The organism is Nocardioides dubius (genome assembly GCF_039528155.1).
Lineage (GTDB): Bacteria > Actinomycetota > Actinomycetes > Propionibacteriales > Nocardioidaceae > Nocardioides > Nocardioides dubius.
The window spans coordinates 47,871-103,818 of record NZ_BAAALG010000002.1; the positions used below are offsets into that span (position 1 = coordinate 47,871).

Consider the following 55,948-nt stretch of genomic DNA (forward strand, 5'->3'; position numbering starts at 1 on the left):
GAGGTCGCTGCCGTGGCCGACCGGGTGGTTGCCGCCCGGATGAACCGACCCGACGGCCCCGCGGCCGCGCTGGTCTGAGAAGCGACTTCGAGGTAGAAGATGAGCACCCCGTTCTACGTTTCGCCCGAGCAGCTGATGAAGGACCGCGCGGACTTCGCCCGCAAGGGCGTCTCCCGCGGTCGGTCCCTGGTCGCCGTCCAGTACGCCGACGGCGTGCTGATGGTCTCGGAGAACCCGTCCCAGGCCCTGCACAAGATCTCCGAGCTCTACGACCGGATCGCCTTCGCCGCGGTCGGTCGCTACAACGAGTTCGAGAACCTGCGGATCGCCGGGGTCCGGCTGGCCGACATGCGCGGCTACGCCTACGACCGGCGCGACGTCACCGGTCAGGGCCTCGCCAACGCCTACGCACAGACGCTGGGCACGATCTTCTCCAACGGTGGCGAGAAGCCCTACGAGGTGGAGATCTTCGTCGCCGAGGTCGGTGAGAAGGCGGCCGACGACAACATCTTCCGGCTCACCTTCGAGGGCATGGTCGCCGACGAGCACGGCTTCGCCGTGATGGGCGGTGCAGCCGACGTGGTCTCCGGCTACCTGCGCGAGCGCTACACCGAGGGGCTGGACCTGGCTGCTGCGCTGCGGCTCGCCGTCGGCGCGCTCGGGCACAGCGAGAGCTCCGACCGGGTGATCGGGATCGACGACCTCGAGGTGGCGGTGCTGGACCGCACCCGCACCCAGCCGCGGAAGTTCCGCCGCGTCGCTGCGGCCAAGCTGCCCGAGCTGCTCGGGCCGCGCGAGGCGACGTCGTCGAGCGAGTCGAGCGAGCCCAGCGATCAGGCTGAGCCGACCGCGCAGGATCAGTAAATTCGCAGATCCACTGGCGTTTGGGGCGCACCTTGTGGTGCGCCTCACCTAGTGTTGGTGCATGGACCGCCGAATCTTCGGAATCGAGAACGAGTACGGCGTCACCTGCACGTTCCACGGACAACGACGGCTGAGCCCGGACGAGGTGGCGCGCTACCTGTTCCGCAAGGTCGTGTCCTGGGGCCGGAGCAGCAACGTCTTCCTGCGCAACGGCGCCCGGCTCTATCTCGACGTCGGCAGCCATCCGGAGTACGCCACCCCGGAGTGCGATGACATCGAGCAGCTGGTCACCCACGACAAGGCGGGGGAGCGGATCCTCGAGGGCCTGCTGATCGACGCCGAGCAGCGGCTTCACGACGAGGGCGTCTCCGGCGACATCTACCTCTTCAAGAACAACACCGACTCGGCCGGCAACTCCTACGGCTGCCATGAGAACTACCTGGTCGGTCGCGCCGGCGAGTTCAGCCGGCTGGCCGACATCCTGATCCCGTTCCTGGTGACCCGGCAGATCCTGGTCGGGGCGGGCAAGATCGTGCAGACCCCGCGTGGCGCCTCCTACTCGGTGAGCCAGCGGGCGGAGCACATCTGGGAGGGCGTCTCCAGCGCGACCACGCGCAGCCGGCCGATCATCAACACCCGCGACGAGCCGCACGCCGACGCCGAGCGCTACCGCCGCCTGCACGTGATCGTCGGTGACTCCAACATGAGTGAGACCACCACCATGCTCAAGGTCGCCAGCTGCGACCTGGTGCTGCGGATGATCGAGGAGGGCGTGGTCATGCGCGACCTCTCCCTGGAGAACCCGATCCGCGCGATCCGCGAGATCTCGCACGACATGACCGGCCGCCGCAAGGTCCGGCTGGCGAACGGTCGGGAGGCGAGCGCGCTGGAGATCCAGGGCGAGTACTTCTCCCGGGCCCGCGACTTCGTGGACCGCCGTCAGCTCCACGATCCCGTGCTCGACCGGGCCCTCGACCTGTGGGAGCGCGGTCTCAAGGCGATCGAGGCCGAGGACCTCTCCCTGGTCGACCGCGAGCTGGACTGGGTGATCAAGTGGAAGCTGATCGAGCGCTACCGGGCCAAGCACGGCCTGAGCCTCGGCAGTGCCCGGGTCGCCCAGCTCGACCTCGCCTACCACGACATCCGGCGGGACCGCGGCCTCTACTACCTGCTGGAGCGCCGCGGTGCTGTGGCCCGGGTGAGCAGCGACCTGCCGATCTTCCGGGCCAAGTCGGTGCCGCCGCAGACCACGCGGGCCAAGCTGCGCGGTGACTTCATCCGCCGGGCGCAGGAGCGCCGGCGTGACTTCACCGTGGACTGGGTGCACCTGAAGCTGAACGACCAGGCCCAGCGCACGGTGCTCTGCAAGGACCCGTTCCGCGCGGTGGACGACCGGGTGCAGCGTCTGATCGAAGGTATGTAGGCGCCTGATTGGGCTGATGGCCTAGGCTCTGATCCGCCCGTGCTGTCAGAAAGAACGGAACCACCACCGTGCGTCGCATCGCCGCCTCTCTTGCTGTTGCCACCCTGCTCCTCGGGAGCGTCGCCGCCTGCGGTGACGACAGCGACGACGGCAGCAGCCAGGGATCGTTAAAGGTCTCCGGCGCGTTCGGCACGGTGCCCCAGGTCGACATCGACGCGCCCTACGCCGTCGACGAGACCGAGGTGAAGGTGATCACCGAGGGTGACGGCGACGAGATCGCCAAGGACAGCTCGGCCTTCCTCAACATCTTCATCGCGAACGGCTACAACGGGAAGGTCGTCGACTCGGCCTGGCCGATCCCCGAGGACGAGAGTGCCACCGAGTCGCCCAGCGCGACCCCGAGCGAGTCGCCCAGCGCCGCACCGAGCGCGACCCCGAGCCAGACCCCCAGCGGCGACACCGACGCGGCTGACGGCGAGTCCGAGGCGCCCGCAGCCGACGAGCAGGTCGAGGGCAACCCGACCCTGGTCACGCTGACCTCGGAGACCATCAAGGCGATCAACAAGGCCGTGGTCGGGCACACCGTCGGCTCCCGGGTCGTGGTCAGCGCGAACGCCGACGACGCCTTCGGACTCGGCGGCGCCGAGCTCGGCATCGGCAACGAGGACACCACCGTCTTCGTGATCGACATCGTGGGCAGCGTCCTGGACAAGGTCGACACCAGCACCGCCGTCGCCCCGCAGGGGATGCCGACGGTCGTCGAGGCGGACGGCAAGGCCACCGGCCTCGACTTCAGCAAGGCCCCCAAGAAGCCGGCGCCCGGCCTGCAGGTCGTCACCCTGGTCGAGGGCGACGGCGCCAAGGCGGAGAAGGGCTCCCAGGTGGCCCTGCGCTACCTCGGTCAGGTCTGGGGCGCGAAGAAGGCGTTCGACGAGAACTACACGGCCTCTTCGCCCACGGTCGCCGGGAACCCGTTGACGCTGGGCGTCGGCTCCGTGATCAAGGGGTGGGACCAGGGCCTGGAGGGCGTCACCGCCGGCAGCCGGGTGCTGCTGGTGATCCCGGCCGCGCTCGGCTACGGCGCTGAGGGCAAGGGCGAGGACATCAAGGGCGGCGACACGCTGACCTTCGTGGTCGACGTCCTCGGCGTCGCCTGAGCCGGTCGGCCCAGGCCCCCGGCGTAGACTGGCCAACGTTGTTGACTATCAAGGTGAGGACGTCATGACCCCGCAACTCATCGGAGGGCTCGGCACCCCCGAACTCCTGATCATCCTGGCCGTGATCGTCCTGCTCTTCGGCGCCTCGAAGCTCCCGGAGCTGGCTCGCGGGAGCGGCCGTGCCCTGCGGATCTTCAAGGCCGAGACGAAGGGCCTGCACGACGACGAGCAGGCTGAGGCCGGTCCGGCCGGCGAGCTCAACCCGCCGAAGGGCACCGACTCGGTGATCGACCCCGATCCGCGGCGCGACACCACCAACTGACCGTGTCACTCGCCGGCGTCGTGGGCTTGTTCCGCGGCAAACCGAAGCATGCCGTCTCCGCGGACGGCAGGATGGCTCTGGCCGACCACTTCCGCGAGCTCCGCGCGCGGCTGATGCGCTCGCTGCTGGTCTTCGTGGTGCTCTTCTTCGTGGCGCTGTTCTTCTACGAGGAGCTGCTGGACCTGATCCTCGAGCCGTATAACCACGCGCGCGAGGTGCTGGAGGCCGACGTCAGCACGGAAGCGTACGTCAAGGGCGCCACCGGGCCGCTGATGCTGCAGTTGAAGCTGTGCGGCATCGCGGCGCTGGTGCTGGCCAGCCCCTACTGGCTCTACCAGATCTGGGGTTTCCTGGTCCCGGGTCTGACCGCGCGGGAGAAGCGCTGGTCCCGGGTCTTCGCCGCGGTGGCCGGGCCGCTCTTCCTCGGCGGCGTGGCACTCGGCTACTACGTGCTGCCCAAGGGCCTCGAGGTGCTGATCGGCTTCACCCCGGACGGCATGCAGAACCTGGTCGAGTTCGGGGAGTACTTCTCGTTCTTCACCCGGATGCTGCTGGTCTTCGGCATCGCGATGGAGATCCCGCTCTTCGTGATCATGCTGAACCTGGCGGGGATCATCACCGGCAAGCAGATCGGTGCGTACCGTCCCTGGATCATCGTGGGCACCTTCATCTTCGCCGCCGTCGCGACGCCGTCCACGGACCCGTTCGCGATGTCCATCCTGGCCGGTGTGATGACGGCGCTGTTCCTGCTCTCCGAGGTGGTGGCACGCTTCCTCGACCGGTGGCGCGGACGACGTGCGACGGGCACCGACCAGTGGGCCGACGACGAGATCTCGACGCTGTGAGGCCCTGCGATCCGTTTGACCTGCCCGACTGGCTCGGCACTGCCGAGGTCACCTGGAGCGCGGTCAGCACCGACCGTGGTGGGCACCGTGTCCGCGGTGAGCTCAGTGCCGGTGCGCAGCTGATGCCGTGCGACCTCTTCGCCGTCGACCAGGCCTGGCCGGCGCCGGTGGCAGACGACGTGCTGCGCCACGAGGTGCACACCGCCTGGCGTTCCGGCGAGGTCGTCCTGGCCACCGAGCAGGAGCGGCTGCTGATCCTGACGCCGGGCGTCTGCTTCGCTCCCGCTGATGCGCTGGAGGCGGTTCGCCGACTGGCGCGCGCGGTCGCCGCGCAGCCCGAGCACTACGTGGTGGCGCTGCGTCTGGACGCCTGGGCCACCCGGGGGACCAGTGCCGATCGCGGGTGAGGTCGGGGTCCTGATCAACCCCACTGCCGGCAAGGGCCGGGCGGCCCGGATCGGCGACGGCGTCCTGGCCCGGCTCGCGGCCGCCGGGGTGAGCGCGCGCCCGATCATCGGGCGCGACGGCGACCATGCCGAGCACCTGGCCCGGCAAGCGGTGCGGGACGGGGCCGGAGCATTGATCGCTGTGGGTGGCGACGGATCGGTCCACCTGGCGGCCCAAGCGCTCGCCGGGACCGACGTCCCGCTCGGCGTGGTGCCGGCCGGCACCGGCAACGACGTGGCGCGCTACCTGGCATTGCCGCGCACCGATCCACTTGCGGCGGTCGAGGTGATCCTCGCCGGGCGGACCAAGCGGATCGACCTGGCCCGCTCCGGCTCCCGCTACTTCGTCACGGTGCTGGCGGCCGGCTTCGACGCGGTGGTCAACGAGCGTGCCAACGCGATGAGCTGGCCGCGCGGCCAGATGCGCTACAACCTGGCCACCCTTGCCGAGCTGCGGACGTTCCAGCCGCTGCGCTACACCCTCGACCTGGACGGCGAGCGGGTGGAGACCGAGGCGATGCTGGTCGCCGTCGGCAACGGCACCTCCTTCGGCGGCGGCCTGCGGATCACCGAGGGCGCCCGGCTCGACGACGGCCTGCTCGACGTGGTGCTGGTCAAGCCGCTCAGCCGCCTCGGCCTGATCCGGGCCTATCCCGGCCTCTTCGACGGCAGCGTCGTCGAGCATCCCCAGTTCCGGCGCTATCGGGTGCGCCGGGCGACCATCGCCGCAGCCGGCATCGTCAGCTACGCCGACGGCGAGCGATTCGGCCCGCTTCCGCTTACCGTGGAAGCGGTGCCCCGAGCATTGAAGGTGATCGCATGAGTGACTCCCCGTCCGAGAGCTACGCCCGCTTCCAGCGGGATCGCAAGTACCCCGTGCTCGCGGACTTCTCGGCGTTGTATCCCTTCGGGCTCGACGAGTTCCAGCTCCGGGCCTGCCGCGAGGTGGAGGAGGGCAAGGGCGTCCTGGTCGCGGCTCCCACCGGGAGCGGCAAGACGGTGGTCGGCGAGTTCGCCATCCACCTGGCGCTGGCGAGTGGCCGCAAGGCGTTCTACACCACGCCGATCAAGGCGCTCAGCAACCAGAAGTACGCCGACCTGGTGAAGCGGTACGGAGCCGATCAGGTCGGGCTGCTGACCGGTGACAACACCATCAACGGCGAGGCTCCGGTGGTGGTGATGACCACCGAGGTGCTGCGCAACATGCTCTACGCGGGCTCGCGCACCCTCGACGGCCTCGGCTTCGTGGTGATGGACGAGGTGCACTACCTCGCCGACCGGATGCGAGGCGCGGTCTGGGAGGAGGTGATCATCCACCTCCCGGAGAGCGTCTCGGTGATCTCGCTGTCGGCGACCGTCTCCAATGCCGAGGAGTTCGGCGAGTGGCTGAACACGGTGCGCGGCGAGGTGGTCACCATCGTCGAGGAGCGCCGTCCGGTCCCGCTGTTCCAGCACGTGATGGTCGGGCGCCGGATGTACGACCTGTTCGGCGATGCGGACGAGCAGACCAAGGCCGGCTTCGTGCAGGAGGGCGCGGTGGTCAACCCGCAGCTGCTCCGGGTCGCCCGCGACGACTTCGCCACCAAGCGGTTCAACGACCGCCGCGACAAGAAGGGCAACCGTGGGCGCGGCGCCCAGCCCCAGGGGCGCCGGCTGCCGATCTCCTCGCGCTATGACGTCGTCAGCCGGCTCCAGGCCGACGGCCTGCTGCCGGCGATCTACTTCATCTTCAGTCGCGTCGGCTGCGACGCCGCCGTCACCCAGTGCCTGAACTCCAACCTGCGCCTCACCACCGAGGACGAGGCGCGCGAGATCCGGCGCTTCGTCGACGAGCGGTGCCGGCACCTGCCGGACGAGGACCTGCAGGTGCTCGGCTACCACGAGTTCGTCGACGGCCTGCAGCGCGGCATCGCCGCGCACCATGCCGGCATGCTGCCCACCTTCAAGGAGTGCGTCGAGGAGCTCTTCCTGCGCGGGCTGTGCCGGGTGGTCTTCGCCACCGAGACGCTCGCACTCGGGATCAACATGCCGGCGCGCACGGTGGTGCTGGAGAAGCTGACCAAGTGGAACGGCGAAGGTCACGTCGACATCACCCCGGGGGAGTACACCCAGCTCACCGGTCGTGCCGGACGCCGCGGACTCGACGTCGAGGGGCACGGCGTCGTGCTCTGGCAGCAGGGGATGAACCCCAAGGAGCTCGCCGGACTCGCCTCCACCCGCACCTATCCGCTGCGCTCCTCCTTCCGTCCCTCGTACAACATGGCGATCAACCTGGTCACCCAGTACGGCCGCAGCCGCTCGCGCGAGCTGCTGGAGACGTCGTTCGCCCAGTTCCAGGCCGACCGCGCCGTCGTCGGCATGGCACGCCAGCTGCGCAAGGCCGAGGACGCCCTCGACGGCTACGCGGAGGCGGCCGAGTGCCACCTGGGCGACTTCATGGAGTACGCCGCCCTGCGGCGGCGGATCTCCGACATCGAGAAGGAGGGCGCCCGCGCCCGGCGCCAGGACCAGCGTGCCGAGGCGGCGGAGTCGCTGGCCAAGCTCCGTCCCGGCGACGTGATCCGGGTCCCGGCCGGCAAGTACGCCGGCCTGGCCGTGGTCCTCGATCCCGGGTTGGCCGGCACCGAGCCCCGGCCCTATGTGCTCACCGTCGAGCGACACGCCAAGCGGCTCGGCTCCCTCGACTTCCCGACGCCGGTCACCGCACTGGAGCGGCTCCGGGTGCCGAAGGGCTTCAACGGACGCAACCCGCAGATGCGTCGCGATCTCGCTGCCGCACTGCGCGAGAAGGGCCGCCACCTGCCGCTCCCCGGACGTACCGGCCGGAACGCGGCGCGCAGCGGGCTCAGTCCGATGGACGACGAGATCGCCGCCCTGCGCGCCCAGTTGCGGGCCCATCCCTGCCACGGCTGCGCTGACCGCGAGGACCACGACCGGTGGGCTCAGCGCTGGTTCAAGCTGAACCGCGACACCGAGGTGCTCAAGCGTCGCGTCGAGAACCGGACCAACACGATCGCCCGCCAGTTCGATCGGGTCTGCGAGGTGTTGGAGGCGCTGGAGTACCTGGACGGCGACGAGGTCACCGAGCGGGGCGCGCCGCTGCGCCGGCTCTACTCGGACTTCGACCTGGTGGCCGCGGAGGCGATCCGCGGCGGCTACTGGGACCACCTCGATCCGGCCGAGCTGGCCGCCGTGCTGTCGGCCCTGGTCTTCGAGGCCCGGCGTCCCGACGACGCCCGCTCGCCGCGGTTGCCCGGCACCCGGGTCCGTGAGTCCCTGCAGGACCTGGTCAAGCTCTGGGCCGAGCTCGAGGCGTTGGAGAAGGAGCACCGGCTGTCGTTCCTGCGCGAGCCGGACATCGGCTTCGCCTGGGCGGCGTTCCGGTGGGCCGAGGGCGACGACCTCGACGACGTGCTCAACGTGGTCGACCTGGCCGCCGGTGACTTCGTCCGCTGGATGAAGCAGCTGATCGACCTGTGCGGCCAGGTGGCCGACGCCGCCGGTGACTCACCGTTGCGGCGGACCGCCCGCAAGGCCACCGAGCGGCTCCGTCGCGGCGTGGTGGCCTACTCCTCCGTCTCGTCCTAGTGCCGCACTAGTCGCGCGGGCCGGCCATCGCCTCCAGCAGCCGGTTCGCCGACGTGCTGAGACCGAGGCGCGCCTCGAGGTCGACGAACGCCTCGGGGTCGCGCGGCGTGGTCGGCAGGGTCAGGTCGCGGGCGCCCAGGTCGAGGTCGCGGCGCACCGCCACCACCCGCGGTGCGACGGCGAGGTAGTCGGCGGCGGCGAGCAGGTTGCGACGCGGGGCCGGGCCCATCTCGGCGGCGGCGTCCGCAGCCGCGGCCACGATGCCGTCGAGATCGCCGAAGCGGGCGAGCAGGGTGGCAGCGGTCTTCTCGCCGATGCCCTTGACGCCCGGCAGCCCGTCGGAGGCGTCGCCGCGCAGCGTGGCGAAGTCGGCGTACTGGCTGGCGTGCACGCCGTACTTGGCCACCACCCAGGCGTCGTCAACGCGCTCGTGCCTGCCGACGCCACGGGCGGTGTAGAGCACGCGCACCTCGGAGTCGTCGTCGACGAGCTGGAACAGGTCCCGGTCACCGGTGACCACGTCGACCGGCATGCCGGCGTCGGTGACCAGGGTGCCGATCACGTCGTCCGCCTCCATCTCCGCGGCGCCGACGACGGCGATCCCGGCTGCGTCCAGGACGGCGCGGATGAAGGGCACCTGCTGCTGCAGCGGGTCCGGCACCTCCTCGACGTCGGGGGCGTCGCCCGGACGCTCCTCGACCACGCGGTGCGCCTTGTAGGAGGGGAGCAGGTCGACGCGCCACTGCGGGCGCCAGTCGTCGTCCCAACAGCACGCGACGTGGGTGGGCTGGTACTCGGTGACCAGCCGGGAGATGAAGTCCATCAGTCCGCGCACCGCGTTGACGGGCATCCCGTCGGGCGCGCGCATGGAGTCGGGCACGCCGAAGAAGGCGCGGAAGTAGAGGCTGGCCGTGTCGAGGAGTAGCAACCGCTGAGTGCTCACAATGCGCAAGTTTGACAGGTCCGCACCTGTGGACCGACTAACCTGGCCTTGTGGAGCATACGGATCGGCAGATTCTCACCCTGCTTGCCAGCGACGGTCGCATGTCGTACACCGACCTCGGCAAGGCCACCGGCCTGTCCACCTCCGCGGTGCATCAGCGGGTCAAGCGGTTGGAGGCGCGCGGGCTGATCAAGGGCTACGGGGCCACCATCGACCACGAGCAGATCGGGCTGCCGCTCACCGCCTTCGTCTCGATCACCCCGATCGACCCGGGCCAGCCCGACGACTATCCCAAGCGGCTGGAGGAGATCGAGGAGATCGAGTCCTGCTGGTCGGTGGCCGGCGAGGAGTCCTACATCCTCAAGGTGCGGGTCGCGATGCCCAGCGACCTGGAGGCACTGCTGGCCCGGATCCGCAACGTCGCGAACGTGGCGACCCGGACCACCATCGTACTCTCCACCTCCTTCGAGAACCGTCCGGTCACCACGCCGGCCGTGCGGGAGTAGCCGGTCGGCTCACGGCGCCTGGAGTCGTGCGATCTCCCGCGAGGCCAACGCGGTGGCGGCATGGTCGGCCTGCTCCGGTGCGTTCTCCCGCCACCACTGCTGCCCGGAGGCGGGCAGGGTGTGGATCGGGTCGTAGTAGGAGTAGGTGCGTCGCAGCGCGGTCGCGTCGTCGGTCTCGATCGAGGTCCGGTAGTTCTTCGTCCAGCCGCTGATCCCGCGCTCGGTGTCGTACTCGGCAAGCTGGTGCACCCAGCGCTTGCCGACGAACGGCACGTCGCAGACGATGCGCGGAGTGGCGAAGCCGGGCAGGTAGCCCATGATCGCCTCCTGCAGCTGCTGGGCGTGCCGCACCGAGACCCGCCAGTGCTCGGCGAACGGCACCATGTCGCACATGTAGAAGTAGTACGGCGTGATCGAGGCGCCGTCGAGCAGCGCGAAGCAGAGGTCGAGCAGGTCGTGCGGATCGGCGTTGACGCCGTCGAGCAGCACACCCTGGTTGCGGACGTCGCGCACCCCCGCCTCGAGCATCGCGCGTGATGCCTCGGCGACCAGGGGGGTCACCGACTGCGCGTGGTTGGTGTGGGTGTGGATGGCGAGTGAGGCTCCGCGCGAGCGGGCCAGGGTGGCCACCCGGGTGATGCCCTCGCGGACCTCGGGCTGGAGCCAGTGCTGGGGGAGCCCGATCAGCGCCTTGGTGGCGAGGCGGATGTCCCGGATGTTCTCGATGGCCAGGAGCTCGGTGACGAAGGCCTCCAACCGGGGCCAGGGCATGTTGGCGACGTCGCCGCCGGAGACCACGACGTCGCGCACGGTCGGCGTGGCACGCAGATAGTCGAGCATCGCCTCCAGCCGGTCGGTGGGCTTGCCGGTCAGGCGCAGCTTGGTGACCGTGGGCGTGGAGTTGCCGACCAGGTCCATCCGGGTGCAGTGACCGCAGTACTGGGGGCAGGTCGGCAGCAGCTCGGCGAGCACCTTGGTCGGGTAGCGGTGGGTGAGGCCCTCGGCGACCCACATGTCGTGCTCGTGCAGGGAGTCGCGCGACGCGTGCGGGTGCGAGGGCCAGTCGGTGCGCCGGTCACTGAAGACGGGCAGCATGTAGCGGCGGATCGGGTCGCGGTAGAACGCCTCGGTCAGGCTGCCCGGGCCTCCCGGCGTCTGTCCGGGGGCCATCGTGTTCAGCATCTGCGGCGGGACCAGCATGGACATCGTGGCGCGCTCGCGCTGGTCGCGCTCCAGGTCGGCGTAGAACGCCTCGCCGACGAGATCGCCGAGCAGCTCGCGGAGCTGGGCCACGTTCTTCACGCAGTGGGCGCGCTGCCACTGCGCGGAGCGCCAGTCGGCATCGGAGACGTCGCGCCAGCCGGGGAACCGGCGCCAGTCCGGCTCGACGAGGGGCTGTTGCCGGTAGACGTAGGGCTGGGGTGCGGCGGCGGAGGCTGCGGCCAGGCTCATGGTGGTGCTCCTGTGGGGCGGCATCGAAAAACGGCGCGCACGGTTGTGCGCTGCATCACATCACTGCCAGACTAGAGAAGAACCTGCGGCCTGTCGATCAATTGGCCGCAAGATTTTCGGCAAGGAGGCGTAAATGGTTGATGGAGGGCTGCGAGTGCACGAGAAGGCCGCAGATCCGATCGGCACTCACCGGGTACGGGACGGCGAACAGGTGGTGCCCCAGTCGGCCCGCAGGCTGGCGACCGATCCGCAGCTGTGGCCGGACGAGGCCCGGATCAGGGTCAGCCGGCTCAACCTCGACGCGGCCTCCTACCGCCAGCTCAGCGAGCGGCATCGCGGGCCCACCGGGGTGGACGGCGCCGCGCTGCGTGCCGAGGTGGCCGCGATCATCGCCGAGCGAGGCAAGATGCAGAACCCGGTGACCGGGTCGGGTGGGATGCTGCTCGGCACCGTCGAGGAGGTGGGCCCGGAGCACACCAGCGGGATCGCGGTCGGTGACCGGGTGGCGACCCTGGTCTCGCTGACCCTCACCCCGCTGGTGATCGAGGACGGCCTGTCCGCTTGGGACGGGCTCAGCGAGCAGGTGCCCACCGACGGCTACGCGATCCTCTTCGGCCGCACCATCGTGGCCACCGTCCCTGCCGACCTCCCCGAGGAGCTCTCCCTGGCCGTCCTCGACGTCTGCGGAGCGCCGGCACTGACCCGGCGCACCGTCGCCGCCGCCCGGGCCGAGTCCGTGGTGGTGATCGGCGCCGCCGGCAAGAGTGGCTCGCTGAGCCTGGCTGCGGCCCGTGACGCGGGCGCGCGCCTCCTGATCGGGGTCGTGCCGACCCAGGCAGAGCACGACCAGCTCGCCGCTACCGGACTGGCCGACGCGATCGTCGTCGCCGACGCCCGGGACCCGATCGCCCTGCGCGACGCGGTGGCCGGCGCCGGGGGACCGGGCCAGGTCACCGTGGTCTGCGTGGACGTCGCGGGCTGCGAGGCCGGTGCGGTCCTGGCCACCGCCGACGGGGGCACGGTGATCTTCTTCTCGATGGCCACCTCGTTCGCCAGCGCCGCGCTCAGCGCCGAGGGCCTGGTCGCCGACGTGACCATGCTGGTCGGCAACGGCTACCTGCCCGGCCATGCCGGCTACGCCCTGGACCTGGTCCGCCGGCAGCCCGCCGTCCGGGCCCACCTCGAGCGGAGGCTGTGATGCTGGACCTCGACCCCACCCTCGCCGCGGCGGCCCGGGCCCGTGCCGCGCAGGTGTGCGCCCCGGTGATCGAGCTGGCCACCACGCACACCACCGACTCCGTCGAGCGGGCGACGCTGCGGCTGGCCGGACTGAGCGGCGCGGACGGCGACGGCGTCCCCTGGGTCAACCACCTCGTCGCCGCGGTCCGGGCCGACGCCGGGCTCGCCGACGGCGTCTGCCTGCCGGTCTGGCACGCGTTGCTGCGCTCCGGCGTCGACGGCCTGCGCGAGCTCACCGAGAAGGCGATCGCCGGCTCGGTGCGGTTCGCAGTGCCCGAGGGCGCTGCCCGCGACCAGGCCGCAGCCGCAGCGCGGAGCGCGGTCGGGCGGGGGATCGCCCTGCTCGACGCCCGGCGCGCCGAGCGGGAGCGGCTGATCGCGGAGGTCGGCGACGCGCCCGCCAAGCCGTGGATCTACCTGATCGTGGCCACCGGCGACATCGAGGAGGACATCCCGCAGGCACAGGCGGCGGCCCGGGCCGGTGCCGACGTGATCGCGGTGATCCGCTCCACCGGCCAGTCGCTGCTCGACTACGTCCCGGAGGGCGCCACCCGGGAGGGCTTCGCGGGCACCTACGCCACCCAGGAGAACTTCCGGCTGATGCGCGCAGCGCTCGACGAGACCAGCCGCGAGCTGGGCCGCTACGTGCGGCTCACCAACTACGCCTCCGGCCTGTGCATGCCGGAGATCGCCGCCCTGGCCGGCATGGAGCGGCTCGACATGATGCTCAACGACTCGATGTACGGCATCCTCTTCCGCGACATCAACCCGGTGCGCACGTTCGTCGACCAACGGTTCAGCCGGCAGATCCATGCCCGGGCAGGGATCATCATCAACACCGGCGAGGACAACTACCTCACCACCGCCGACGCCGTCGACGCCGCGCACACGGTGACGGTCAGCCAGCTGATCAACGAGTGCCTGGCCAAGGAGGCGGGACTGGCGGACTGGCAGCTGGGCCTGGGCCACGCGTTCGAGATCGACCCGGCGGTGCCGGACTCGTTCCGCCTCGAGCTCGCCCATGCGCTGCTGGCCCGGACACTGTTCCCCGATGCGCCGTTGAAGTGGATGCCGCCGACTCGGCACATGGACGGCGACGTCTTCCGTGGCTACCTGCTGGACGGCTTCTTCAACCTGGCCGGGGCGCTCACCGGTCAGGGCATCCTGCTGGTCGGCATGATGACGGAGGCCGTGGTGACGCCGTGGCTCTCGGACCGCGACCTCGCGCTGCGCAACGTGCGCTACGTGATGAACGCCGCCGCCGGGCTGCGTGAGGACTTCGCCCCGCCACCGGACGGCTTCATCGCCACCCGCGCCCGGACCGTCCTCGGCGAGGCGTTGCGCCTGCTCGAGGAGATCGAGCGTCGTGACGACGGTCTGCTCGGCGCGATCGCCGACGGCACGTTCGGCCTGATGCGCCGCCCCGCTGACGGCGGACGCGGTCGCGACGGCGTCACGGTGCGCGGCCCCGGCTACTACAACCCCGCCATCGAGATCCTGGAGGAAGCGTGATCGTCCGGCCCTATGGAGACACCACCGGCGACGGGATGGTGCAGCTGAGCTTCACCCTGCCGCTGCCGCACGACAAGGTCGCCGAGGGCGCGGCGTTGCAGCTGGCCCAGAAGATGGGGTTCGACCAGGCCCTGGTCGTGCACGCCCATGCGATGGGGCCCGACTTCACCTTCTTCGTGGTCTACGGGCGGGTGACCCATCTGGTGGACACCGTGCAGGTCCGGGTGGTCGAGCGTGACTATCCGCTGTTGACGCCGGCCGAGGTGAACGCGCAGGTGAAGTCCTCGCTGCGGCGCAGGATGGTGGTGGTGGGGGCCTGCATCGGCACCGACGCGCACACCGTCGGCATCGATGCGATCCTCAACATCAAGGGGTTCGCGGGGGAGAAGGGCCTGGAGTACTACCGCGAGCTGAAGGTGGTGAACCTCGGCGCGCAGGTCTCGGTGCCGCGCCTGGTCGAGGCGGCCCGGGCCGAGCAGGCCGATGCGGTGCTGGTCTCCCAGGTGGTCACCCAGCGCGACGCCCACCTGCACAACACGGCCGAGATGTCCGCGGCGTTCCGCGAGGCCTTCGCGGAGGCGGAGCGGCCGGTCCTGGTGGTCGGCGGTCCCCGCTTCGACGAGCACGCCGCCGGCGAGCTGGGGGTGGACCGGATCTTCGGCCGGGGGACCACCCCTGGTGACGTCGCGAGCTTCCTGGTGCACCGGGTCGCCAAGGTGGCGTCATGACCGCCGAGGTGGGGCTGCGGGTGGTGCAGCGGCGCTACGTCGACTACAGCCACGCCCACTACGCGGGCCATCTGGTCGACGGCGCCTTCGGGCTCGCCCTCTTCGGCGACGTCGCCACGGAGCTCTGCATCCTCTCCGACGGCGACGAGGGCCTCTTCGCCTCCTACAGCGCGGTGGAGTTCCGGGCGCCGGTCCGGGCCGGTGACGTGGTGGAGGCGGCTGCCGAGGTGGTCCGGGTGGGGCGACGCTCGCGGGAGCTCTACTTCACCCTGCACGTCGTCGCGCGGGGCGCGGCCACCGACGCGCGTCCGGGGGCGGCGTCCCCACTCTCGCCTCCGCTGCTCGCCACCGAGGCGCGGGGCACCGTCGTGGTGCCGTAGGGGTGTCTGGACACCTCCCGGCGTGTCGGCACCCGACACGCCGCAAGGATTGAGGATCTTCCTCTTTTTGGGGGATGGCCAACCCGCCTCTGACCTGCGGAAACCATGATTCGCGCAGGTCAGAGGCGGGTTGACAGCACAGCCCGGGTGCAGCAGCGTCTGCCAGGTCTACCCTGGCAGTTCGTCGCGGAACGGACCGACGTCCGGGTGGCGGTCCGGGCCGGTGAGCACCACACCTGCATCGAGATCGTTCACGGAGGTCGGTTCGCCCGCGCGATGGGTGGACCCGGGAGGGTCCCGGGCGCCTTAGACAACTTCCGGCTCGCGGTCGCCAGCCGCGCTCCGGTTGGTCCGAAGCTCTCAGGCACCCTCCCGGCCCTGCCAGGATGCGCCGGTAGCCTTGGCGCGTGCGCACGCGATACGCCCTGGCTCCCGTGCTGGGCTTCGCGCTCAGCCTGGCCTTCGAGCCGGCTGCCCTCTTCTGGATCATGATCCCGGCACTGGCCGGCTTCTTCGCCCTGCTGCGGGGCCGCAGCGTGCGCCAGGGCGCCCTGCTGGGGCTGCTCTTCGGGGGCTGCTTCATCTTCGCCAACATCTACTGGATGCGGGCGGTGGCCGACGCCGCCTGGATCGGCCTGGCCGGCGTCCAGGCGCTCTATCTGACCGGGGCGGGGGCGGCCTTGGCGGTCGTCTCGCGGTGGCGGCTCTGGCCGCTGTGGATGGGGCTGGTCTGGGTCGGCATCGAGGTCGCCCGGGGCAGCTTCCCGTGGAGCGGCTTCACCTGGGGCCGGCTCTCCTTCGCGGTCGTCGACACGCCGTACGCCGCACTGCTGCCCTGGATCGGCTCGAACGGCGTCAGCCTGCTGCTCGCCACCGGCTGTGCCCTGCTGGTGTGGTGCGTCGAGAGCAGGGCCCGGGTGCGTCCGGTCGGGCTCACCCTCGCCGCCCTGGCCGTGGCCACCCTGGTGCCGAGCCTGGTCGGGCCGCAGTGGGGCAACGGGAGCACCGCCCGGGTCGCGGTGGTGCAGGGCGACGTGCCCGGCGACGGGACCGACGTCGCCGCCTACCACCGCACGGTGACCGCCGACCACGTGGCGCTGACCAAGCAGCTCGGTGCCGAGATCGCCGCGGGATCCGTCGCGCGACCGGACTTCGTGGTCTGGCCGGAGAACTCGACCGCGATCGACCCGTTCGTCGACGAGGAGACCCGGACCGGCATCGAGCGAGCGGTCACCGCGCTCGGCACGCCGCTGCTGGTCGGTGCGATGGTCGACCATGCCGACGACGACAAGGTGCTCAACCAGGGCGTGGTCTTCGATCCGGTCACGGGCGACGGGGACCGCTACACCAAGCGGCACCCGGTGCCGTTCGGCGAGTACATCCCGCTGCGCAGCTGGATCCCCGAGGGCACCAACATCGGCCGACTCGCCGAGATCCCGCGCGACATGGTGGCCGGCACCAACAAGGACCCGCTGCGGATCGGGGAGCTCGACGTCGTCGATGCGATCTGCTTCGACGTCTCCTACGACGACGTCTTCGTCGATCAGGTGCGGCGCGGGGGCGAGCTCGTGGTCGTGCAGACCTCGAACGCGATGTTCATCCACACCAGCCAGATCGACCAGCAGTTCGCGATCTCCCGGCTCCGCGCGCTGGAGACCGGCCGGGCCGTCGTGGTCGCCGCGATCAACGGGCGCAGCGGCGTGATCGGCCCCGACGGCGAGGTGATCGCCGACATCGCGCCACGCACCGCAGGGGTGATCCAGGCCGAGGTGCAGCTGGCCTCGGGAACCCCGCTCGGCCTCTACGTCGGCCCGTGGCTCGGGCGGCTCAGCGTGCTGGTGCTCGTCGCCGCCGTCGCCGTTGGCATGCTGTCGTATCGTCGGCAGCGTCAGAACCGTGAGGAAGGGCTCGAACTTGACCGTCGCTGATCTCGGGCAGGTGGTGATGGTGATTCCCACCTACAACGAGGCGGAGAACATCGCCGGCATCGTGGCGCGGACCCGCGCCGCCCAGCCGTACGTGCGGGTGCTGATCGTCGACGACGCCTCGCCGGACGGCACCGGCGACCTGGCCGAGCAGATGGCCGCCCGCGACGCCATGATCAGCGTGCATCACCGCCCCGGCAAGCAGGGGCTGGGCGCCGCGTACCTGGACGGCTTCGCGGTGGCGCTCGCGATGGGTGCCGACGTGATCGGCGAGATGGATGCCGACGGCTCCCACCAGCCGGAGCAGTTGCAGGCGATGCTGACCGCGCTGCGGCATGCGGACCTGGTGATCGGCTCGCGCTGGGTGCCGGGCGGCTCGGTGGTCAACTGGCCCCTCGGACGGCGGCTGCTCTCGCGAGGCGGCAACCTCTATGTGCGGCTGCTGCTCGGCCTCCCGGTGCGCGACGCGACCGCAGGGTTCCGGGTCTACCGGCGTTCGGCGCTCCTGGCCGCGCAGCTCGACGAGGTGGAGTCCTCCGGCTATGTCTTCCAGACCGACCTCGCCTGGCGGGTGCACCGGGCCGGACTGCGGATCCGCGAGGTGCCGATCGAGTTCGTGGAGCGTGAGCGAGGAGAGTCGAAGATGAACGGTCAGGTGGCGCGCGAGTCGTTGCGCAACGTCACCCGGTGGGGACTGCGTGAGCGCGCCCGCCAGGTGCGGGTGCTGGCAGGCCGCTGATGTCGTCCTTCTCCGTCTCCCGCACCCGCCGTCGCCGGATCCCGCTGTGGCTGATGGCGCTGCTCTTCCTGGTCATCCCGCTGCTGGAGCTGTGGGTGCTGATCCAGATCGGCCAAGTGATCGGCGTCGGCTGGACGATACTGCTGCTGATCGCCGACAGCCTGCTCGGCGGCTGGCTGATCAAGCGCGAGGGGGCCCGGGCCTTCAAGGCGCTCGGCGTCGCCCTGCAAGAAGGTCGGCTGCCGTCGCGTGAGATCGCCGACGGGATCCTGGTCCTGGCCGGCGGCATCCTGATGCTCTCGCCGGGCTTCGTGCTCGACGTGGTCGGCCTGGTGCTGGTGCTGCCGATCACCCGTCCGCTGGCCCGTCGCCTGCTGACCCGGGTGGTGGAGGCCCGGCTGCTCGGTGCGGTGGTGGCCACCGGGGTCCCGGGCACAGACGCCAATCACCCCCGACCCCCGGCCGGCGGCCAGGTGATCGAGGGTGAGGTGGTGGACCCGCCGGAGTAGGCGGGTCAGGCGAGGCTCAGGCCTTCGCCTTCTTCTTGGCCTTTCCGGGCCGGTGCAGGTGGGCCGGGCCGATCTCGCCGCCACGCAGCAGCTCGAGACGCTCGGTGAGGATCACCTCGAGCTCGTCGAGCGAGCGGCGCTCGAGCAGCATGTCCCAGTGGGTGCGGGCCGGCTTCTCGGCCTTCTCCTCGGGCAGGATGCCGTCGACGTTGAGGGAGACCGCGCCGCAGCGGGGGCACTCCCAGTTGGCCGGGATCTCGGCCTCGGTCGACATGGTGATCTCGAACTGGTGGCCCTGCGGGCACGAGTAGGCCACCTGCTGACGCGCGGCGAACTCGATGCCCCGCTCGTCCTCGAAGCTCTGGCCTCCGAGTCGCGCTCCGCGCAGTGTGCGCTCCGCCATGAGCTACCTCCGGTTGTACTGAATGGGATTGTTCGGTGTCGTGGTCGTCAACAGGATGACGCCACAAACAGCACACCATGACGCAGAAGCTCCGCCCGGGCGTACGCCCTGTTCAACGAGCGGGACGCCGGAAGGATTCCGGTGCGAGGTGTGGCTGTCGCCACGGTCTTTCGTGGTGGGTACGTGTCGCCTCAGATCACGTCCGGTGCCATGTTACCCGCCTCCCGGATGCCCCGTGCCGTGTCGACCTTGGCGAGCAGCAGCCCGCCGATCACGAAGAAGACGATCAGCGTGAAGATCGCGGGCCGATAGGAGCCGGTGAGCTGGTAGACGACGCCGAAGGTGAGGGTGCCGAACCAGGAGGTGCCGCGGTCCATGGCGTGGTAGAAGCTGAAGAACTCCGCCTCCCGGCCGCGGGGGATGAGCAGCGAGAAGTAGGAGCGGGCCAGCGCCTGGGTGCCGCCGAGCACGATGCCGATGGCCAGGCCCATCAGCAGGAACGGCACGATCTGCTCGGCCGGCAGGAACAGGGCGGTGGTGACGATGCCCATCCAGATCAGGAGCCCGACCAGGATCACCCGCTTGGCGCCGTAGCGCTCGGCAGCGCGCCCGAAGAGCAGTGCCCCGCCGAAGGCCACGAACTGCACCATCAGGATCGTCGCGATCAGCACTGAGGTGCCGAAGCCGAGCTGCTTCTCGCCGTAGACCGACGAGGAGGCGATCACGGTCTGGATGCCGTCGTTGAAGAACAGGTAGGCGACCAGGAAGGTCAGCGCCATCGGATAGTTCCGCAGCTCCTTGAGGGTGCGCCAGAGCTGGCCGAAGCTCTGCGCCAGGATGCCGCCCTCGACCTGGGCGAGCTCGCGTTGCGGCAGCGGCTCGTTCTTGAGCTTGAGGAACGGGATGAAGGTGAATGCCGCCCACCAGATCGCCGCCGAGAGCATGGAGATCCGGACGGCGAGCGCGGTGCCCATCCCGAAGCTGTCGTGGAAGGTGACCAGGATCAGGTTGATCAGCAGCAGGATGCCGCCGCCGAGGTAACCGAACGCCCAACCGCGTGAGGAGACCCGGTCCCGCTCGTCCTCGGTCGAGATCAACGGCAGGATGGCGTCGTTGACCACCGCCGAGGCGCCGAGGCAGAGGTTCGCCCCGATGATCGCCACCGCTCCGATCTCCCAGTTGTCGCCGCGGCAGAACCACAGCAGCGACGCGAAGCCGGCACCGGCCCAGGCGAAGCCGGCCAGCATGCCCTTCTTGTTCGCGGTGCGGTCGGCGACGGCGCCCAGCAACGGCAGCAGCAGCGCGGAGAGCACGGTCGAGAACGTGATCAGGTAGGCCGGCAGCGCGCCGGGGGCGATGCTCAGCCCCAGCACGTCGAGGTGGGCGGTGCAGTCGAGGCCCTTGTCGTCGTCGCTGATGAAGCCGCAGGCGGCCTTCTCGGCGACGGTGATCATGTAGGGCGCGAAGAGGACGGTGGCGACCGTCGTCACGTAGGCGGAGTTGGCCCAGTCGTACCAGTACCAGGCGCGCTGCTGGCTGCGCCGGTGCAGCGGCCGCAGGTCGGCGACGCCGCCCACCTCAGATTCCTTCATGACGCCGTCCCTCCCAGAGACCTCGCGCAACCAGTACGGCCTTGAGTATGTCGGTGCGATCGGTCATCAGGCCGTCGACACCCGCATCGATCAGGGCGTTCATCTCCCGCGGGTCGTCGATGGTCCACACGTGGACGTGCTTCCCGGCCCGGTGTGCCTTGCGGATCAGCCACTTGGAGGCCACCGTCAGCCCGCGCTGACGGTAGGGGATCTGCAGGGCGCTCACCCGTCGCCGGGTGAGCCGGTCCGCGATCGCGCCGGTCGGTGCCAGCAGCCAGACGGCGACCTCGCCGGGGTGTGCGGAGGTGGCCACCCGGCCACCGGTCAGCCGCCGGAAGCGGCGCAGGCTGGCTGCCGAGAAGGAGCCGACCATCACCCGGTCGTAGGCATCGCGCTCGGCCAGGAAGCGCGCCAGCGCGTCGACGCTGGCCGCGGACTTGAGATCGATGTTGAAGCGGGCCTCGGGGAAGGCGTCGAAGAGCTCGGCCAGGGTCGGGATCGCCTCGGTGCCGGCCAGACGCACCGCAGCGACGTCGGTGGCGAGCATCTCCGCGATCGCGCCGCTCTGCGCAGCCACCCGGTCCAGGCGCGCGTCGTGGAAGGCGAGGAGGACGCCGTCGCTGGTGGTGTGCACGTCGGTCTCGAGGTAGCGATAGCCCAGCGCCACCGCATGCCGGAACGCGCGCATGGTGTTCTCCAGGCCGACCAGCTCGGGATGGGTGGCGCCGCCCCGGTGGGCGAAGGCCAACACCCCGCGGGCGTCGTCGAGATACGGGTGGCCGGTGATGGGTCGCTGCACAGCGCCATTCAACCCCAGGCGCGTCCTGTTTCAGCGCCGATCCGGCAGGAGTACCGTCACGCTATGGAGACTCTGGAGTGCCCGCGGTGCGGGGCGACGATGGAAGAGAGGCGTCTGGGACGCAGCACGGTGCGTCGGTGTCCGGACGGCCACGGCGTGTTCTTGGAGCGGGTCGCGCTCGGTGACCTGATCGATGCCGAGAACGACTGGCATCGCGGCGGGGAGGGCTTCCATACCGCGCCCCTGCCGCGGATCACCGCGGAGATGGCGCCACCCCCGCCGGCGGCTCCGCGAGCACCTGCGTGGGTGGCGACCCTCTTCGACTGAGTGGGGGTGGGGCCTTCCGCGGCTCAGATGTCGCGGAAGGTCACGATGTTGGCGCCGAGCTCGTTGAGGCGCTCGGCCAGGTCCTCGTAGCCCCGGTGGATCACGTAGGTCGACCGGAGCACCGACGTGCCCTTGGCGGCGAGCATGGCCAGCAGGATCACGACGGCCGGGCGCAGCGCCGGCGGGCAGACGATCTCGGTCCCGGAGAAGCGGGTCGGGCCCTCGACCAGCACCCGGTGCGGGTCGAGCAGCTTCACCTGGCCGCCGAGCTTGTTGAGCTCGGTCAGGTAGATGGCCCGGTTCTCGTAGACCCAGTCGTGCAACAGGGTCTGGCCCTCGGCGACGGCGGCGATCACCGCGAAGAACGGCAGGTTGTCGATGTTCAGGCCGGGGAAGGGCAGCGGATGGATCTTGTCCAGCGGCGCGTGCAGGTCCGAGGGCAGCGTGGTCAGGTCGACCAGGCGGGTCTGCCCGTTCTCGGCCGGGTACTCCTCGGAGCGGCGGTAGTCGAAGCCCATCTCCTCCAAGGTGGCCAGCTCGATCTCGAGGAACTCGATCGGCACCCGGCGGATGGTGATCTCGGACTTGGTCACGATCGCGGCGGCGAGCAGCGACATCGCCTCGATCGGGTCCTCGCTGGGCGCGTAGTCGACGTCGACGTCGATCTCGCTCAGCCCGGTGACGGTCAGCGTGGTGCTGCCGATGCCCTGGACGCTGACGCCGAGCTTCTGCAGGTAGAAGCAGAGGTCCTGGACCATGTAGTTGGAGGAGGCGTTGCGGATCACCGTGGTGCCCGGGTGCAGGGCGGCGGCCATCAGCGCGTTCTCGGTGACCGTGTCGCCACGCTCGGTGAGCACGATCGGGCGTCCGGGCTCCATCGCCCGGTTGACCCGTGCGTGGTAGCTGCCCTCGGTGGCCTTGACGTCGAGGCCGAACGGGCGCAGCGCGGCCATGTGCGGCTGGACCGTCCGGTCGCCCAGGTTGCAGCCACCGGCGTAGGGCAGGTCGAAGACCTCCTCGCGGTGCAGCAGCGGGCCGAGGAACATGATGATCGACCGGGTCCGGCGCGCGGCCTCCTCGTCGATGTTGCCGAGGTCCAGCACCGCCGGCGGGACGATCTCGAGGTCGTTGGCGTCGTTGAGCCAGCGGGTCTGCACGCCGATGCTGCCCAGCACCTCCAGCAGGCGGTTGACCTCTTCGATCCGGGCCACCTTGCGCAGGGTCGTGCGGCCCTTGTTGAGCAGGCTGGCGCAGAGCAGGGCGACGCCGGCGTTCTTGGAGGACTTCACGTCGATCGTGCCGGACAGCGTCGTCGGTCCGGTCACCCGCAGGTGGGTGGGGCCACCGGCGCCGAGGGCGACGATCTCGGAGTCCAGCGCGCTGCCGATCCGTGCCAGCATCTCCAGGGAGAGGTTCTGGTGACCCTTCTCGATCCGGGTGACGGCCGACTGGCTGGTGCCCAGCAGATTCGCCAGCTGTTGCTGGGTCAGGCCGCGGTGCTTGCGTGCGTCGCGGATGAGGTTGCCGATCCGACCGAGATAGTCCTGCGTCATGCCGTCGAAGGTAACTCACATATGAGATAGGGGCCAACCGGCGCGCCGCATGCGAGGATGCGCAGCATGCGCGCCACCACCATCCACGGCACCCGAGACATCCGCCTCAGCGAGGTGCCGAACCCCAGCCTACGCCGTGACACCGACGCCATCGTGCGGGTCGTCGCCGGATGCATCTGCGGCTCGGACCTGTGGCCCTACCGCGGCGAGAACCCGATCACTGTCGGCAACACGATCGGCCACGAGTGCATCGGCGAGGTGGTTGAGATCGGCGCCAGCGTCCGGGACATCGCCATCGGCGACTTCGTGGTGGTCCCGTTCGACCACTGCGACAACACCTGCCCGCACTGCCGCGTCGGCATGCAGTCGGTCTGCGAGAACCTGGGCTTCACGGTCTCCGGCCAGGGCGAGTTCGTGCTCGTGAACCAGGCCGACGGCACGCTGGTGAAGGTGCCCGGCGTGCCGGACTCCGGCCTGTACCCCTCGCTGCTCGCGCTCTCCGACGTGATGCCGACCGGCTGGCATGCGGCGGCATCCGCCCGGGTGAAGCCCGGCGACACGGTGGTCGTCGTCGGCGACGGCGCGGTCGGCCTGTGCGGCGTGCTGGCCGCGGCCCAGCTGGGTGCCGAGCGGATCATCGCGCTGTCGCGTCACGAGCCCCGGCAGCGGATCGCCACCGCCTTCGGCGCCACCCACGTGGTGGCCGAGCGTGGCAAGCAGGCGGCCGACGCCGTAGCCGAGCTGACCGACGGCGTGGGCGCCGATGCGGTGCTGGAGTGCGTCGGCACCGATGAGTCGATGCGCACCGCCCTCAAGGTCGCCCGGCCGGGTGCCACCGTGGGCTATGTCGGCGTGCCGCACGGGGTGCAGCTGCCGGTGAACGCGATGTTCAGCCGCAATGTCGGCATCGCTGGTGGCATGGCACCGGTGCGTGCCTACCTCCCCGACCTGCTGCAGCGGGTCTTGAGCGGTGCCATCGACCCGGGACGGGTCTTCGACCTCTCGCTGCCACTCGAGCAGGTCGCGGAGGGCTACGCCGCGATGGACGAGCGCCGGGCGATCAAGGTGATGCTCACGCCGTGAGCGTCTGCTCCGGATAGCTCTGCACGCTTCCCGGCGGCACGCTGAGCCAGACCTGGTCGCCCGGTGTCGTCGGGCCCAGGTCGGCCGGCGCAAGGTCGGCCAGGAGCTCCCCGCAACGCACCCGGACGTAGTCCCCGTGGGGTTCGATGGCGTCGACGCGGGCCGCCAACGCGCCGTCGACCGCCCGCCGCTCGAGACGCACGGCGCTGGGCCGGAACGCCTGATGCCGGCCGCCGGTGGTGACCAGGTTCAGGCCGACCGCACGGGCCGCGGCCTGGGTCTGGGGGCGCGCGAGCAGGACGTTGGCCGGACCGGTCTCGGCGACCCGGCCCGCATCGAGCACCGCGATCTGATCGGCCAGCACGACGGCGTCGATCAGGTCGTGCGTGACGACAAGGGTGGTGACGTCGGCCAGCACCTGGTGCAGCAGCGTGCGCAGCGCGGGCGTTGCGTCGACGTCGAGAGCGGCGAACGGCTCGTCGAGCAGAAGCACCTCCGGCTCAGCAGCGAGCGCACGGGCCAGGGCGACGCGCTGCGCCTGGCCGCCGGAGAGCGTGCCGGGACGGCGCGCCGCGAGCTGGGTGGCGCCTACCCGGTCCAGCCAGGTGAGGGCCTGCGCTCGGGCCGCGCGACGAGTCCGGCGCGCGCTGCGCGGGCCGAACGCGACGTTGTCGGCCACGTCGAGATGCGGGAAGAGACAGGGATCCTGGGCCAGCAGTGCGATCCGGCGCCGGTGCGGCGGCACCCAGACGGCGCCACGGCTGCCCGCCGCGCTGAGGGTCGTCGAGCCGAGGCGGAGCGTCCCGTCGCTGGGCCGGAGCGTGCCGGCCACGAGGCCGAGCAGGGTCGACTTGCCGGAGCCGTTGGGGCCGAGCACGGCGAGCGTCTCGCCCGGCGCGACCGCCAGCCGCGCCGCCAGCCCACGGCTGCTGAGGGCGACGTCGATCTCCAGGCTCATCGCAGCACCCGCGTCCGGCGGTGGGTGAGGGTCATCACCGCAGCGGCGACCACGACCAGCACCAGGGAGAGCGCGATCGCCGCATCCGGGTCGACCTCGCGCTGCAGGTAGATCTCCAGGGGGAGGGTGCGGGTCACGCCCTCCAGGCTGCCCGCGAAGGTGATCGTGGCACCGAACTCGCCCAGCGCCCGGGCGAAGGCCAGCACGGTGCCCGACAGCAGGCTCGGCAGCGCCAGCGGCAGGGTGACCCGCCACAGCACCCGGGAGGGTGAGGCGCCCAGCGAGGCGGCGACGCTCTCGTAGCGCTGCCCGGCGATCCGCAACGCGCCCTCGAGGCTGATCACCAGGAAGGGCAGGGCGACGAAGGTCTGGGCGAGGACCACTGCTGCGGTGCTGAAGGCGATGTCCATGCCGAGCACCTCCAGGGAGTCGCCGAGCAGGCCGCGGCGACCGAAGGTGTGCAGCAGCGCGAGCCCGCCGACGACGGGAGGCAGCACCAGAGGCAGCAGGACGACCGCCCGCACCAGGCCGCTGCCCGGAAACGGACGCCGGGCCAGGATCAGTGCCATCGGGATGCCGAGCACCAGGCAGAGCAGGGTGCTGATCGCCGCGGTGCGCAGGCTGAGCAGCAGCGCAGCCTGTGACGAGTCGGAGCTGATCAGGGTCCAGAACTGCGCCCACTCGACCTTCCCGACCAGGGCGGCGAGGGGAAGCGCCACGACGGCTGCCCCGAGCGCCGCAGGGAGCCAGATCCAGCGGGGGAGGGCGGTGCCGGGCTCCGCTGTCACGGCGCGGCGAAGCCCGCCTCGCGCAGGATCGCCTGGCCGTCGGCGCCCGCGACGAAGGCGACGAACTCGCCGGCCAGCTCGGCGTCGGCGGAGTCGTCGAGCCGGGCGATCGGGTAGTGGTTGACGGCGTCGGCGGACTCCGGGAAGTCGAGGCCCTCGACCGCGTCACCGGCTGCCATCACATCGGTGAGATAGACGAGGCCAGCGTCGGCCTGGCCGCTGGTCACCTTGCTCAGCACCTCGGTCACGTTGAGCTCCTCGCTGACCGGCGACAGAGTGATCCCTGCCGCCTGCGCGACCCGCGTCGAGGCCGCACCGCAGGGCACCTGGGGCGCGCAGACGACCAGGTCGAGCCCCGCCAGGTCGGCGAGCCCGGTGACCTGGTCCGGGTTGCCGGCCGGGACGACGATCCGCAGGGTGTTGCTGGCGAAGAGCGTGGCCGGTGCCCCGAGCAGGTCGGCGACCTTGGCCATCGTCGGCTCGTCGGCAGTGGCCAGCACGTCGGCGTCGGCACCCTCGGAGATCTGCAGGGTCAGCTCGGAGGAGCCGGCGAAGTTGAGCCGCACGTCGACGTCATCGTGCTGGTCCTCGAAGGCGTCGGCGATCTCCTCGAAGGAGCCGCGCAGGGAGGCGGCGGCGAAGACCTGCAGGGTGGTGTTGCCGTCGTCGTCCGAGCCGCAGCCGGCGAGCAGGGCCGCGATCAGGACCAGCGGGAGGACTCGCAGGAGGCTCACTGCTCGACCTCCACGATCACGTTGGTGGACTTGATCGTGGCCACCGCGACCGAGCCCGGCTCCAGGCCGAGGTCGTCGACGGACTCCGAGCTCATCAGCGAGACGATCCGGTGTGGGCCGCACTGGATCTCGACCTGGGCCATCACGGTGTCCCGGGTGATCTGGGTGACCAGGCCGACCATCCGGTTGCGTGCCGAGCTCCGGTGTCCCTCGGCCGGGGCGACCGGCGCGTAGTGCGCACGTGCGGCGAGGGCGACCTCGTGGCCGTCCACGCAGAGCCGGCCGGAGTCGTCGTGGTGGGCGGTGAGCGTTCCCCTGTCGATCCAGCGACGGAGGGTGTCGGCGCTGACGCCGAGGTGGGCGGCTGCTTCAGAGATTCGCAATTGCGGCACGAAATGGATTCTAGACGCGCAAATGCAACTTTCCTAGTCAGGCGGATGCCTACCCGATAGTGGGGATCCTTGCTGCCGGGGCACGTCGTCGTGCTTCGCAAAACCTCCGGGGCCGCGCAGAATGACCCTGCGGGGTGTCGGGGGACCCACCGCATGACGGGGGGAGTGGCACGCGATGGATGAGGCGACGCCAGCGACCCCGCGTCCGGTGCCCCGCGGGGCTCTGATCGGAGTAGGCGCCCTGGGCGCGCTGCTGGTGGCGTGCGCATGCGCAGGCGGAGCGGAGCTGGGCTTCTACTGGGACGGCCTGCGGCTCGCCGTCCTCGATCCGGACCGGGCGGCTGCCCTCGGGTACACCGGGGACGGCGGCCGCTGCGGCGGCCGCCCGCATGGGATCACCACCGAGCAGAGCAGCTTGCTGTTCTTCGTCGGCTTCGCCGGGACCGCGGTGCTGCTCGCCATCTACCTGTCCGTGGCGCAACGGTGCCGTGTGGTCGCGCCGGCCTGGTTGGGCACCGCACTGGTCGCCGGACCGGCGGCGCTGGGCTTCGGGTGGCACGCGACCGCCTGGAACCAGCCGGCGGAGCACGACGACTGGAACCTGGCCGAGTGGGGGCTCTACCACGCCGCCGTGTGGCTGAGCGTGTTGTTGCTGGGCACCTTCGTGGTCGCCCTGCTCGGGTGGCTGCGTGCCCGTCGACGTGACCTGCCGCACGATCACCGCGACGGGAGCGCTAGTTTGCGGTCATGACTTCTCCGGTTGTGGTGATCCTTGGTGCGGGCCCCGGGCTCGGTCTCTCCGTTGCGCGTCGTTGGTGCCGCGAGGGCTACCGGGCGGTCCTGCTCGGGGAGACGCTCGAGTGGATGCAGCCGCTCGCCGAGACGCTGCAGGCCGAGGGGTTCACCGCCGAGGGCGCTGCGGTCGACCTGCTCGACCCGGAGTCGGTGCGTACCGTCGTCGCCGGCATCGGCGAGCGGCTGGGCCGGATCGACCTGCTGCACTTCAACCCCAGTGCCTGGCGCGCCCATGACGTGCTCACCCTCACCGTGCCGGAGCTGTTGGAGGACGTCGCCTTCGGCGTCGGTGCCCTGCTGCCGGCCGTGCAGGCGGCCGTCCCCTTCTTCGCCGACGGCGCCCGCGTGCTGGTGACCGGCAGCGCGGCGGCCGACACTCCTGCCACCATGGCTCCCTCGCTCGGCGTGCAGAAGGCCGCCGTGCGCAACCTGGTGACCAGCATCGACGGCACGCTGGCCGAGCGCGGCGTGCGCGCGGTCGCGGTCCAGATCAACGGCGTGCTCGCCAAGGAGGGCCCGTTCTCGCCGCCGCCGATCGCCGACTTCATGTGGCACGCGGTGCACCCCACGGGTGAGTGGCAGGCTCAGGTCGGCTATCACGGCGAGCCCGCCAACTGAGCATGAGCACCGCGACGCCTGCCCGTGGTGGGTGGACGCCGTGGCGCACGATCTGGGCCTTCGGCTTCGTCTCCCTGTTCGCCGACATGGTCTACGAGGGGATGCGGTCCATCTCGGGGCCCTATCTCGGGGCGCTGGGCGCCTCGGCGCTTGTCGTGGGCCTGGTCACCGGTGCCGGCGAGGCGATGGCCCTGGTGCTGCGTCTGGTCAGCGGCCGGCTGGCCGACCGGACCGGCGCGCACTGGCGGCTGACCATCCTCGGCTACGCGATGACCGCGGTCTGCGTCCCGCTGCTCGCGGTGGCCCCGTTCGTGGGCGGGGCGGGCCTCGCGGTGGCGAGTGTGCTGATCCTGGCCGAGCGCACCGGGAAGGCCGTGCGCTCGCCGTCCAAGTCGGCGTTGCTGGCCTCGATGACCAAGCCGGTCGGGCGTGGCCGTGGCTTCGGCGTGCACAAGGCGCTCGACCAGGTCGGGGCCTTCAGCGGCCCGCTGGTCATCGCCGGCGTCGTGGCACTCACCGGACGGATGTGGCTGGCGCTGGCGTTGCTGGCGATCCCGGGCGCGCTCTCCCTGGTGCTGCTCGCACGGCTGCGACGCCGGATGCCGGTGGAGGAGCGCCAGATCGTCGAGCCGGCTCCGCAGGGTGGAGCAGCCTCGGTGGCGCCTGGACGGGAACCACTGCCGCGGACCTTCCACCAGTTCTCGCTCGCCTGCGCGCTCTCCACTCTCGGGCTGATGACGTTCGGCGTCATCTCCTACGCGTTCGTCGAGGAGGGACTCTTCTCCGCCGCGGCCACGCCGCTGGTCTACGCGGGCGCGATGGCGGTCGCGGCCGTCGCCGCACTGCTCACCGGGCAGGCCTACGACCGGATCGGCGCCCGGGTCCTCTACGTGGTGCCGGTCGCGGTTGCGCTGGTGCCGTTCCTGGTCTTCACCGACCAGCTCGCGGTGCTGCTGGTCGGGATGGTCGCCTGGGCGGTGGCCACCGGTGTCCAGGACTCCACCGTCAAGGCGCTGGTCGCGGACCTGGTCCCGAAGCAGCAGCTCGGCACCGCGTACGGCGTCTTCGCCGCCGCGATGGGCGTCGCGGCACTCGCCGGCGGTGCGTTGGCCGGCGGGCTGCACCAGGAGCACCGCGAGCTGCTGATCGCGGTGATCGGCGTCTGCCAGGTGGCTGCCTTCGTCCTCCTGGTGCGCACGATCCGCGCGGCACGGCAGGCCACCCACCACTAGGGTTGGCGCATGCCCTCCGCCGACGCTCCGCACCCCGCCGACAGCCACGATCTGATCCGGGTCGACGGTGCCCGGGAGAACAACCTCAAGAACGTGAGCGTGGTGCTGCCGAAGCGGCGGCTCACGGTCTTCACGGGGGTCTCCGGCTCCGGCAAGAGCTCGCTGGTCTTCGGCACCATCGCCGCCGAGTCGCAGCGGATGATCAACGAGACGTACTCGACCTTCGTACAGGGGTTCATGCCGACGCTGGCACGCCCGGACGTGGACCTGCTGGACGGCTTGACCACAGCGATCATCGTCGACCAGGAGCGCCTCGGCGCCAACATCCGCTCCACGGTCGGCACGGTGACCGATGCGAACGCCTTGCTGCGGATCCTCTTCAGCAGGCTCGGCGACCCGCACATCGGCTCGCCGCAGGCCTACTCGTTCAACGTCGCCTCGGTCTCCGGGGCCGGTGCGGTGACCGTGCAGAAGGGCACCGAGACCACCCGTGAGAAGAAGACGTTCTCCATCGTCGGCGGCATGTGCGCACGGTGTGAGGGCACCGGCAAGGTCAGCGAGTTCGAGCTCTCCGCGCTGTTCGACGAGGAGAAGTCCCTCAACGAGGGCGCGCTCACCATCCCCGGCTACAGCATGGATGGCTGGTACGGCCGGATCTTCCGCGGGTGTGGCTGGTTCGATCCCGACAAGCCGTTGAAGAAGTACACCAAGAAGGAGATGTCCGACCTCCTCCACAAGCCGGCCACCAAGATCAAGGTCGAGGGGATCAACCTCACCTACCTCGGCCTGATCCCACAGATCCAGAAGTCGTTCCTGTCGAAGGATCGGGAGGCGATGCAGCCGCACATCCGGGCCTTCGTGGACCGCGCGATCCGCTTCGACACCTGCCCCGACTGCGCCGGCACCCGGCTCAGCGAGGGCGCCCGCTCCTCGAAGATCGCCGGGATCAGCATCGCCGACGCCTGCGCGATGCAGATCAGCGACCTGGCGGCCTGGGTGCGGGGGCTCGACGAGCCGACGGTGGCTCCGTTGCTGGTCACCCTGCGCGAGACGCTGGAGTCGTTCGTCAGCATCGGCCTGGGCTACCTCAGCCTGGACCGCGCCTCCGGCTCGCTGTCCGGCGGTGAGGCACAGCGGGTGAAGATGATCCGGCACCTGGGCTCCTCGCTCACCGACGTCACCTACGTCTTCGACGAGCCGACCGTGGGCCTGCACCCGCACGACATCCAACGGATGAACGAGCTGCTGCTGCAGCTGCGCGACAAGGGCAACACGGTGCTCGTGGTGGAGCACAAGCCGGAGACCATCGCGATCGCCGACCACGTCGTCGATCTCGGGCCGGGCGCGGGCGCGGCCGGTGGAGCGATCTGCTTCGAGGGCACCGTCGAACAGCTGCGTGGCTCGCAGACGGTGACCGGGCGGCACCTCGACGACAAGGCCGGGCTGAAGGAGAAGGTGCGGATCGCCACTGGCGCGATGGAGATCCGCGGCGCCACCACCCACAACCTGCGTGACGTCGACGTCGACGTGCCCAGCGGCGTGCTGGTCGTGGTGACCGGCGTCGCCGGCTCCGGGAAGAGCTCCCTGATCCACGGCTCGCTGGCGAGGCGGGACGACGTCGTCGTGGTCGACCAGAGTGCGATCAAGGGCTCCCGGCGCAGCAACCCCGCCACCTATACCGGGCTGCTGGAGCCGATTCGGAAGGCGTTCGCCAAGGCCAACGGGGTCAAGCCGGCTCTCTTCAGCGCCAACTCCGAGGGCGCCTGCGCCACCTGCAAGGGCGCCGGGGTGATCTACACCGACCTGGCGCTGATGGCCGGCGTCGCGGTGGTCTGCGAGGAGTGCGAGGGCAAGCGGTTCACCGCCTCGGTCCTCGAGTACCACCTGGGCGGCAAGGACATCAGCCAAGTGCTCGCGATGCCGGTCGCCGAGGCCGAGCGGTTCTTCGCCGAGGGCGAGGCCAAGATCCCTGCCGCCCACAAGATCCTGCTCCGCCTCGTCGACGTGGGCCTGGGCTACGTCAGCCTCGGCCAGCCGCTGACGACGCTCTCCGGCGGCGAGCGGCAGCGCCTGAAGCTCGCCACCCAGATGGGCGAGAAGGGCGAGGTCTACGTGCTCGACGAGCCGACCACCGGTCTCCACCTCGCGGACGTGGAGAACCTGCTCGGCCTGCTCGACCGGCTCGTCGACGCCGGCAAGTCCGTCGTGGTGATCGAGCACCACCAGGCCGTGATGGCCCATGCCGACTGGATCATCGACCTCGGCCCGGGTGCCGGCCACGACGGCGGCACCGTCGTCTTCGAGGGCACCCCGGCCGACCTGGTCGCGGCCCGCTCCACCCTCACCGGGCAGCACCTCGCCGACTACGTCGGCTAGCCGGCACGGACACTAGATGCCGGCGTTGAGGCGCTGCTCCTCGCGATCCAGCAGCGCCTCGGCACGGGCATAGGCCGCGCTGGAGTAGGCACCGATCGAGCGCTCCTGCATCAGCATGTCGCGCATCGTGTCGAGGTAGAGGTGCTGGATCAGCAGTGAGCGCTCCCGCAGGCCGGGCTTGGTCTGCCGCAGGCTCTGGATGTGGCCCAGCAGGATCGGCAGGAAGCGCTGCTTGAGCGACTCGACCAGCTCCGGCTCGAGCGGGGTGCCGTCGACCTCCAGCTGCTCCATCGGACCGAGCTGCTCCGTGGTGGCGGCGGCCAGCTGCTTCATCAGCCCGAAGAACTCGTCGCGCTCGTCCTCGGGTGAGACCGACTCCAGGGCGAGCGCATGGATCAGGAACGGCAGGGTCAGACCGAAGACCACCAGAGTGGCGACCGCCACCAGCACGGCGACCACGACGAGCGTGGCGCGGTTCTCGGCGTCCAGCGGCAGGGTCTGCACGGCGGCGAGCGTGACCACGCCACGCATCCCGGCCCAGGCCAGCACCAGGCCGGCGCGCCCGGTCAGGGGCTCGCGCATCGCGAAGTCGACGTCGGCGCTGTGCCGGGCGATCCGGTGCCGGGCGATCGAGAGGCGGTCCAGCTCCTGGGTGGTGGCGGGGGAGAGGTCCTCCAACCGCTCCTCGACCGCGGCGATCCTGCTCCGCATCCGCTTGGCCCGGTGCGGTCGGCGTCGCCGGTCCATGAGCAGGGGACCGGCCACCCCGATGAAGCGCAGCACGCCGAGCAGGCCGAAGACGACCAGCACCATGGTGGCGATCCTGGCGTCGGAGCTCTCGCCCCGGGCCTGCTCGATCAGGCTCGGCAGCTCGTAGCCCATCAGCAGGAAGACCGCCTGCTCCAGCAGGAAGTTGATCGTCGCCCAGTTGGTGCGCTCGACCTGGCGGTCGCGGGCCGAGAACCGCTTGCCGGACTGGTGCCCGGTGATCACCCCGGCCACCACCACGGCGAGTACTCCGGAGGCGTGCACCTCCTCGGCAGGGATGAACGCCAGGAACGGGACCGCGAACGAGATCGACGTGTTGAGCACGGGATCGGCGAGGCGCTGGCGCACCAGCACGTTGACCCACCCGACCACCAGGCCCACCAGCACCGCGCCGGCCACGGCCCAGGCGAAGCTGGCGGTCGCCTCGCCCATGCTGAAGGTGCCGGCACTGGCTGCCACCAACGCGGTGCGCAGCACCACCAGAGCCGAGGCGTCGTTGACCAGGCTCTCGCCCTCGAGCACGGTCATCACCCGCGGTGGCAGCCCGAGCCGCTTGCCGATCGCGGTGGCGGCGACCGCGTCGGTCGGGCTGACCACGGCGCCGAGCGCGATCGCCAACGGAAGCGGCACGCCGAAGAGCAGGTGCACCACATAGCCGACGCCGAGCGCACCGACCACGACGATCACCATGGCCAGCCAGGTGATCAGGCCCAGGTTGCGCCGCAGGTCGAGGACCGGGAGCCGGACCGCCGAGGCGTAGAGCAGCGGCGGGAGCACGCCGGAGAGGATCAGCTCGGGCTCGATTTGGATGTCCGGCATGCCCGGCAGGAAGCTGGCGGCACAGCCGAACCCGATCAGCAGCAGTGGCGCGGCGACCCCGGTACGCCGGGAGAACGCCGCCGCCACGATCGCGATCAGGAGACCACCACCGGCGATGTAGAGGTACTCGTGAAGCACGGGTGCGAGTCTACGGACGGGCCGTGGGACGGTGCTCCAGGATCACCAGCTCGTCGGTCGCTCGGGTCATCGCCACATAGGTGTCCACTGCTGCGGTCAGCCCCGTGCCCCAGCCCGACGGCTGGTGCAGCACCACCAGGTCGAACTCCAGGCCCTTGCACTGCTCGGGGATCAGCGACGCCACCCGCGGCCGGGTCGTGAACGACGGGTCGCCGATCACACAGGCCACGCCGTCCGCGTTGGCCTCGAGCCAGGTCCGGAGCACCTTGTCACGCTCGGCGGGCTGGGCCCAGCGCACCGGGTGCGCGCCGCGGCGGATCGAGGTCGGCACGTTGGCGTCGGGGAGCTCCGCCCGGATGACCGGTGCCGCAACGTCCATGATCTCGGCAGGGGTGCGGTAGTTGATGGCGAGCGCGCGCTCGTGGATCTGCCGCAGGCCGACCCGCTCCAGCCGTTGCCGCCAGGACTCGGTGAACCCGTGGCGGGCCTGGGCGCGGTCGCCGACGATGGTGAGGGAGCGTGACGGGCAACGGCTGATCAGCATCTGCCACTCCGCGTCGGTGAGCTCCTGGGCCTCGTCCACGATGACGTGCGCGAAGGGTCCGTCCAGCCGTCCGCCCTCGGCCGGCTGAGTCCCCGGATCGTCGTCCAGCGCGGCCCGCAGATCGGCGCCCCGCAGCATGATGATCGAGTCCTCCGGGTCGTCGTCAGCCTCCAGCAGGTGGGTGACCACGGCGTCCATCTCCGCGGTGCGAGCGGCCAGCTCCCGGCGTCGCCGCCGCTCGGCCGCGCTGCGCTCAGGGTCGCCGAGGCGGCGACGGGCGGCGTCGAGGAGCGGCCGGTCCTCGGCGGTCCAGGCATGCGGTGCCGACCGGCGCAGCAGGCGGATCTCCTCCTCGCTCAGGTGCGGCGCGCAGTGCCGTAGGTAGGCAGGAACCTCCCACAGGTCGCCGACCAGGTCGGTCGGCTCGATCATCGGCCAGGCCCGGCTGAAGGCCTCCCGCAGCTCGGGGTCGTGCATCAACGCGCTCCGGGCGGTGGCCGGGTCGAGATCGGCGTCCTCGGGAAGCTGTGCCAGGAGGTCGTCGATCAGGGCCTGCCAAACGTCGTCGCGTGCCTCGTTGTGCCCGAGCGCCGGGTCCGCTCCACCGAAGGCGCGGGCCCAGTCGGCGCGGGTGACCACCACGTCGAACTCGGCGGTGGACACCTCGAGACGCTGCGTGGGCGGCTCCTCGTAGATCGAGACCGCGCGCTCGATCGCGGACACCATCTCCGCACGCGACTTGAGCGCCGCCACCGCCGGGTCCGGCTCTGCAGGCAGGTCGCCGAGGCCGGCCAGGTCGGCGAGGGTGCAGGTCTGCACGCTCTCCTCGCCGAGCCGGGGGAGGACGTCGGCGACATAGTCGAGGTACGGCCGGTGGGGCCCGACCACCAGGACGCCACCACGCCCGGCGCCCAGGTGCGGGTCGGCATGCAGCAGGTACGCGGCCCGGTGCAGGGCGACGACGGTCTTGCCGGTCCCCGGGCCGCCGTCGACCACCAGTGCTCCCCGCGAGCCGGCCCGGATGATCGCGTTCTGGTCGGCCTGGAGCGTGGCGAGCACGTCGCGCATCTGCGGTGAGCGGCTGGCACCGAGACTGGCGAGCAGGGCGGACTCCTCGTCCAGTGCCAGCCCGGTGGTGTCGGTGCCCGGGGTCAGCACCTCGTCCCAGTAGTCGACGATGCGGCCCTGGGACCACCGGTAGCGGCGGCGGCTCGCGATGCCCTGCGGCTCCGCGGTGGTGGCGGCGAAGAAAGGCTCCGCGGCTGCGGTGCGCCAATCGACCAGAAGCCGCTCGCCGTCGGTGTCGGCGAGGCCGATGCGACCGACGTAGACCGGCGCGCCGCCGTCGGCCGGCACGATCCGGCCCAGGCAGAGGTCGAGGCTGAACCTGCTGAGGGCGCCCAGCCGTGCGCTGAGCCGGCGCACCTCGGCGTCCCGCTCCAGTGCCGCCTGGCCGCGGCTGGTGCCGGCCCGGCGTGCCGCGTCGAGCTGGCTGGCGAGCTCGGCGCGGGTGCGCTCAAGTGCTGCGCCGATCGCGGCGAAGCGTCGCTCGTCGTTCTGGGTGCGGGCGGGGTCGCTCTTGTGGGTCAGCGAGGCGGGGAGGCGGAATACGGTGGTCGTCCCAAGCGGCACGGGGGCTCCAATCACAGTGCGGAGCCGGGATTCTGACCCGGCAAGGGGGCCTTGCCGCAAGGCCCCCTGTCGGCTATACCTTGGAGAGGGAGAGGAGCCCGTCATGGCACACGGCGACATCACGCACATCGACCTCCCGGTCTCGGACTTCGACCGCGCCAAGTCGTTCTACGGCGCAGTCTTCGGTTGGAGCATCGCCGCGCCACCGGGGTTCGAGGAGTACCCGATGTGGCAGGCCCCCAACGAGATCAGCGGCGGCGGGCTGGCCCCGCGCAGCGTCGACTTCACCCAGCCGCGCTCCTACGTCGAGGTCGACTCGATCGACGCCGCGCTGGAGACCGCCGTCGCTCAGGGCGGGAAGGTGGCGATGGAGAAGAGCCCGATCTCGGAGACCAGTTGGTGGGCAGCCTTCGAGGACCCGGACGGCAACGTCATCGGTCTCTACGAGGGAACTACCGAGACCGGCTGACGCGTCGGCATTCTGCTCCTAGACTCGAGGCGCTTCGGGGGAGGGAGCGTTCGAGTTGCGGCTCGACGCGACCACGACAGGGGTCATCAATGCCTGCGGTCAACACCTGGATGCACGACTATCTGCGCTCTGCGCGCGCTGGGATCATCGGTGGAGTGGCGATCACCGCCGTCTACTGCTTCATCGCGGTGCTGAGCACGCCGCGGCCGAGCAACGGGGATCTCGCGGCATTCGCTGCTGTGGTCGTCGGGATCGCAGCCGGCTGCGCGTTGCTTGCCGCAGCGGCCGTGTTGTGGGCCCGCGCCGGGATTCGGCTCCTCGCGGCGCTGCTGGCCGGGCTGCTCGGTGGGCCGGCCGTTGCCTTCCTGGCGCAACTCGTCCTCGACGGGGTGCCGCAGGGGGAGGGCGACACCGACCGGTTGATGGTGGCGAGCATCGCCTCCGGGCTTCTCGGCGCCTTGGTCGGCGCCATGTGCTGGGTGGGCGCGCGCCGCTGAACCCCTGGCTGGTGTCGGCAGGTTGCGCTAGACAGGTGCCATGGCCCGAACAGTGCAGATCACCATCGATGCCCACGACCCCGCCCGGCTCTCCCGCTTCTGGGCGGCCGCCCTCGACTACGTGATTCCCGGCCCGCCCGGGGTGGAGCTGGCTGAGGGCGCCGATCCCCTGGAGGCGTGGGACGGCTTCCTCGCCCAGATCGGCGTGCCGCCCGAGCAGCGCAACACCCGCTCCGCGGTCGAAGACCCTGCGGGCGTGGGCCCGCGCGTCTTCTTCCAGCAGGTGCCGGAGTCGAAGAGCACGAAGAATCGCGTGCACCTCGATGTCCGGGCAGCGCCGGGCCTGGCAGGGGAGGAGCGGATGGCGGCGCTGGTGTCCGAGGCTGAGCGGCTCACTGCGCTCGGTGCCACGGTGCTCGCCCGCCACGAGCCGCAACCGCCGATGGACGCCGGCCACCTGGTGCTGGCCGATCCGGAGGGCAACGAGTTCTGTCTGGACTGAGCAAGGAACGGGGGGAGTCATCGATGGTGTCGATCAGTAGGCGCGCACTGCTGACCGGTGGCGCCGCGGTCGCTGTGACCGGAGCCGTCGGCGTCGGTGGCTGGGTGGCCGCACCAGGCAGCGTGAAGTACCGGATCAAGGAGGAGCTGGGGCTGAACCCCGATCCGTACGTCCCGGACGTGCCGAGCGGTCTCATCCAGGTCGAGAGGGTGGCGTCGGAGGCCATGGGCGAGGTCCGATTGTTCACCGCGGTGCCCGATGGCTTCGGCGACGGCGCCGGCCTTCCCGTGCTCGTCGTCCTCCACGGCGCAAGTGCGAGCGTCGACGACTTCGCCGGCTTCGGCTTCGGACAGTTCGCCACGGCGATCGCGCAGGAGGGCCTGCCTATGGTGCTCGCCGGCACCGACGACGGCCCGAACGGCTGGCTGCCGGACGGCGTCGTCGATCCGTTCCGGATGCTCACCGACGAGTTGCCGGGCTGGCTTGCAGAACGGGGCTTCGCTGCCGAGCGTCGCGGCCTGTGGGGCTGGTCCCGTGGCGGCTACGGCGCTTTGGCGTTCGCCGAGACGCACCCGGACTGGATGCGAGCTCTGGCGTTGTTCAGCCCGGCGCTGCACGAGGGCGACGACCTGGTCCGCGGCCTCGATCCGCTCGCTGACGTGCCGGTCGGCATCTGGTGCGGTGACGACGACGCCTTCCTCGACGGCGCCAAGGACGTCGCTGCCCATCTGCCGCGGCCCGCTGAGGTGGAGTCGTACGGCGATGGCGGACACACCCGGCAGTATTGGAACGGCCAGACCATGCCGATGCTCCGCTGGGCCGGCGCCAACCTCGCCTCGTGAGCGTCAGCGGCCGAACAGCGCCTGCGCGTTGTGTCGCTCGACCCCCGCACGCTCCTCGGCGGAGAACCCTGCCCGCGCCAGGCCGTCGTCGTTGGCTGCGATGACGGCGTCCGGTGCGGCTCCGCTGTCGGTTCCGTAGAGCAGCCGGTCGGCTCCGACCAGCCGGGAAGCCGCGTGCAGCACCTCGGGCGAACCGGAGAGCGCCGTGTCCAGATAAAGCCGGGAGAGCGCGTCCTGGACCTCCTCGCGGCTCGGCCCGCCGGCCGAGGGGACGGCCAGATCGGCCAGGCTGGACACCCGCCAGGCCAAGGCCGGGAGCGCGCCTCCACAGTGCGCCACGATCATCCGGAGCCCGGGGTGGCGTCGGAAGACCCCCGCATAGACCGCGTCCACCACGGTGCGGAAGGTGTCGAGGGGGTACTCGACGAGGAACGGGGCACGGCCCAGCGCCAGCGGCGCAGCGGCCGGGTTCAGTGCCGGGTGCACGAAGACGGGCACGCCACGCCGCGCGGCCTCCGCCAGGAGCGGGTCGAACCAGGGATCTCCCAGGTAGCGACCGGCGACGTTGCTGCACAGGCCGAGTCCGTCCAGTCCCAGGTCGTCGAGCGCGCGCCGCAGCTCGGCCAGTGCGGCGTCGACGTCGTCGCCGGGCACGGTGGCGAACGCACCGAACCGGTCGGGTGCCTCGCTGATGATCTGGGCGAACCTGTCGTTGACGGCTCGCGCGACGCGGCCGACCGGGAGCACCGGCATCGAGAGGAGCTGGCGCTCGATCTGGAAGCTGTCCAGGTGTCGGAGTGCGGCGGGGGTGTCCCACGCCTCCCACGGCTCTACGCTTCCCACACCGCGTCGCAGATCGATTGGGAAGTGGGCGTGCACGTCGATCCGGTGCCCGGTCATGCCGCGTCGTCCTCAGGCCGCGGCCAGGCGCTGGCCGCGCCGCCACACGCCGCGGATGTTCAGGGTGTCGCTGATCGTGGTGGTGGGGTCGCCGTCGACCAGGAGCAGGTCGGCGCGCGCACCCTCGGCGATCCGGCCCCGGTCGGTGAGCCCGAACCGGCGTGCCGTCGTCGACGTCGCTGCGCGCAGGGCCTCGACCGGGCTGAGGCCGGCCCGGACCAGGTACTGGAGTTCGTGGTGCACGCTGGCGCCGTGGGCGAGTCCGCCCATGAAGGGCAGCGCCATCGAGACGTCCGTGCCGACGAGCAGGTCGATGCCGGCGTCGTGCATCGCCTTCACGCTGCCGAGCACATCGTCGATGCGCCCCTGCGGGTAGTGGTTGAAGCTGGAGCGCAGGGTGGCGTCCCAGTCGGCGTCGAGCTTCGCTGCGACCCGGGGATCGTCGGCGAGCTCTCCTCCGGTGATCCCCATCATCGAGGCGTCCAGGACGACGCAGGGCACGAAGAAGACGCCGGCCTCCTTGGCCAGTACCACGATCTCGTCGTTGTGCGGGCCGTCCATGAACAGGTGGACCAGCCCGTCGATGCCGGCCTCGATCGCCATCCGGGTGGCGTCCAGGGTGAGGGCGTGGGCAACGGTCAGGATGCCGTGCCTCTTCGCCTCGGCGACGCCGGCGTTGAGGGTGGCCTGGTCGAGCATCGGCACCGGATGCCCTTCGACGGTGCCGTCGTCCACCATGAACTTGATGTAGTCCGATCCACGCTCGATGAGCTGGGGGATGAAGGCCGCGGCCTGCGCAGGCGTGGTGGAAAAGGGCATCAACGGCGGCGGGCCGGTCGGGCGGGCTCCGGGCGGCGGCCCGGGCCGGAAGTCGTCGGGGAACAGCTCGCTGGGGTGCCCGCCAGGGGGAGTGATGCCGAAGCCGGCCGAGCGCACGTCGGCGACGGTGTCGTCGTCGCTGATCGCCCCCCGGTTCTCTTGGGTGTTGGTGCCCTGCATCTCCAACTCCGTCGTGACGCCGAACTGGAGTGCGAGGGCGAGGGACTCGCGGTTGGTGTGGACGTGCGCGTCGATCAGGCCCGGCAGCAGGGTCGCTCCGGTCCCGTCGATGGTGTCCGTGTCGTCCACCGGATCGGTGCTGACGCGCACGATCCGGCCCTCCGCAATGGTGACGTTCCTGATGCCGATCAGGTCGCTCCCGTCGAAGACCTGGGCGCCGACGATGGTGGTCATGTGGTTCCTCCGTGTCGAGTGCGGGTCTCCATTGCGGAGATCCATCGCTTGCACTATATACATGCCTAGTGCTATGTATATGCGTGAGGCGCGCCACACGTACGATGGTGAGGTGATCAAGCCTTCACTTACCCCGGACGAGGCTGATGATGCTCTTCTCGAAGACGTGGGCATCGCGCTGTCAGGCCTTCGACGCCGGACCGTCAGCCGCCGTAGCGATCTGACCCGCAACCTGATCCTCAACATCGTTGCCGAGGATTCGGGGCGGATCACCGTCGGGGGAGTCGCGGCCCAGATGGGCGTCAGTCAGCCGGTCGCGAGCCGCAGCGTCGCCGGATGCATCGCCGACGGCCTGCTGCGACGGACGGCGTCGCAGGAGGACGGCCGCCGCAGCATCCTGGAGCTCACCGACGCCGGCGAGGCCGAGCGCCGCCGGTTCGCACTCCAGCAACGTGACGTGTTCCGCCAGATCACCGCCGCCTGGCAGCCCGACGAGCGCACGGCGTTCGCCCGTTACCTGATCCGCTACAGCGCCGACGCCCGCACGTGGTCGGAGAACCAGCAATCGGGCGACGCGCACTAGGGCGGTTCTGTGAGAGCGATTCTGAGCGAAGTGCCGGTTTCCGGTCGACACCTGCGCTCCGGTCGCTCGTCTCCAGATATCGCCGATAACTGACATTATGTCAAGTTGCGCGGACTGGGTGCCGGCGAGGGAGGCGCATCACCCTCCCCTCACGTGTGCTTGCGGAAGTTGTAGTCATCCCACCAGTTCGTGACGACGGCTCCAAGGCACGCGGCAGAGATCGCCACGAGCAGGCCGATCTGAAGTGCGTCGAGAACTTCCCGCATGCATCCATCATGCGCTTCGGCCACCTGGGGCGGCTAGGTGTGATCGAATCTGACCGTGCTGGACGTTGATGACCGAACTCTCTCTGCGCCTCCGGCGCCCGTTCCCCCGACCGTGATGGCGGCTGCGGTGACGACCTGAATCGTCGCGACGGGAACGGCTGCTCTTGCCGGCTTGCTGACCATCGGCTTCGTCGTGCTCGGGGCGCCGCTGTGGGAAGTCTTCGGCTCCGGAGCCGACAACCCCCGGTGGTGGATCCTGGGTGCGGGCGCGATCGTCGTCGTCCTGGGTGCACTCGCGGACGTCGCAGCTCTGTTGATGGTCCGGGGCCACGCATGGGCCCGGTGGGCGCTCGGTGCTCTGTCGCTGATCGCCGCGGCGTTGAGCCTGTTCGCTGCCTACTACCTGTTCCCGCTGGTCATCACGGTGGCGAGCCTTGCCGTCCTCGTGCTGATCCTCATGCCGTCGTCGGGCGCACGGTCTCGTATCTAGTTAACATAACGCCGTCCGGGAAGGCGCGGGTCTCCACGAGGCTCAGCTCCACCCAGCTGTCCAGCGCCGTGAAGAACGGCGTGCCGCCGCCGACCAGGACCGGGTGCGTCACCAGCACGTACTCGTCGATCAGGCCGGCCCGCATCGCCGTCGCCGCCAGGGTGGCGCCGACGATGTCGATCGGTCCGCCCTCCTCCCCCTTGATCCGGGCGATCTCGGTGACGGCGTCGGTGGCGACCAGGCGGGCGTTCCAGTCCACCGCGGTGAGCGTCGAGGAGAAGACAACCTTCGGCATCGCCCGCCACCGCTGGGCGTAGGCGATGTGAGCGGGCGTCGCACCGGGCTGTTGGTCGGCGGTCGGCCAGTGGGAGCTCATTCCCTCCCACACCTTGCGCCCGTAGAGGGCGAGCTCGGTCTCCCCCACGCGATCCGACCAGTACTGGAAGAGCTCGTCGCCCGGGATGCTCCAGCCGAGGTCGTCGCCTGGCGCGGCGATGTAGCCGTCCAGGCTCACGTTCATTCCGTACGTCAGCTTGCGCATGCGGGGTGCCTCCTGTGCGTGGTCATCGGGCGTACAGACCGGCGGCGGCCCGCCGATTCATCGACATCCCTCAGTCGAGGCAGAACTCGTTGCCCTCGACGTCCAGCATCACGATGCAGGACTCGTTCTCCTCGTCGGCGTAGAGGATCTGCTGTTGTTGGGCGCCCAGCGGGATCAGCCGGTCGCGCTCCGCCTCGAGCGCTGCGAGCCGCTCGGCGCCGACCAGCCCTGTGCCGGCCCGCACGTCCAGATGCACGCGGTTCTTGACCACCTTGCCCTCCGGCACCCGCTGGAAGTACAGACGTGGACCCTTGCCCGTCGGGTCGGTGCAGGCGCTCCAGGTGCCGTCGTCCGGCGGCGCCTGCTCATACCCGAGCACCTCGGCCCAGAACCGCGCCACGACCTCCGGCTCCGCACAGTCGAAGGTGACCTGGACCTCACGCAACGTCGACATGTGCTCACCCTAGGCGCAGTCGGGCGATGGCCGCAGGTGTCCAAGAGGGCCACTGCGGATCACCCACCACCTGGCCGTACTGGAGGCGCGCGACGCGTCGAAACGGCTCATCCAGGCTGGAGTTGTCATAGACGACTCCCCGATCAGTCGCCCGCAATGCCTGCGCGACTAAGGGAAAGACCCTCCGGTAGCGTGCCCGAATCTTCTGCTCAGGCACCTGATGACCGCCGGCGTCCACGCGGTCGGAGACGCGTGCCACGGCCAGGTCCTCGGGGATCATCACGACGTGCAGCGTGACGGCATAGCCAAGATCCTGGGCCTGCCTGACGAGGGCGACCTTGCTGGCGTGGCTGAACACCGTTTCGGTCACGAAGGAGGCGCGGCGGCGCAGCAGGAAGTCGCGTCGCTCGGCAGCGAGCTGGGAGACCTCGAGCGCTCCCCTGGCCTGGGCGTCGCGGTCACCGGGCCAGAGGTGCTCCGCGATCAGGTCGGCGTTGACGAACGGCAGGTGGGTGAGAGGAAGGAGGACCTGTTGCGCGAGCGTGGTCTTGCCGGAGCCGTTCGAGCCTGCGAGCAGGTGCAGGACGGGCGTCGTCACTCCGAGGCGTTCGGAACGCGGCGTACGGTGCCGTCGGGATCAGCGACGGCGTGCGACATACGACCCTGCTCGGCGAAGATCGCGCGGAGATCGAGGTTGTCGATGCGCGTGTCCATCTCCTCGCTCCATGCAGTGCGCACGGCGGCTTGGTCGCGCTCCCCCAGCTCGTCGTAGCCGATCTGCCCGGCGAGCGCGCGCTCCACATCGCGGGTCGAGATCGCACCGGATGCCTCGAGCTCCTGCCCGAGCCGGGCCCAGTGGGCGAGCTGCTGTGCTGCGCTGCGGTGGCTGCGGCCGCCGGCCACCTTCGCAGCCTCGAAGAGACTGGCATCGAAGCGTGTGGGCATCGTGGGTGACGACATCGCGACCTCCTGATCATCTGCTGAGATCAGTGTAGCAACCTGCTACGCCGTCAGGAAGGACTCTGCTCGGCCGCCCAGTCGCTGCGCAGGATCGAGTACAGGTAGCCGTCACGGTACGCGCCGTCGCGCCACTGCGCACCGCGGATCGTGCCGTCCTGGGCGAAGCCCGCGCGCTCCAGTGCCCGCTGCTCGGCGACGTTGCCGACATCGGTGTGCGCCTCCACCCGATTGACGGTGGTGTGCCGGAAGAACAGGTCCACCAAGGTGCGTTGAGCCTGGGTGCCGAGGCCGCGCCCCCGCGCTGCCGGGCTCAGCCAGATCCCGATCATCGGATTGCGGGACTGCTCGTTGGGCCCCCACCGCTGCCACACCCAGCTCACGTTGCCAACCAGCTGACCGCCCGGCGCCAGCACGCCGAACCCGCCGTTCTGGTTGAGATCGCCGGGCGGCACCGTCGTTCGCGCGGCTCGTGGCCCGAAGTGGTCGTAGCCCGCATCGTCGCCGGTCAGCACCGGCAGGTCCTCAGCGGTCAGCTCGCGCAGCAGTCCGGTCATGGCTCCAACCTACGTGGAGGGGTTGTGTCGGAGGCTCGTCCTAGCGTCGCGATCATGACCACGACCCCCAGTGACCTCGACGCCGCGGCGGTGCTGCGTGCCTCGAGCGAGGCGCTGGTGCGACGCCGCCTGGATCAGGTTGCGGAGATGGAGCTCCTGGCCCAATGGGCGGCGATCCATTCCGACGACGCAGCCGGCGGCATGGTGCAGGTCGGCGGCGAGGGCACTCCCCTGGTCCGCGAGCACTGCCTCGGGGAGATCGCGCTGGCACGCGAGGCAGGTGACGTCGCGACCCGCAACACGCTGGCCGACGTCCTCGACCTCCAGCACCGGCTCCCCCGATGCTGGGTGATGGTCCGCGCCGGCAAGGTGGAGCCGTGGGTCGCCTGCAAGGTCGCGCGCCTGTCCCGGGCGCTCGGGGCCGACGCCGTACCGGTGGTCGACGCCGCCGTCGCCCGGATGCTCGGGCATGAGAGCCCGGGCCGGATCCTGGACGTCGCCGCCGCCAAGGTCATCGAGGCAGACGTGGCCGCGTACGAGGCGCGGGTCGAAGCCGAGCGACGACGCCGCTACCTGGCGATCGGTCGCACCGACGAGCACGGACTGCGCACCCTGATCGCGCGGATCGAGGCCGCCGACGCCGTCTGGATCGACGCCACGGTCTCCCGGGTCGCCGAGATCATCACGCCGCAGCACGAGCACGCGGACGCCGACGAGCTCCGCGCCATCGCACTGGGCTACCTGGCCCGGCCTGCCGAGCTGCTGGCCCTGCTGGCCGAGGAGGTCACGCCGGCCGGCGATCTGCCCATCGACAGCACCCAGGACGGCTCTCCCGAGGAGCCGAACCGTGCGATCGCGTTCCCCGAGCGCCTGCTCGACCGGCTCCGCGGAGTCGACTGGAGCAAGCTGGCCCCGAAGGCCGTCCTCTACCTGCACCTCCACGAGGCGGCCCTCGCCGGCCGTGCCGGCGTCGTGCGCGGCGAGGACGCCATCGGTCCGCGCACTCTGGGCCAGCTCCACGGTCTGCTCCGCGGCGCGAAGGTCACCATCAAGCCGGTGATCGACCTGCACGATGCCGTCGCCTACACCGCCTACGAGCATCCGGTGTCGCTCAAGGAGCGGGTCCACCTCCGCAGCGGAGGCGACTACTGGCCCTGGGCGAGGTCCACCTCTCGTCACGTCGACTACGACCACGTGGTTCCCTTCACCGACGCGCCCCCGGGCGATCCGCCGCCCCAGACCGGCACCCACAACTCGGGCCCGCTGGGGCGCACCCACCACCGGTGGAAGACCTTCGCCGGATACCGCACCTGGCAGATCGGGCCTGCCAGCTATCTCTGGCGCACGCCGCACGGATGGGTCTTCCTCAGCGACCACCGCGGCACCTATCGGTTGCTGTGAGCTCGGCTGCTGTGAGCCCGGCCGCTCAACCGAGGCCGAGCACGTCCCGGATCAACGGCCAGGCCTGCGCGCCCAACCGCTGGGGAGCGCCATCGTCGCCGCCCACCTGATAGCTCCGGGCGAGATCCGGCACGTCCTCCCCGGGCAGGACCACCGGATGGCCCGCACGCGGATCACGGACCACGGTCGTCGCCCTGCCGTAGCGGGCCCGACGGTCCGCGATCGCTCGCGCGGCAACGGAACTGGGCCACACCCGGTCGTCTCCACCCACGACCAACAGCACCGGCCCCTCGATCCGCTCGACCGGGATCGTGGCGGCGGCCAGGGTCGCCGGATCAGCGCGGTTGCGGCTGCATGCGTACAGCTCGGCGAACGACGGCGACGGGCCGGGCTGCCACTCCCGGTCCAGCGGCACGAACGGCACCGGTCGCCCCTGCCAGGTCCACTTGCTGCGGGGCGGATCGTCGTCCCGCAGGTGCTGGCCCTCCCACGCGACGTCGGTCGGCGCCAACGCCACCACGCCCGTGACCCGGGGCTCGCGGACCGCCGTCAGGAGTGCGGCCTCGGCGCCGTAGGAGAGCCCGATGACGACCACCCGTTCGCACTCCCGCGCCATCAGGTCGACCGCGTCGGTGAAGGTCTCCAGCGGCACCTCGCAGGGAACGGGCGGCTGCCCCGGCCCGCCGAACCAGCGCAGCGCCAACGCGGTGACGCCGGCTCCCGCCAGGAACTCCGCGCGCCCCACATCGAGACGGCCGCTGGACCCCGCGAGCACCAGCGCCCCGGTGCGCGACCCGCCTCGGCCCGGCGGCCGGGCCCAATGCAGGTTCGCAGCGTCCACCGCGGGCGTCACTCAGTCGTGGGCGCTGCGGAAGACGCCGAGCCGGTTGCCACTCGGGTCGGTGAACTCGAAGCGCTGCCCTCCGGGATAGGCGATCAGCTCGTGCGCCACGCCCCCGGCCGTCTCGATGGCATGACGGGTCGCGGCGAGGTCGTCGGCCTCCAGCAGGACCAGCGGCCCGCCCGGCGTGACGACGTCCCCGAGCGCCAGTCCACCCACCTCCGTGTCGCCGTCGGCCGATCGGATCCCGGCATAGCCGGGCCCGTAGTCGTTGAACGTCCAGTCGAACGCCGCTGCGTAGAAGGCCTTGGCTGAGACGAGGTCGAGCACGGTCAGCTCGACGTAGCTGATGGGGATCATGCGCCGAGCCTAGAGCGCCCCAGAAATCCGGGCCAGGGCCTCGAAATCCCCCGCGAAGCGGAGCATGATGGAGGGAGCGGGGTCAGGCCCGCCTGTCCTGCGCTCAGCGCCAGTGGGTGATCTCGGTACCCCCGTACCCGAGATCACCTGCTGGTCTCTTCGGGCCCCGCTAGCGCCCCTTCCACACCGGCGCGCGGCCCTCGGCGAACGCCGCCACGCCTTCGGCGGCGTCCTCGGAGAAGAGCGCGGCTCCGGCCATCTCGGACTGCAACGCGAACCCCTCCTCCGCGCTCCAGTCCGGGGCCGCCTCGATGATCCGCTTGCTGATCTCCAGCGACAGCGGTGCGTTGGCCAGCACCTCCTCGGCAAGCGCGATCGCCGCGTCCAACACCGTCCCCGGCTCGGCGAGCCGGTTGACCAGGCCGAGCTCGGCCATCCGCGCCGCGGGCATCGGATCGCCCGTCAACGCCAGCTCCATCGCCACGTTGCGAGGCAGCCGTTGCGCCATCCGCATCACCCCGCCGGCGGCGGCCACCAGGCCACGCTTGGCCTCGGGGAGCCCGAACCAGGACTCGGTCGAGGCCACCACCAGGTCGGCCACCAGCGCCAGCTCGCATCCGCCCGCGAGCGCATGCCCCTCGACGGCGGCGATCACCGGCTTGCTGATCGGCGCCGCCGTGATCCCCAGTGGGCCACGGCGTTCGGTGAGTGGGAACTGACCGGCGGCGGCTGCCTTGAGGTCCATTCCCGCCGAGAAGGTGCCGCCGGCACCGGTCAGGATCGCGACCCGGGCAGTGTCGTCGCCCTCGAAGGCGTCGACGATCCTCTCCAGCAGCTGGGCAGTCGGGTGGTCGATGGCGTTGCGGCGATGCGGCCGGTTCAGGGTGATCACCCACAACGGCCCGCGGCGGTCCACCAGGACCGGCATCTCCGGAGCGGCCGGCACCGGGTGGCGCTCCTCGTCCAGGAACCCGAACGAGCTGACGTCGGCGACCTCGATCCGCCAGCCCAGCGGGTCGTCGTCGACGAATCGGGAGACCAGCTCCGGGTCACGGGTGCGCAACAGCGCCCGGTCGCCGGCCTCGGTGATCGCGCTGACGATCGCCGCCTCCGGCGCTCCCTCACGGTCGTACTGCACGGTGTAGGACTCGACCACCGCGGGCCCTGCCACGTCGGCCAGCGCCCGGCGGGCGGGCACCGGCTCGGGCACCGGCGTCAACGCCCGGTAGGGCCGCTCGGGCGGCGTCGTCGAGTAGACGCCGATCGCGTGCTTGGTCAGGTACCAGCCCAGCGAGGTCGAGAGCCCGAACTCCCCCGGGCTCTCCCGCAGCCGCGCAACCAGGGTCGCGACGGCGTGTCCGCCGTAGTTGTTCCCCGGACCCCCGCCGAAGGTCAGCCCGCCGGTCAGTGACAGCGGACGGGCCGGATCGTCCAGCGGCAGACCGATCTCGGCCGCCGCCACCTGCACCGCGACCGGGAAGCAGGAGTAGAGGTCGACGTGCGCGACGTCGTCGATGCGCACCCCGGCGTGCTCCAGTGCCGCCTGCCCGATGGCGTGGATGGCGGGCGAGGCGGCCAGATCGCCGCGCTCGCTGACGAACCACTCGTCATGCGCGGCCGCGCCGGCATGCAGGAAGACCCACTTCTCCTGCGGCACGCCGAGCGCCTCCGCGGTGCCGACGTCGGTGACGATGACCCCGCTCGCCTGGTCGACCTGCAGATTGGCGCAGAGCAGCTTGGGGTACGGGCTCGAGATCATCCGGTTGTCGGCGTCGGTCCTCGCCAGCTCCTCGGCCGCGACCTCCTCGGGCCGCCAGGCGTAGCGGTTCGTGGCGGCGACCCGCGACAGCCGCGACCACAGGCCGGTGATCGCCTGCTGGTGCTCCGCCTTGGAGCGTCCGAGCTTGTGCCGCAGGGCCGTCTCCAGCAGGCCGTAGACGTAGATCGGCGCCATCAGTCCGGCCAGGCTCTCCGCCTCGTTGTTGGCCTCCTTCTCGCTGCCGAGCACCCGGCTCGGGGCCACCTCGGGGCCCTGTTCGCTCCACGGCGGGGTATCGCCGCGCCGCTGTGCGGCCGCCAGGCTGTTGCCGGTCTCGGCACCGCAGACCAGGACCACCGACGCAGTGCCGTCGGCGATGGCCTGGCCGGCCGCGTTGATCAGCAGCTGGCCAGAGTCGCCGCCGAACCGCGCCGACTGCACCGTCTCCTTCGGGGTGATCCGCAGCGCGGAGGCGACGGCGGCGCCGAGATCGCGGTAGGACCACGAGGTGCTGGCGACGGCGTAGATCCCATCGGCCGCGGCCAGCAGACCGGGCACGCCGGCGTCGACCTGAGCCCGGCGCAGCGCCTCGGCTGCCAGGTCGGCGGGCTCATGGGTCACGTCGGGCTCATGCTGGACGACCTGGCCGACGCCCACGATGACAGGCGTGTTCGCGGGCAGCTCCCGCCCGCTGGCCTGGTGGAGCACCGGGCCGTGGGCAGGGGCCTGGACGCCGCGCACGCCGTCGTCGACCAGGGTGAGCAGGGCGGCGAGCGAGCGCTCCATCTCGTCGCGGACGGTACGGGCGATGGTGCCGCCCATCGGCCCGCGCAGCGGATCGCCTCCCATCCCGGCGTCGATCCAGACGGTGGCGCCGGAGCCGGTCGGCAGGATCGAGAACCACAGGCCCATGGTGAGGCCCATCGGGCCGGTGCCCTCGAGCCCGATCCGATGCTCCGTCGCCGTGCTCACCCGCCAGCGGATCTCGGCCGGGACGCCCATGATCTTGATCTGCTCGGTCAGGCTCGCTCCGGCGACCGCCACGGCCGGCGGTTGGCCTCGCCAGCCGGCGTGGATGCTCATCCAGCGCGGCAGCAGGCTCAGGTCGCCGACCAAGGTGCGGACCTCCCCCGCCGGACATTCGGTGGTCGCGCTGACGCTGACCGTCCGCTCATAGCCGGCCAGCTCCGGCGGCGCGGTCCGCTCGGCTCCCCCACCGCTGGTCGCAGGCGCGGCAGCCGCCTCGTCGCGGCGCACCACGCCCAACGCGATGTCGGCGATCGCTCCCGGGTTGCTGGCCGCCCACCGGGCCGTGCCGACGACGGAGCCGAGGGTCTTGCGCAGGTTCATGGGGAAGCCTTCCAGGGAGCCAACCGACACTTACCGTACGAGCGTACTGGAAACGCGCTAGGCTGGCGGGGTGTCAGCGAGATCGGAGCGCCGCAGTCAGAGCGAGCGCAGCCAGGGCACCCGGGCCCGGCTGTTGCGCGCGGCGGTCGAGGCGCTGCTCGAGAACGGCTATGCGGCGACCAGCATCACCGAGGTGCAGCAGCGCTCCGGCGCGGGTCGAGGCACCGTGCAGCACCACTTCCCGACCAAGGCGGACCTGATGGTCGCGGCCACGGCGCACGTCGTCGAGGAGCGACTGGCGCGCACCCGGGAGGCCGCAGCCGCCCTGGCGCCGGGCACGGATCGCCTCGACGCCCTGGTCGACCTGGTCTGGCTGGACCTGGGCAGTCCGGCATTCCTCGCCGCTCTCGAGCTCTGGGTGGCGGCCCGCACCGATGCGGCGCTGCGGGCCGCCCTACTCCCCCACGAGCGGCGCCTGCTGGCAGCAACCGGAGCCCTTTTCGTCGGGGTGCTCGGCCCGGAGCACAGCGACGAGCGGACGCCGGTGCTGGTCGAGTTCACCATCGACGTGCTGACCGGCCTCGCCATGACCACGCTGCTGAGCGACCCGCACCGCACCGCCACGGCGACCGGGCGTGCCGTCGCCGTCGAGCGCTGGAAGCGGGCGCTCCGCGTGCTCTTCACCGAGCTGGACGCCGACACCCTCTTCGGCTGATTCGCTCCACCTCCCTGGCTGGAACGGCGGCCTCCGCTCCCTGAGCGCCGCAAAACTCCGTCGGAAATGCTGAAGTTCCCCCACTTCTGCGCTAAAGTGAACGATAGGTGAACAGATCGTGAACCTAGAGAGGCAGGTGAGTGACGTGGAGATGCACTGGACCGTGGAGATTCAGCCCGACGGTGAGGAGCGCCTGGTCGCGCACTGGGTCCCCCTCGCGCATGCAGCGAGCACGCCCATCGCGGCTTGAGCCACAGCTACCGATTTCACGAAGGGCCCCCGCACGGGGGCCCTTCGTCGTTCCTGTGAACGCGACTCAGGTCGGCTGGCTACGATCCTCCCCATGCTCAAGCGATCTCTGGCCGCACTCGCCGCCGTCTCCCTGCTCACCCTCGCCGCCTGCTCGGACGACTCCGACGACAAGGACACCTCGGCCAAGGACGACAGCTCCCAGACCACGGAGTCCGGCTCTCCCTCCGCCGACGCCGGGACGGCGACCGGAAGCGCCACCGCAGCCGGCGCGTGCTCGTACCCGACCGACGGCTCCGCGCCCGCCAAGGAGGCCGACGCGCCGCCGGCTGAGCCCACCCGCACCGGCAAGGTGAAGGCGACCATCGCCACCACGGTCGGCGACCTCGCGATCACCCTCGACGCCGACAAGGCGCCCTGCACGGTCAACTCCTTCGTCTCGCTGGCCGAGCAGGGCTACTACGACGACACCACCTGCCACCGCCTCGCGGTCCAGGAGGGCTTCAAGCTGCTCCAGTGCGGCGACCCGAGCGCCACCGGCGCCGGCGGCCCGGGCTACTCCTACGCCGATGAGCTCGACGGCAGCGAGACCTACCCGGCCGGCACCATCGCCATGGCCAACGCAGGCCCGGACACCAACGGCTCCCAGTTCTTCCTGGTGATCGGCGACACCGGCCTGCCCGCCAGCTACACGGTCTTCGGAACCTTCGAGACCGCCGGCATCAAGGCCCTGGAGAAGGTCGTGGCCAAGGGCAACGACGACTCCATCGGCGACGGCACCGGCAAGCCGAACCTCGCCGTCGACATCACCAAGGTGACCGTCGGCTGACGCTAGCCCAGCGGAAAGCTCACAGCCGTGAGCTCCTCGGATCGCTCCCAGAGCAGCCGAGCGAGCTCACGGCTCTCTGCTTGAGGGGCCAGGCGGGCCGGCGCCGGAGCGCCCAGCAGCTCGCCGGGCCCGCTCGGCCCGAGGTAGCTGCCGCTCGGCAGGTCGAGCAGCGCAGCCTCCAGGATCGAGCGTGCGCCCTTCGACGGCGGCATCCCGACCAGCGCATTGCCGATCGCCGCCACCCGGGTGAAGAGCGGATTGCCGGTCCCGGACTGGATGCCCGTCGCGGTGTAGCCAGGATGCGCGCCGAGCGAGCGGACCGGGCTCGCGGCATCCCGCAGCCGTCGGCCGAGCTCTCCCATGAAGGAGAGCTGTGCGAGCTTGGACTGGCAGTACGCCGCATAGGGGTGGTAGTCACGTCGCTCGAAGCTCAGATCGTCGACGACGAGCTGCCCGGTACGGTGCGACGCCGAGCCGACGGTGACCACCCGGTCGGTGATCCGGGTCAGCAGCAGGTTGGTCAGGGCGAAGTGACCGAGGTGGTTGGTGGCGAGCTGGAGCTCGTAGCCGTCGGCGCTGCGCTGTTGCGGAACGCCCATCACCCCCGCGTTGTTCACCAGCACCTCACAACCCGGCGAGCGGTCGGCGAAGGCTCGCACCGAGGCGAGGTCGCTGAGGTCGAGCTCGGCGACGGCTACCGTGCCGGAGACGCCGGTACGCCTGATCCGCTCAGCCGCCTCCGCTCCCTTGGCCGGGTTGCGCACCGCCAGCGCCACATCGGCACCGAGCGCTGCGAACGCTCTGCTCAGCTCCAGGCCCAGCCCGCTGGTCGCTCCGGTGACGACGACACGGCGTCCGATCTGGAAGGGCAACACACTCACGGAGGAGAAGGCTGCCAGATGCCGAGCACGACTAGGGTGGTTTCGTGGCTTCTCCCGATACTGCACCGGCACTGGCTCTCCAGCTCAGCGAGGCCGTGACCCGGCGCTCGCTGATCGACGGCCTCGACTACGACGTCCACCTCGACCTCCGACGCGCCGCGGCGAGCTTCGACTCCCGTACCCGGATCCGCTTCACCAGCGGCGCGGGCAGCACCTTCCTCGACCTGAAGGCCGAGGCGATCAAGGCGATCACGCTCGACGGAGACGACGTCGACGTCGACCGGGTCCGCCAGGGGCGCCTGCCCCTCACCCTTACCGCAGGCGAGCACGAGATCGTGGTCGACGCCGTGATGGCGTTCCGCAACGACGGTGAGGGCCTGCACCTCTCGGTCGACCCGGCCGACCGCCGGCCCTACGTCTACGGGATGTCCTTCATGGACGCCGCCCCGAGCATCTTCGCCTGCTTCGACCAGCCCGACCTCAAGGCGCCCTACACGTTCCACGTCCTCGCGCCCACAGACTGGACGGTGATCGGCAATGCGCCCGGCACCCAGGCGGAGCCGGGCGTGTGGGAGTTCGAGAGCACCCAGCCCCTCTCGACCTACTTCGTCACGCTGGTCGCCGGGCCGTGGCACATGATCCACGACGAGCACGACGGCATCCCGCTCTCGCTGAGCGCCCGGCGCTCGCTCGCGCCGTACCTCGACGCCGACGCCGAGGAGCTGCTGACGGTCACCAAGCAGTGCTTCGACGAGTTCCATCGGCTCTTCGGGATCCGGTACCCGTTCGGCAACTACCACCAGGCGTTCGTCCCCGAGTTCAACGCCGGGGCGATGGAGAACCCGGGTTGCGTCACCTTCCGCGATCCGCTGATCTTCACCAGCAAGGTCACCCGCGGCGAGCGGATCCAGCGCGCGACCACGGTGGCGCACGAGATGGCGCACCAGTGGTTCGGCAACATCACCACCCCGCGGTGGTGGGACGACCTCTGGCTCAACGAGTCGTTCGCCGAGTACCTGGGCAACCGGGTCACCGCCGAGGTGACCGAGTTCGACGACGCCTGGATCCACAACGCGTGGACCCGTCGTCAGTGGGGCCTGGTCGCCGATCAGCGGCCCAGCACGCACCCGGTCGCCGGCAATGGCGCGACCGACGCACTCGCGGCTCTCCAGGACTTCGACGGGATCTCCTACGCCAAGGGCTCCAGCGTGCTGCGCCAGCTCAACACCCGGCTGGGCGACGACGTCTTCTTCGGCGGCGTGATCGAGCACCTCACCCGGCACCGGTTCGGCAACGCCACGATGGCCGACCTGTTCGGCGCCTGGGAGCGGGCCGGGGCCGGCGACCTCACCCCCTTCACCGAGGGCTGGCTGCGGACCGCGGGCCCGGACACCCTGCAGCACGACGCCGCTCTCCGCGCGCTGATCCTGACTCCGGCCGATGCCGACGCTCCCCCGCGCAGCCACACCCTGAGCGTCGCCCTGCTGGACGGCGACACCTGGCGTCACGAGAGCGTCGAGGTCAGCGAGGCGGAGACCCCGGTGCCGGCAGCGGAGGCGCTGGTCGTCGATCCGGACGAGCAGACCTGGGTGCTGGCGCTCGCCGACCCGGCCTCGATCGACGTCCTGATCGGGCGTGGCGGTGGCCCCAACGAGCCGCAGGTGCGTGCCGGGCTGTGGAACAACGTCCGCTCCGCGCTGCACAACGCCGAGGTCTCCCCCGCGCAGGTGATCGACCTCGCCGTCGTCACCCTGCCCACCGAGCAGGTCGACGACGCCTTCCGCTCCCTGGTTCCGTGGCTGAGCGGCAAGGCCGTGCCGCTGACCCAGGAGCCGGACGATGCGGCGGCGCGCCTGCACGAGGCGTTCCGGGAGCGCGTCGACTCTGCGGAGCCGGGCTCGACCCTCCAGCTCGGCGCGCTCCAGGGCGCGATCGCGACGGCCGGCGACCCGGCGGTGCTCCATCGCTGGCGCCAGGGCCAGGACCTGCCGGACGGCGTCCAGCTCGACCTGGCCGTGCGCTGGCGGATCATCAACCGGCTCGCGGTCCTCGACGCGATCGCTCTCGCCGGGCTCGACGCCGAGTTCGCCAAGGACCCCTCGACCCAGGCGGGCGTGTCACGGGCCGGTGCCCGTGCCTCGCTGCACACCGATCAGGCGAAGGCCTGGGCCTGGGCGCGGTTCACCGGCGCGGAGCCGGCCACCAACTACGAGCTGGCCGCGATCGGGGCCGGGATGTGGGCGGGCAGCGACCTCTCGCACGCGCTGCCCTACGTCGACGACTACTTCTCCCGGATCACCGAGCTGCAGAGCGTGCACTCGGGATGGGTGCTGGGCGAGGTCGTCGAGGCGTTCTTCCCGCTCGCACCGCTCTCCGCGCAGATCGCCGAGCAGGCCGAGGGGTTGATCGCCAGCGGCGACCTGGACGTCACGGTGCGGCGTCGCCTGGTCGACGCCACCGACGAGCTTCGCCGCCGCCTCGCGGTCGTGGAGAAGTACGGCGCCCCTCGTGTCGGAGCCTCCCTCTAGGTTTCCCGCATGCGCATCCTCCACACCTCCGACTGGCACCTGGGGCGTTCCTTCCATCGCGAGGGAATGCTGACCCACCAGGGCGCCTTCGTCGACCATGTGCTGGAGGTGGTCGCCGCGGAGAAGGTCGACCTGGTCGTCGTCTCGGGCGACGTCTACGACCGGGCACTGCCGCCGGTGGACGCCGTCAAGCTCGCCAATGAGGCGTTCACGCGGCTCTCCCGCTCGGGCGCCCGCGTGGTGATCAGCAGCGGCAACCATGACTCCGCGCAGCGCCTCGGCTTCGGCTCGGAGCTGATCGACGCGGCCGGCATCCACCTGCGGACCAGGGCCTCCGAAGTCGGCACCCCGGTCATGGTGGAGGACGCCCACGGCCCGGTCGCCGTCCACGCGCTGCCCTACCTCGAACCGGATCTGCTCCGGGAGCCGTGGTCGCTCGCCGCGCGCTCCCATGAGGCGGTCCTGGGCGAGGCGATGCGCCGGGTCAATGCCGACCTCGCAGCCCGCCCTGGGGCGCGCTCGGTGGTCCTGGCGCATGCCTTCGTGGCCGACGTCGCTGCCACGGTGCCCGAGGTCAGCGACTCCGAGCGCGACATCAGCGTCGGCGGCGTCAGC

At 70.8% G+C, this 55,948-nt stretch carries 56 protein-coding genes (1 of these 56 running past the window's edge); 33 read left to right on the forward strand and 23 right to left on the reverse strand.

Annotated features, from left to right (window positions below):
* Positions 1-99 precede the first annotated feature (99 nt).
* The 8 genes from prcA to ABD151_RS02110 all read left to right on the forward strand — a co-directional run bounded on the left by prcA (position 100) and on the right by ABD151_RS02110 (position 8,645).
* On the forward strand, positions 100-864 hold the full coding sequence (prcA, locus tag ABD151_RS02075; protein WP_343990833.1) for a proteasome subunit alpha: 765 nt from the start codon (positions 100-102) through the stop codon (positions 862-864).
* A 61-nt stretch (positions 865-925) separates the two neighbouring features.
* Positions 926-2,287: a Pup--protein ligase gene (gene pafA / locus ABD151_RS02080; RefSeq protein ID WP_343990834.1), complete on the forward strand. Its 1,362-nt coding sequence runs from the start codon at positions 926-928 to the stop codon at positions 2,285-2,287.
* Positions 2,288-2,355: 68 nt separating this feature from the next.
* Complete coding sequence (locus ABD151_RS02085) at positions 2,356-3,444, forward strand: FKBP-type peptidyl-prolyl cis-trans isomerase (protein WP_343990835.1); 1,089 nt, start codon at positions 2,356-2,358, stop codon at positions 3,442-3,444.
* Between the two features lie 64 nt (positions 3,445-3,508).
* Complete coding sequence (gene tatA, locus ABD151_RS02090) at positions 3,509-3,766, forward strand: Sec-independent protein translocase subunit TatA (RefSeq protein WP_343990836.1); 258 nt, start codon at positions 3,509-3,511, stop codon at positions 3,764-3,766.
* Between the two features lie 71 nt (positions 3,767-3,837).
* Positions 3,838-4,611: a twin-arginine translocase subunit TatC gene (gene tatC, locus ABD151_RS02095; protein ID WP_343990837.1), complete on the forward strand. Its 774-nt coding sequence runs from the start codon at positions 3,838-3,840 to the stop codon at positions 4,609-4,611.
* Positions 4,608-5,018: a hypothetical protein gene (locus ABD151_RS02100; protein ID WP_343990839.1), complete on the forward strand. Its 411-nt coding sequence runs from the start codon at positions 4,608-4,610 to the stop codon at positions 5,016-5,018. Before tatC ends, ABD151_RS02100 begins: the two co-directional genes overlap by 4 nt.
* Positions 5,002-5,880, forward strand: coding sequence for a diacylglycerol kinase (locus ABD151_RS02105; RefSeq protein WP_343990840.1), 879 nt, complete (start codon positions 5,002-5,004; stop codon positions 5,878-5,880). Before ABD151_RS02100 ends, ABD151_RS02105 begins: the two co-directional genes overlap by 17 nt.
* Positions 5,877-8,645, forward strand: coding sequence for a DEAD/DEAH box helicase (locus tag ABD151_RS02110; RefSeq protein WP_343990842.1), 2,769 nt, complete (start codon positions 5,877-5,879; stop codon positions 8,643-8,645). The genes ABD151_RS02105 and ABD151_RS02110 overlap by 4 nt, the downstream gene beginning before the upstream one ends.
* Positions 8,646-8,652: 7 nt before the next feature.
* On the opposite strand, the gene ABD151_RS02115 is transcribed toward ABD151_RS02110, so the two are convergent.
* Positions 8,653-9,588, reverse strand: coding sequence for a 5'-3' exonuclease (locus ABD151_RS02115; protein WP_343990844.1), 936 nt, complete (start codon positions 9,586-9,588; stop codon positions 8,653-8,655).
* Positions 9,589-9,638: 50 nt separating this feature from the next.
* Here ABD151_RS02115 and ABD151_RS02120 point away from each other — a divergent pair, with 50 nt between their 5' ends.
* Complete coding sequence (locus ABD151_RS02120) at positions 9,639-10,094, forward strand: Lrp/AsnC family transcriptional regulator (protein WP_343990846.1); 456 nt, start codon at positions 9,639-9,641, stop codon at positions 10,092-10,094.
* A 9-nt stretch (positions 10,095-10,103) separates the two neighbouring features.
* On the opposite strand, the gene ABD151_RS02125 is transcribed toward ABD151_RS02120, so the two are convergent.
* Positions 10,104-11,546 carry a KamA family radical SAM protein gene (locus tag ABD151_RS02125; protein WP_343990847.1) on the reverse strand — a complete coding sequence of 481 codons (1,443 nt, stop codon included), beginning with the start codon at positions 11,544-11,546 and terminating at the stop codon, positions 10,104-10,106.
* A gap of 133 nt (positions 11,547-11,679) precedes the next feature.
* On the opposite strand from ABD151_RS02125, the gene kdd reads away from it, so the two are divergent.
* The 7 genes from kdd (at position 11,680) to ABD151_RS02160 (ending at position 18,578) form a co-directional block, all read left to right on the forward strand.
* Positions 11,680-12,744, forward strand: coding sequence for an L-erythro-3,5-diaminohexanoate dehydrogenase (kdd, locus tag ABD151_RS02130; RefSeq protein WP_343990849.1), 1,065 nt, complete (start codon positions 11,680-11,682; stop codon positions 12,742-12,744).
* The gene (gene kamD / locus ABD151_RS02135) at positions 12,744-14,297 is read left to right on the forward strand and encodes a lysine 5,6-aminomutase subunit alpha (protein WP_343990851.1); all 1,554 of its coding nucleotides are present in this window, start codon (positions 12,744-12,746) and stop codon (positions 14,295-14,297) included. Before kdd ends, kamD begins: the two co-directional genes overlap by 1 nt.
* Entirely contained in the window at positions 14,294-15,025 is a 732-nt protein-coding gene (kamE, locus tag ABD151_RS02140) for a lysine 5,6-aminomutase subunit beta (RefSeq protein ID WP_343990853.1), read from the forward strand. Before kamD ends, kamE begins: the two co-directional genes overlap by 4 nt.
* A complete protein-coding gene (kal, locus tag ABD151_RS02145) occupies positions 15,022-15,405 on the forward strand; it encodes a 3-aminobutyryl-CoA ammonia lyase (RefSeq protein ID WP_343990855.1) in 384 nt (127 codons plus the stop codon). Before kamE ends, kal begins: the two co-directional genes overlap by 4 nt.
* 407 nt (positions 15,406-15,812) lie before the next feature.
* Positions 15,813-17,333 carry an apolipoprotein N-acyltransferase gene (gene lnt / locus ABD151_RS02150; RefSeq protein ID WP_343990857.1) on the forward strand — a complete coding sequence of 507 codons (1,521 nt, stop codon included), beginning with the start codon at positions 15,813-15,815 and terminating at the stop codon, positions 17,331-17,333.
* On the forward strand, positions 17,320-18,069 hold the full coding sequence (locus tag ABD151_RS02155) for a polyprenol monophosphomannose synthase (RefSeq protein WP_343990859.1): 750 nt from the start codon (positions 17,320-17,322) through the stop codon (positions 18,067-18,069). The genes lnt and ABD151_RS02155 overlap by 14 nt, the downstream gene beginning before the upstream one ends.
* A complete protein-coding gene (locus ABD151_RS02160) occupies positions 18,069-18,578 on the forward strand; it encodes an FxsA family protein (protein ID WP_343990861.1) in 510 nt (169 codons plus the stop codon). The genes ABD151_RS02155 and ABD151_RS02160 overlap by 1 nt, the downstream gene beginning before the upstream one ends.
* A gap of 16 nt (positions 18,579-18,594) precedes the next feature.
* Here ABD151_RS02160 and ABD151_RS02165 read toward each other — a convergent pair whose 3' ends face one another.
* The 3 genes from ABD151_RS02165 to ABD151_RS02175 form a co-directional block, all read right to left on the reverse strand.
* Complete coding sequence (locus ABD151_RS02165; protein ID WP_343990863.1) at positions 18,595-18,981, reverse strand: RNA polymerase-binding protein RbpA; 387 nt, start codon at positions 18,979-18,981, stop codon at positions 18,595-18,597.
* A gap of 191 nt (positions 18,982-19,172) precedes the next feature.
* Positions 19,173-20,573, reverse strand: a complete 1,401-nt coding sequence (locus ABD151_RS02170; protein WP_343990865.1) for an MFS transporter — start codon at positions 20,571-20,573, stop codon at positions 19,173-19,175.
* Positions 20,560-21,372 (reverse strand): glycerophosphodiester phosphodiesterase family protein, encoded by an 813-nt coding sequence (locus ABD151_RS02175; protein ID WP_343990867.1) that lies wholly within the window; start codon positions 21,370-21,372, stop codon positions 20,560-20,562. Before ABD151_RS02175 ends, ABD151_RS02170 begins: the two co-directional genes overlap by 14 nt.
* Positions 21,373-21,435: 63 nt before the next feature.
* On the opposite strand from ABD151_RS02175, the gene ABD151_RS02180 reads away from it, so the two are divergent.
* Positions 21,436-21,699, forward strand: coding sequence for a zf-TFIIB domain-containing protein (locus tag ABD151_RS02180; RefSeq protein WP_343990869.1), 264 nt, complete (start codon positions 21,436-21,438; stop codon positions 21,697-21,699).
* 23 nt (positions 21,700-21,722) lie between these two features.
* Here the strand turns inward: ABD151_RS02180 and ABD151_RS02185 are convergent, their stop codons facing one another.
* A complete protein-coding gene (locus ABD151_RS02185; RefSeq protein ID WP_343990871.1) occupies positions 21,723-23,252 on the reverse strand; it encodes a helix-turn-helix domain-containing protein in 1,530 nt (509 codons plus the stop codon).
* 66 nt (positions 23,253-23,318) lie between these two features.
* Between ABD151_RS02185 and ABD151_RS02190 the strand changes: the two genes are divergently transcribed.
* Positions 23,319-24,335 (forward strand): zinc-dependent alcohol dehydrogenase family protein, encoded by a 1,017-nt coding sequence (locus ABD151_RS02190; protein ID WP_343990873.1) that lies wholly within the window; start codon positions 23,319-23,321, stop codon positions 24,333-24,335.
* On the opposite strand, the gene ABD151_RS02195 is transcribed toward ABD151_RS02190, so the two are convergent.
* From ABD151_RS02195 to ABD151_RS02210, 4 genes are read right to left on the reverse strand one after another with little or no spacing between them, the layout of a single operon-like run.
* Positions 24,325-25,293 carry a sulfate/molybdate ABC transporter ATP-binding protein gene (locus ABD151_RS02195; RefSeq protein ID WP_343990875.1) on the reverse strand — a complete coding sequence of 323 codons (969 nt, stop codon included), beginning with the start codon at positions 25,291-25,293 and terminating at the stop codon, positions 24,325-24,327. The genes ABD151_RS02190 and ABD151_RS02195 overlap by 11 nt on opposite strands.
* Positions 25,290-26,081 (reverse strand): ABC transporter permease, encoded by a 792-nt coding sequence (locus ABD151_RS02200; protein WP_343990877.1) that lies wholly within the window; start codon positions 26,079-26,081, stop codon positions 25,290-25,292. The genes ABD151_RS02195 and ABD151_RS02200 overlap by 4 nt, the downstream gene beginning before the upstream one ends.
* Entirely contained in the window at positions 26,078-26,815 is a 738-nt protein-coding gene (gene modA / locus ABD151_RS02205; RefSeq protein WP_343990879.1) for a molybdate ABC transporter substrate-binding protein, read from the reverse strand. The genes ABD151_RS02200 and modA overlap by 4 nt, the downstream gene beginning before the upstream one ends.
* Positions 26,812-27,207 (reverse strand): TOBE domain-containing protein, encoded by a 396-nt coding sequence (locus ABD151_RS02210; RefSeq protein ID WP_343990881.1) that lies wholly within the window; start codon positions 27,205-27,207, stop codon positions 26,812-26,814. The genes modA and ABD151_RS02210 overlap by 4 nt, the downstream gene beginning before the upstream one ends.
* 208 nt (positions 27,208-27,415) lie before the next feature.
* Between ABD151_RS02210 and ABD151_RS02215 the strand changes: the two genes are divergently transcribed.
* Genes ABD151_RS02215 through ABD151_RS02230 form a run of 4 tightly spaced genes read left to right on the forward strand, consistent with a single transcriptional unit; the run spans position 27,416 to position 32,228 of the window.
* Positions 27,416-27,958, forward strand: coding sequence for a hypothetical protein (locus ABD151_RS02215; RefSeq protein WP_343990883.1), 543 nt, complete (start codon positions 27,416-27,418; stop codon positions 27,956-27,958).
* A complete protein-coding gene (locus ABD151_RS02220) occupies positions 27,955-28,620 on the forward strand; it encodes an SDR family NAD(P)-dependent oxidoreductase (RefSeq protein ID WP_343990885.1) in 666 nt (221 codons plus the stop codon). Before ABD151_RS02215 ends, ABD151_RS02220 begins: the two co-directional genes overlap by 4 nt.
* A 2-nt stretch (positions 28,621-28,622) precedes the next feature.
* Positions 28,623-29,852 carry an MFS transporter gene (locus tag ABD151_RS02225; protein ID WP_343990887.1) on the forward strand — a complete coding sequence of 410 codons (1,230 nt, stop codon included), beginning with the start codon at positions 28,623-28,625 and terminating at the stop codon, positions 29,850-29,852.
* 9 nt (positions 29,853-29,861) lie between these two features.
* The gene (locus ABD151_RS02230) at positions 29,862-32,228 is read left to right on the forward strand and encodes an ATP-binding cassette domain-containing protein (RefSeq protein WP_343990889.1); all 2,367 of its coding nucleotides are present in this window, start codon (positions 29,862-29,864) and stop codon (positions 32,226-32,228) included.
* Between the two features lie 12 nt (positions 32,229-32,240).
* Here ABD151_RS02230 and ABD151_RS02235 read toward each other — a convergent pair whose 3' ends face one another.
* Together ABD151_RS02235 and helR are read right to left on the reverse strand one after the other, a co-directional pair.
* Positions 32,241-33,953 carry a cation:proton antiporter gene (locus ABD151_RS02235; RefSeq protein WP_343990891.1) on the reverse strand — a complete coding sequence of 571 codons (1,713 nt, stop codon included), beginning with the start codon at positions 33,951-33,953 and terminating at the stop codon, positions 32,241-32,243.
* Positions 33,954-33,963: 10 nt separating this feature from the next.
* Positions 33,964-36,129, reverse strand: coding sequence for an RNA polymerase recycling motor ATPase HelR (gene helR / locus ABD151_RS02240; RefSeq protein WP_343990893.1), 2,166 nt, complete (start codon positions 36,127-36,129; stop codon positions 33,964-33,966).
* A gap of 103 nt (positions 36,130-36,232) precedes the next feature.
* Between helR and ABD151_RS02245 the strand changes: the two genes are divergently transcribed.
* The 4 genes from ABD151_RS02245 to ABD151_RS02260 all read left to right on the forward strand — a co-directional run bounded on the left by ABD151_RS02245 (position 36,233) and on the right by ABD151_RS02260 (position 38,439).
* On the forward strand, positions 36,233-36,598 hold the full coding sequence (locus tag ABD151_RS02245; protein ID WP_343990895.1) for a VOC family protein: 366 nt from the start codon (positions 36,233-36,235) through the stop codon (positions 36,596-36,598).
* An 89-nt stretch (positions 36,599-36,687) separates the two neighbouring features.
* Positions 36,688-37,095: a hypothetical protein gene (locus tag ABD151_RS02250; protein ID WP_343990897.1), complete on the forward strand. Its 408-nt coding sequence runs from the start codon at positions 36,688-36,690 to the stop codon at positions 37,093-37,095.
* A gap of 40 nt (positions 37,096-37,135) precedes the next feature.
* The gene (locus ABD151_RS02255) at positions 37,136-37,597 is read left to right on the forward strand and encodes a VOC family protein (protein WP_343990899.1); all 462 of its coding nucleotides are present in this window, start codon (positions 37,136-37,138) and stop codon (positions 37,595-37,597) included.
* 23 nt (positions 37,598-37,620) lie between these two features.
* Positions 37,621-38,439: an alpha/beta hydrolase gene (locus tag ABD151_RS02260; RefSeq protein WP_343990901.1), complete on the forward strand. Its 819-nt coding sequence runs from the start codon at positions 37,621-37,623 to the stop codon at positions 38,437-38,439.
* 3 nt (positions 38,440-38,442) lie between these two features.
* Here the strand turns inward: ABD151_RS02260 and ABD151_RS02265 are convergent, their stop codons facing one another.
* Together ABD151_RS02265 and ABD151_RS02270 are read right to left on the reverse strand one after the other, a co-directional pair.
* Positions 38,443-39,339, reverse strand: coding sequence for an amidohydrolase family protein (locus ABD151_RS02265; RefSeq protein WP_343990903.1), 897 nt, complete (start codon positions 39,337-39,339; stop codon positions 38,443-38,445).
* A 12-nt stretch (positions 39,340-39,351) separates the two neighbouring features.
* The gene (locus ABD151_RS02270; RefSeq protein WP_343990905.1) at positions 39,352-40,572 is read right to left on the reverse strand and encodes an amidohydrolase family protein; all 1,221 of its coding nucleotides are present in this window, start codon (positions 40,570-40,572) and stop codon (positions 39,352-39,354) included.
* A 79-nt stretch (positions 40,573-40,651) separates the two neighbouring features.
* Here ABD151_RS02270 and ABD151_RS02275 point away from each other — a divergent pair, with 79 nt between their 5' ends.
* Positions 40,652-41,155, forward strand: coding sequence for a MarR family winged helix-turn-helix transcriptional regulator (locus ABD151_RS02275; RefSeq protein WP_343990907.1), 504 nt, complete (start codon positions 40,652-40,654; stop codon positions 41,153-41,155).
* A 438-nt stretch (positions 41,156-41,593) separates the two neighbouring features.
* Entirely contained in the window at positions 41,594-41,911 is a 318-nt protein-coding gene (locus ABD151_RS02280) for a hypothetical protein (RefSeq protein WP_343990909.1), read from the forward strand.
* Here the strand turns inward: ABD151_RS02280 and ABD151_RS02285 are convergent.
* The 5 genes from ABD151_RS02285 to ABD151_RS02305 all read right to left on the reverse strand — a co-directional run bounded on the left by ABD151_RS02285 (position 41,877) and on the right by ABD151_RS02305 (position 44,420).
* Positions 41,877-42,452, reverse strand: coding sequence for a dihydrofolate reductase family protein (locus ABD151_RS02285; RefSeq protein ID WP_343990911.1), 576 nt, complete (start codon positions 42,450-42,452; stop codon positions 41,877-41,879). The genes ABD151_RS02280 and ABD151_RS02285 overlap by 35 nt on opposite strands.
* Before the next feature lie 70 nt (positions 42,453-42,522).
* Complete coding sequence (locus ABD151_RS02290) at positions 42,523-42,906, reverse strand: VOC family protein (protein ID WP_343990913.1); 384 nt, start codon at positions 42,904-42,906, stop codon at positions 42,523-42,525.
* Between the two features lie 4 nt (positions 42,907-42,910).
* Positions 42,911-43,504 carry an ATPase gene (locus ABD151_RS02295; RefSeq protein WP_343990915.1) on the reverse strand — a complete coding sequence of 198 codons (594 nt, stop codon included), beginning with the start codon at positions 43,502-43,504 and terminating at the stop codon, positions 42,911-42,913.
* On the reverse strand, positions 43,501-43,866 hold the full coding sequence (locus ABD151_RS02300; protein WP_343990917.1) for a TA system antitoxin ParD family protein: 366 nt from the start codon (positions 43,864-43,866) through the stop codon (positions 43,501-43,503). The genes ABD151_RS02295 and ABD151_RS02300 overlap by 4 nt, the downstream gene beginning before the upstream one ends.
* 50 nt (positions 43,867-43,916) lie before the next feature.
* Positions 43,917-44,420 (reverse strand): GNAT family N-acetyltransferase, encoded by a 504-nt coding sequence (locus ABD151_RS02305; protein ID WP_343990919.1) that lies wholly within the window; start codon positions 44,418-44,420, stop codon positions 43,917-43,919.
* Between the two features lie 54 nt (positions 44,421-44,474).
* On the opposite strand from ABD151_RS02305, the gene ABD151_RS02310 reads away from it, so the two are divergent.
* Positions 44,475-45,821: a hypothetical protein gene (locus ABD151_RS02310; RefSeq protein ID WP_343990921.1), complete on the forward strand. Its 1,347-nt coding sequence runs from the start codon at positions 44,475-44,477 to the stop codon at positions 45,819-45,821.
* A 25-nt stretch (positions 45,822-45,846) separates the two neighbouring features.
* On the opposite strand, the gene ABD151_RS02315 is transcribed toward ABD151_RS02310, so the two are convergent.
* From ABD151_RS02315 to ABD151_RS02325, 3 genes are all read right to left on the reverse strand, one after another.
* Complete coding sequence (locus ABD151_RS02315; protein WP_343990923.1) at positions 45,847-46,662, reverse strand: alpha/beta fold hydrolase; 816 nt, start codon at positions 46,660-46,662, stop codon at positions 45,847-45,849.
* A gap of 12 nt (positions 46,663-46,674) precedes the next feature.
* Positions 46,675-47,022 (reverse strand): VOC family protein, encoded by a 348-nt coding sequence (locus ABD151_RS02320; protein WP_343990925.1) that lies wholly within the window; start codon positions 47,020-47,022, stop codon positions 46,675-46,677.
* A 169-nt stretch (positions 47,023-47,191) separates the two neighbouring features.
* Positions 47,192-50,131, reverse strand: a complete 2,940-nt coding sequence (locus tag ABD151_RS02325; RefSeq protein ID WP_343990927.1) for a type II toxin-antitoxin system Rv0910 family toxin — start codon at positions 50,129-50,131, stop codon at positions 47,192-47,194.
* A gap of 70 nt (positions 50,132-50,201) precedes the next feature.
* Here ABD151_RS02325 and ABD151_RS02330 point away from each other — a divergent pair, with 70 nt between their 5' ends.
* Entirely contained in the window at positions 50,202-50,846 is a 645-nt protein-coding gene (locus ABD151_RS02330; RefSeq protein ID WP_343990929.1) for a TetR/AcrR family transcriptional regulator, read from the forward strand.
* Between the two features lie 343 nt (positions 50,847-51,189).
* Positions 51,190-51,924, forward strand: coding sequence for a peptidylprolyl isomerase (locus ABD151_RS02335; RefSeq protein ID WP_343990931.1), 735 nt, complete (start codon positions 51,190-51,192; stop codon positions 51,922-51,924).
* Positions 51,925-51,926: 2 nt separating this feature from the next.
* Here the strand turns inward: ABD151_RS02335 and ABD151_RS02340 are convergent, their stop codons facing one another.
* Positions 51,927-52,805: an SDR family NAD(P)-dependent oxidoreductase gene (locus ABD151_RS02340; RefSeq protein WP_343990933.1), complete on the reverse strand. Its 879-nt coding sequence runs from the start codon at positions 52,803-52,805 to the stop codon at positions 51,927-51,929.
* Positions 52,806-52,849: 44 nt separating this feature from the next.
* On the opposite strand from ABD151_RS02340, the gene pepN reads away from it, so the two are divergent.
* Positions 52,850-55,333 carry an aminopeptidase N gene (pepN, locus tag ABD151_RS02345; protein WP_343990935.1) on the forward strand — a complete coding sequence of 828 codons (2,484 nt, stop codon included), beginning with the start codon at positions 52,850-52,852 and terminating at the stop codon, positions 55,331-55,333.
* Positions 55,334-55,342: 9 nt separating this feature from the next.
* Positions 55,343-55,948, forward strand: partial view of an exonuclease SbcCD subunit D gene (locus tag ABD151_RS02350; RefSeq protein ID WP_343990937.1) — the 5' portion only. 567 nt of this gene lie beyond the right edge of the window; the window shows 606 of its 1,173 coding nt (coding positions 1-606); its start codon is at positions 55,343-55,345; the stop codon falls past the right edge of the window.

Excerpts from the sequence above, each read along its gene's own strand:
- ABD151_RS02285 (WP_343990911.1), bottom strand. The coding sequence starts at position 42,452 with ATGCGCAAGCTGACGTACGGAATGAACGTGAGCCTGGACGGCTACATC.
- ABD151_RS02320 (WP_343990925.1), bottom strand. The coding sequence starts at position 47,022 with ATGATCCCCATCAGCTACGTCGAGCTGACCGTGCTCGACCTCGTCTCA.
- ABD151_RS02250 (WP_343990897.1), top strand. The coding sequence starts at position 36,688 with ATGCCTGCGGTCAACACCTGGATGCACGACTATCTGCGCTCTGCGCGC.
- kamD (WP_343990851.1), top strand. The coding sequence starts at position 12,744 with ATGCTGGACCTCGACCCCACCCTCGCCGCGGCGGCCCGGGCCCGTGCC.
- ABD151_RS02335 (WP_343990931.1), top strand. The coding sequence starts at position 51,190 with ATGCTCAAGCGATCTCTGGCCGCACTCGCCGCCGTCTCCCTGCTCACC.
- ABD151_RS02185 (WP_343990871.1), bottom strand. The coding sequence starts at position 23,252 with ATGACGCAGGACTATCTCGGTCGGATCGGCAACCTCATCCGCGACGCA.
- ABD151_RS02300 (WP_343990917.1), bottom strand. The coding sequence starts at position 43,866 with ATGTCGTCACCCACGATGCCCACACGCTTCGATGCCAGTCTCTTCGAG.
- pafA (WP_343990834.1), top strand. The coding sequence starts at position 926 with ATGGACCGCCGAATCTTCGGAATCGAGAACGAGTACGGCGTCACCTGC.
- ABD151_RS02190 (WP_343990873.1), top strand. The coding sequence starts at position 23,319 with ATGCGCGCCACCACCATCCACGGCACCCGAGACATCCGCCTCAGCGAG.
- ABD151_RS02290 (WP_343990913.1), bottom strand. The coding sequence starts at position 42,906 with ATGTCGACGTTGCGTGAGGTCCAGGTCACCTTCGACTGTGCGGAGCCG.
- ABD151_RS02225 (WP_343990887.1), top strand. The coding sequence starts at position 28,623 with ATGAGCACCGCGACGCCTGCCCGTGGTGGGTGGACGCCGTGGCGCACG.
- ABD151_RS02195 (WP_343990875.1), bottom strand. The coding sequence starts at position 25,293 with ATGAGCCTGGAGATCGACGTCGCCCTCAGCAGCCGTGGGCTGGCGGCG.
- ABD151_RS02165 (WP_343990863.1), bottom strand. The coding sequence starts at position 18,981 with ATGGCGGAGCGCACACTGCGCGGAGCGCGACTCGGAGGCCAGAGCTTC.
- ABD151_RS02125 (WP_343990847.1), bottom strand. The coding sequence starts at position 11,546 with ATGAGCCTGGCCGCAGCCTCCGCCGCCGCACCCCAGCCCTACGTCTAC.
- kal (WP_343990855.1), top strand. The coding sequence starts at position 15,022 with ATGACCGCCGAGGTGGGGCTGCGGGTGGTGCAGCGGCGCTACGTCGAC.
- ABD151_RS02325 (WP_343990927.1), bottom strand. The coding sequence starts at position 50,131 with ATGAACCTGCGCAAGACCCTCGGCTCCGTCGTCGGCACGGCCCGGTGG.
- prcA (WP_343990833.1), top strand. The coding sequence starts at position 100 with ATGAGCACCCCGTTCTACGTTTCGCCCGAGCAGCTGATGAAGGACCGC.
- ABD151_RS02180 (WP_343990869.1), top strand. The coding sequence starts at position 21,436 with ATGGAGACTCTGGAGTGCCCGCGGTGCGGGGCGACGATGGAAGAGAGG.
- tatA (WP_343990836.1), top strand. The coding sequence starts at position 3,509 with ATGACCCCGCAACTCATCGGAGGGCTCGGCACCCCCGAACTCCTGATC.
- ABD151_RS02230 (WP_343990889.1), top strand. The coding sequence starts at position 29,862 with ATGCCCTCCGCCGACGCTCCGCACCCCGCCGACAGCCACGATCTGATC.
- ABD151_RS02160 (WP_343990861.1), top strand. The coding sequence starts at position 18,069 with ATGTCGTCCTTCTCCGTCTCCCGCACCCGCCGTCGCCGGATCCCGCTG.
- ABD151_RS02265 (WP_343990903.1), bottom strand. The coding sequence starts at position 39,339 with ATGACCGGGCACCGGATCGACGTGCACGCCCACTTCCCAATCGATCTG.
- ABD151_RS02170 (WP_343990865.1), bottom strand. The coding sequence starts at position 20,573 with ATGAAGGAATCTGAGGTGGGCGGCGTCGCCGACCTGCGGCCGCTGCAC.
- ABD151_RS02275 (WP_343990907.1), top strand. The coding sequence starts at position 40,652 with ATGCGTGAGGCGCGCCACACGTACGATGGTGAGGTGATCAAGCCTTCA.
- ABD151_RS02305 (WP_343990919.1), bottom strand. The coding sequence starts at position 44,420 with ATGACCGGACTGCTGCGCGAGCTGACCGCTGAGGACCTGCCGGTGCTG.
- ABD151_RS02245 (WP_343990895.1), top strand. The coding sequence starts at position 36,233 with ATGGCACACGGCGACATCACGCACATCGACCTCCCGGTCTCGGACTTC.
- ABD151_RS02110 (WP_343990842.1), top strand. The coding sequence starts at position 5,877 with ATGAGTGACTCCCCGTCCGAGAGCTACGCCCGCTTCCAGCGGGATCGC.
- ABD151_RS02260 (WP_343990901.1), top strand. The coding sequence starts at position 37,621 with ATGGTGTCGATCAGTAGGCGCGCACTGCTGACCGGTGGCGCCGCGGTC.
- ABD151_RS02220 (WP_343990885.1), top strand. The coding sequence starts at position 27,955 with ATGACTTCTCCGGTTGTGGTGATCCTTGGTGCGGGCCCCGGGCTCGGT.
- kdd (WP_343990849.1), top strand. The coding sequence starts at position 11,680 with ATGGTTGATGGAGGGCTGCGAGTGCACGAGAAGGCCGCAGATCCGATC.
- ABD151_RS02310 (WP_343990921.1), top strand. The coding sequence starts at position 44,475 with ATGACCACGACCCCCAGTGACCTCGACGCCGCGGCGGTGCTGCGTGCC.
- tatC (WP_343990837.1), top strand. The coding sequence starts at position 3,838 with ATGGCTCTGGCCGACCACTTCCGCGAGCTCCGCGCGCGGCTGATGCGC.
- ABD151_RS02255 (WP_343990899.1), top strand. The coding sequence starts at position 37,136 with ATGGCCCGAACAGTGCAGATCACCATCGATGCCCACGACCCCGCCCGG.
- ABD151_RS02270 (WP_343990905.1), bottom strand. The coding sequence starts at position 40,572 with ATGACCACCATCGTCGGCGCCCAGGTCTTCGACGGGAGCGACCTGATC.